Below are 57,671 nucleotides of genomic sequence, written 5' to 3'. Positions count from 1 at the left end.
ATCAGTGATGACGTCAAAGAATATACATGCGTGGACGAAATACCCTTTGACTATGACCGGAAACGGGTCAGCATTGTGGTGCAGCACAATACGGAGAAAAATCACCGGATCATCACAAAGGGAGCCATCGAAGAAATCTTAAAGGTGGCAACCACAATGGATATGGATGGGAAGATTGTTCCGTTGTCGGATGAAGCCAAAGAAAAAGTGATGGCTATCTCAGATCGCTTGAATGAGCAGGGGATGCATGTCGTCGCTTTGGCCGAAAAAACTGAATACATCGGTATAGATGCGTTTTCCGTCAAGGATGAATCAGAAATGACCTTTGTCGGTTTTGTGGGATTCTTTGATCCGCCGAAACCGGATGTGAAGGATGCCATCGAAGGCTTATATGCCGCCGGGGTCGACGTCAAAGTATTGACGGGGGACGCGCCGATTGTTGCGCAACATATCTGTGCACAGGTGGGAATGAAATCGACAGCCGTCATGCTTGGCACAACCGTAGAACAAATGAGCGATGAAGAATTGGCTAAAGAAATCGAAGAATATGCCATTTTTGCCAGATTGGCTCCGCTCCAAAAGCAGAGGGTTGTCCTTGCGTTTCGGAAAAACGGGCATGTTGTGGGATACATGGGGGACGGCGTCAATGATGCGCCAAGTCTGCGGGTAGCCGATGTCGGGATATCCGTCGATTCCGCAACGGATGTCGCGAAAGAAGCATCCGATATTATCCTTCTGGAAAAGAGTTTGTCGGTCTTGAAAGATGGCATCTATGAAGGCCGCCGTATTTATGGGAACATCATGAAATACATGAAAATGGCTTTGTCTTCGAACTTCGGGAACAGTTTTTCTGTTTTGGTCGCCAGCATCTTTTTGCCGTTTTTACCGATGATTCCGATCCAGATTCTGATCCAAAATTTGATCTATGACATCTCGCAAATCGCGATTCCATGGGACAATGTGGATCCAGAATTCATTGAGAAACCAAAGAAATGGGACACGAAAGGCTTGGGGCATTTCATGAATACGATGGGGATAACATCATCCGTCTTTGATGTGGTGACGTTCTACTGCTTGTGGTACCTGTTGGGATATAATGGGGCGGCCAAAGAGGCTTTCTTCCAGACCGGCTGGTTCATGGAGGGGCTGATTTCCCAGACATTGATTGTGCATTTTATCCGCACTTCTAAGATAGCATTTATCCAAAGCAGGGCCGACAGCCGGCTGTTGCTTACGACAGGTATTGCCATCGTGGCAGCGATTCTGGTTCCTGTTTTATTGCATTCCATCGCAGCGTTTCATTTTGTGGCGATGCCGAAAGAATATTTTCTGTTCTTGCTCGGTATTCTACTTATGTATGCGATCAGCATAGAACTGGTCAAAAAAGTCTATATCCGAAAATATAAAGAATGGTTATAGTTTTATAATCGTATAAGAGGCTGGGCCAGAAATCATTTAGTGATGATTTCTGGCCCAGCCTCTTGTTTTGCAGATGCTATATAACAATTCGTTTTGGCAAATCGATAAAAAAAGTTAGGTGAACCTAAAAAAATGTTGCATTATGGCGAAAAGAGTGTAAAATAGAGAGCGTAAAGAAAGAAGGTGGGAACAATGGAAACTAATACAAATATAAACAAATTAGAAACAATCCATGAGAATATTTCCAACGGATTCATTAGCAAGGCGCATAATGTCAGTCTTGAAGAAGTAAACAGTTCCATAAGCATACCTAAAAATGCATCTTTTCTAAAAAAATTATTGGCTTTTATGGGCCCCGGCTCACTGGTGGCTGTTGGCTATGTTGATCCCGGCAATTGGGCTACTTCGATAGCAGCCGGTTCCCGTTATGGATACATCTTGTTGTCCGTTGTCCTTTTGTCCAGCTTATTGGCGATGATGTTCCAAGAGATATCCGCAAGATTGGGGATAGCGACGAATATGGACCTGGCCCAAGCGACTCGCGCCACGGTTTCAAAACCAGTTGCTTTTTCTCTCTGGATACTGACTGAGCTTGCCATTATGGCAACGGATATAGCCGAAGTCATCGGTTCCGCATTGGCTTTGAATCTTTTGTTCCACATTCCTTTGATCGTTGGGGTTGTGATCACTACGGCGGATGTCTTCCTGCTCCTTTTGCTGCAGAAAAAAGGGTTCCGTTGGATTGAATCGATCGTCGGAGTGCTGATGTTCTCCATTTTTGGGATTTTCTTCTATGAAATGGTGATGGCTTCCCCAAGCTGGGGCCCTTTGTTGGCAGGGTATCTACCGACTACACAAATCATGACGAATCACGGCATGCTGTTCTTGGGATTGGGGATTTTAGGTGCGACGGTTATGCCACACAATCTGTATCTGCATTCTTCGATCATTCAGACCAGAGACTATGAAAGGACCGAAGAAGGGAAGCGGGAAGCGGTCAAATTCGCAAAAATCGATTCCTTCCTCTCTTTAAGTGGTGCATTCATCATCAACTCGCTGATTCTGATTGTGGGCGCCGCTGCCTTTCACGGAATGAATCAAAATGTAGGCGCGCTTGAAGATGCATATAAGTTGCTCAGCCCCACATTAGGTGCGGCCGCCGCAAGCAGTCTTTTCGCAGTAGCATTGCTTTGTTCGGGGCAAAATGCTACCATTACCGGCACATTGAGCGGTCAGATCATCATGGAAGGATTCATTCATTTGAAGATGAAGCCTTGGGTCCGTCGCATGATCACCCGTGTATTGGCCATCATCCCCGTTTTCATAGTCACCTTGTTGGCAGGCGAAGCGGGAACCGAAAAATTATTGATCTGGAGTCAAGTAATTCTAAGTCTTCAGCTGCCATTTGCGCTTATCCCCCTATTGAAAATCACGGGCGACAAGAAAAAAATGGGGGTTTTTGTAAATTCGAGGACACAAAAAGTATTGGCTTGGACAGCCACGCTGGTCATTATCCTCCTGAACATCTTTTTGGTGGTCAACATCCTTTCCAATCTGTGATAGTGTGACGAAAGCCGTCAGGGACAATAAAAAAAAAAAAACAGGGAAAGCGGCATAGGTCGCTTTCCCTGTTTTTTTCGGTTCTTACATGCACCCTTTAGTTGTTTTCTTCGGGCCAGACCTCTTTCGCGATTTCAACGACGAGGCGCACTTTCGCCCATTGTTCTTCTTCCGTCAAAAGATTTCCTTCTTCGGTGGAGGCAAAGCCGCATTGCGTGCTTAAGCTCAGCTGCTCCAATGGCACATATTTGCTTGCTTCTTTGATGCGTGCCTTGATTTCATCTTTATCTTCCAACTCGGCTGTTTTGGAAGTGACCAAGCCTAAAACGATGCGGCCTTTCCCTTTGAAGTATTGCAACGGTTCAAAGCCGCCGGAACGGTCTGTATCGTACTCCAGGAAGTAGCCGTCGAAGTCCGTTTGTCCGAATAATTCTTCGGCAATCGGGTCGTAGGCGCCTTCCAAGGAATGGTGTGATTTATAGTTTCCGCGGCAGACATGGGTCGTCAAGACCAAATCTTTTGGCTTGGCTTCGATGATCGCTTGGACATTTTCGGCAGCAATGCGTTTTTCGGCGGCATATTCTTCCGTGTCAGAAGCGAAGTTGCACAGGAATCCCCAGTGGACGTCATCCAATTGCAAGTAGCGGCAGCCTAAATCGTAGAAGGCTTGGACGGCATCGATATACGCCTTTTGGATATCGGCCTGGTAGGCTTCCACGGAAGGATAGATTTCTTCGTTGCGGTAGCCAGGGTAAAATACTTCGTTTGGGCTTGGGATCGTGAATTTCGCCACGCCTTGGTCGCCGACGATGTCATGCAGTGACTTGAAGGCTGCAAGGAAGGGGTGGTTCGGATTGAAGGAAATTTTGCCGACATTGCGGAAACCGTATTTGCGGACTTCGACACCGCCGAAATCATAGCCGACTTCCGGTTCGTAGCCTTCAAACCCATTCAGATTTTCGATGAAATCGATATGCCACCAAGAACGGCGGAATTCTCCGTCCGTGAAGCCTTTCAGACCATTTTCTTTTTGTGCTTGGACCAGTTTCGTTATTTCTTCCGTCTCGACTTGGTTCAATGCTGCTGCATCGAGTTCTCCGGCTGCAAATTTGGTGCGGGCATCCTTCAAAGGCTCGGTGCGTAAAAAGCTTCCTACGTGGTCGGCTCTGAATGGTAACGTTGTTGTTTTTTCTGCTGTCGTCATGATTGGTTCCTTCTTCCTGATGTTTTTTTCAAACGTAAATCAGTAAAAAAAAACGTCCCTGCACAATGAATTGTGCAAGGACGAATGATTGCTCATCGTGATACCACCTTGTTTCAGGAAATCCTCTCAAATTTCCCCTCGACCAGTACGCAAAACGAAACGGCTGTTTTGTTATACTGTGACACGATAACGGGTGTTCCCGTAAGCTGCTGAGGTTTTTATAACGTTCGCAACTTATTCACTCTAAGACCATTTTCCGGATACGCTTCCTGTCCTCTTTTCAGCTACCGAGGTTCTCTGTGCAGTTCCTTTATCCGTACTTTTCTTTTCACTGTGATGTTTGTAGATGTATAATAACAATCCGGTAAGAATAAGTCAAACGAAACGCTAATCAAATTTTCATTTAGCGGGTCAGCGAGCATTCAGCACATCTGCATGCGCTTCGTAGAAATCTTTCTTTGTCTGGATGAAACGGGTGAAATCGTTCAATAGCTGGAAGAGGATGGCACGATTTTCGAATTCAGCCCGGGTCACCGGCAGCTCGCTTTCACGGAAAAACTGCAGGAGGGCGTTGATGTCATCCATCAGATAGATGCCGGTATTTTGTTCATGCAACTGATCCGCCGTAAGGTAAAACATCCCGGCCAGGATTTTGTTCTCCCTTGTGGGCAATCGGCATAGATTCAGATTGATGGCCATATACCGTAGGATGGTGGACTGTTCTTTCCGCATGTCAAAGTAGCGGATATCATAGGTTGATTGGGCAAGCAATTGGTTGTCGAATTCAACATAGACGACTTGTCTGGCTTTTTCCAACAGGTCATCCAACTCATCCAATAGTTGGAATTGGTTTTTTCCTCGGCCATCCTGCAGGGAACGATCGAAGCTCAACAGGACTTCTCTCATTTTTGCTTCCACCTGTTCCCGCAAGGAGATGATTTGGGTGGCTTTTGAAGGCATGTAAAGATTGAACAGGATGGCAATCCCGGCGCCTATCAGCATCAGTGAAAATTCATTGAGTACCCAGGTCAAAGAGGTGCTTTTTTCCAACAACAGATGGGTTACCAGGACGGAGCAAGGGGCAATGCCCGATTGCACATTGAAACGGTAGGCCAAGGGCACATAAAAAAACAGATAAATACCGAAAATATAGGTATTGAAGCCGAACAGTTGAAAGAGGATGGTCGCTATCGTCAAGGCCAATATGGTTGAAATGACCCGTTGGATAGCCGTCGTCACGGATGATTTTTTTGTATCCAAAACGCTTAGGATGGCGATGATCCCGGCGGAGACCGTGTACTCCAGCTGGAAAAATTGGGCAATCAAGATGGAAATGACGGTGGCTAAAGCGATTTTGATGGTTCGTTGGCTGATGGTCATGGATTTCACTTCCTTTCCTCTAGAATAGTACAAGTGCCTCTATTTTACCAGAGTTGATTCGCAAGGAAAATGAAGTTCCGGTTAAAATGTTGAACGATTATTTTAGGTAAAAAATACTACATATCGCATATGATCCGTGATATGATACTAGATGTTGTTCCGTTTTAGGACGGAAAGAGGAAGAATCAGCGGGCTCCGCTAGAGGAGAACCGTCCGTTAGAAAAATAATCGAAAGACACCAAAGGAAGGGGATATGATTGAGCGTGCTAGTTATGGCTGGGATGATAGGAGCAGGGAAATCCACCTATACAGAAATGATTTCAAAAAACTTGGGGACGGAGGCTTTCTTCGAAAGCGTCGACTACAATCCCATTCTGGATAAATTTTATGCTGACCCTAAAAAATGGGCATTCAGCTTGCAAGTATATTTTTTGAATACGCGCTTCCGCAGCATCAAGGCAGCCTTGACGGACGATAATAACGTTTTGGACCGTTCCATCTATGAAGATGCTCTGTTTACGCAAGTGAACCATCTGCAGGGGAACATTTCCGCAGAAGAGATGGAAATCTATAATGACCTTTTGGAAAACATGATGGAAGAATTGGAAGGGATGCCGAAAAAGGCTCCGGATTTGCTGATCTACTTGGATGGTTCTTTTGAAACCATTTTGGAACATATCCGCAGACGCGGACGGGAATTCGAGCAAATTGAGGATGATCCGGATTTATTGGCGTATTACGAACTGCTTTTCAACAACTATGAGCAATGGTTCCTGGATTACGATCAAAGCGCAAAAATCAGGATCAGCATCGATGAATACGATATCGTCAATAACCCTGAGGATGAGATGAGAGTCATGAACATCATCCAAGAGGCGTTAGTGGACGTGCGCGGGGAAGAAGCGATCCTGACGGCCGGAGAAAAAACGTTGGCATAACAGCTTTTTTCACAACAAAGTGTTCCATCCGCATCAAATCACTGAATGAAAACGAGGCACCCACTGCGAATACAGCGGGTGCCTCGTTGTTCCTTTTAACGGCCTTTATTTTTTCTGAAGAAGTGCAAGCCAAAACGGTGGCGCTGTACTATAATGGAGAGTGTGAAAAAATGAACTGTTGTGATGGATGCAGGAAGGGAACCGTGGATGGAAGAGGATATACAGGGGCAATTGGTGAACGTGGAGCAGTGGTGTGCGATTTATGAAAAGGATGAGGCGTTCGATGGGGTATTCTATTATGCGGATACGAATACTCGCTTTTTTTGCAAACCATCTTGTCCTTCCAAGGTTCCAAAATTTAATCATATCTGCATCTTTGATACGGCGGAAGCTGCAGTGGAAGCGGGGTTCCGCCCCTGCCGGATGTGCCGTCCGGAAGGGAAAGAAGTGACGGATGTCGAATGGGCGGGGCAAGTCGAAGCCTACATCCATGAACATTACGGCGAAGCGCTCTCCGTCAGCCGTATTGCGGCGGAGTGTCATGGCAATCCTTCTGACCTGCAGCAAGTATTCATCCATGCGAATGGCGTCTCCGTCATGGATTACCTGGAGCGCGTCAGGTTGGATCAGGCGCGGAAACTATTGGTGGAGTCAGCCTGTTTCATCAAAGAAATCAGCCTGCTGATCGGTTTTCCGAATGCGGCCGCATTTTCGCTCCAATTCAAAAAAAAGGAAGGCATTCCACCATCTACCTACCGGAAAATCATGCGGAAGAAAAGGCGGGAGATGGCTCGTCAGCTAGCAGCGGCTGTTCCCGCCCGTTCTCGGGAAGGACACCGTTGAATGGCGCGGCCGCCGCATTCATCAAGAAAGACAAGACTGGAGTTGATTTCCGGTCTTGTCTTTTTTTGTACTTACTTGTTGACAAGTTTCGTTTACAGATGTAAACTTAAACCATCAAAGAAATACTTTCTTTTTGTCAGAGGGGGATGGAACATGACAGCGCAAGCCCAAAATAAGATAACCGATGCCGAGTGGGAAGTCATGCGCGTCGTTTGGTCTAATAAACAAGTCACCAGCAGAGAGATCATTTCCGTATTGGAAGATAAGATGAACTGGAAGCAAGCGACCATCAAGACACTGATCGGCCGGTTGGTCGATAAAGGGTTGCTGAAGACGGAACCGCAAGGGAACAAGTTTCTTTACACGGCGAAAGTCAGCGAAGAAGAAAGCGTCCGCGACGTGACGGAGAATATGTTGGCACATGTCTGCAGCCGGAAAGTCGGCAGCACGATTGCCGAGCTGATCGACCAAGCGTTGTTGAGCCATGCTGATGTCAAGTTGCTGGAGGAAGCCTTGGCTAAGAAAAAAGTGACAGCAGTCGATGAAGTGAAGTGCAATTGCACTCCAGGGCAATGCAACTGCAAACATAAACATCAGCAACATCATAAGAAGCATTATCGTGTAGAGGAGTGAGGGAATTGGGGAATAAAACATATTTGATAGATGGCATGACCTGCGCCTCCTGTGCGCAAATCGTCGAAAAGGCGGCAGCGAAAGTGGCCGGCGTGAAAGAAGCGAACGTGAACCTTGCGACCGAAAAATTGACGGTCGCCTATGATGATGCGGCTTTTTCGGAGCATGCGCTTCAGGTTGCTGTGGAGGCGGCGGGATACGAAGTTGTTGTGAACACCAAACACAAGACCTTCCTTATAGAAGGGATGTCTTGCGCCAGCTGTGCACAGACGGTCGAGAAGGCGACGCAGAAGTTGGCGGGCATCGTCAGCGCAAGCGTCAATCTGGCGACCGAAAAGATGGTCGTAGACTATGATCCGTCCGTCTTGAACCTTTCCGACATCAGCAGGGCCGTTGCGGATGCCGGTTATGCGGCCATCGAGGAGACGGATACGGTCGAGGAGAACGACAAAAACCATGAGAAGAAAGAGCAACACATAAAAAGCATGTGGCGACGCTTCTGGGTATCGGCTGTTTTTACAATCCCCTTGCTGTACATTTCGATGGGGCACATGTTGGGCATGCCTTTGCCGGGTTCCATCGATCCGATGATGCATCCCGTGGCCTTTGCGCTGACGCAACTGGTCCTGACCCTTCCGGTGCTGATTCTGGGCACAAAATTCTACACAGTGGGCTTCAAATCTTTATTCAATGGCCATCCGAACATGGATTCCCTTGTGGCGCTCGGCACAAGCGCAGCCTTCCTTTACAGTCTATATGGGACGGTTCAGGCGCTAGTGGGGGATACCAGTTTTGTCATGAACCTTTACTACGAGTCAGCCGCCGTCATCCTGACGTTGATCACGTTGGGGAAATATTTTGAGGCCGTTTCGAAAGGGAAAACATCCGAAGCAATCAAAAAATTGATGGGGCTTGCCCCTAAAACGGCGCGGGTCATCCGCAACGGGCAAGAGCTGGAAGTCTCCGTGGATTCCGTCTTGGTCGGCGATGTCATCATTGTCCGTCCCGGCGAAAAAATGCCGGTCGATGGTCTGGTGACGGAAGGTCTAACTTCGGTGGATGAATCCATGCTGACCGGCGAAAGCATGCCGGTTGAAAAGAAAATGGGAGACACAATCATCGGCGGAAGCATCAACAAGAACGGGACCATCCAATACGAAGCGAAAAAAGTAGGGAAAGATACAGCGCTTGCCCAAATCATCAAGCTGGTGGAAGATGCGCAGGGATCAAAAGCGCCGATCGCAAAATTGGCAGACACCATTTCCGGTTATTTTGTTCCCATCGTCATTGTCTTGGCCGTCTTGGCCGGCTTGGGATGGTATTTCCTGGGACAGGAATCGTGGATTTTTGCCTTGACCATCACAATCTCCGTTTTGGTCATCGCCTGTCCCTGCGCACTGGGATTGGCGACGCCGACCGCCATTATGGTCGGCACGGGCAAGGGCGCTGAAAACGGCGTGTTGATCAAGAGCGGGGTGGCTCTGGAAACGACGCATAAAGTGCAGACCATCGTATTCGACAAAACGGGAACAATCACGGAAGGCAAACCGAAAGTGACGGATATCCTGGTGCGCGATGACCTACAAGCGGAGGAGATGCTGCAGTTGGCTGCGTCCGCCGAAAAGGGGTCGGAACATCCCCTTGGTGAAGCCATCGTCAGGGAAGCGGAAGAGAAGCAATTGATTTTCTTGAAACCGGAATCCTTCACCGCCATTCCCGGGTTCGGCATCGAAGTGACTTTCAGCGGCAAAGCCGTATTGCTCGGCAATGAAAAATTGATGACTAGCCGCAACATTCCTTTGGACGATTTTTCCGATCAATCGGATGCGTTGGCGAACCAGGGGAAAACGCCCATGTACATCGCAATGGATAACCGGCTTGCCGGCATCATAGCCGTAGCCGATACGGTGAAGGCCAGCAGTGCTGCAGCCATCAAGAAACTCCATGAAATGGGTATCGAGATAGCTATGATCACCGGGGACAACAAACGGACAGCCCAAGCCATTGCAGATCAGGTCGGCATCGACCGTGTTTTGAGCGAAGTGCTTCCGGAAGACAAGGCGAAAGAAGTGAAGAAACTTCAAGCCGAAGGCAGAAAAGTGGCGATGGTGGGGGACGGTATCAACGATGCACCAGCCTTGGCTCAAGCGGACGTCGGCATCGCCATCGGTACCGGCACGGATGTCGCAATCGAGTCCGCCGATATCGTCTTGATGAAGAGCGATTTGATGGCCGTGCCGACAGCGGTGGAATTGAGCAAAGCGACCATCAAAAACATCAAGGAAAATCTGTTCTGGGCATTTGCCTACAATGTGTTGGGGATTCCTGTCGCGATGGGATTGTTGCATCTGTTCGGTGGCCCGTTGCTGAACCCGATGATTGCCGGAGCCGCGATGAGCTTCAGCTCGGTATCGGTGCTGATCAATGCGTTACGCCTAAAAAGGTTTAAACCCTCAGCATCGAAATGATGAAGAGGATAAAAAAAACAAAAAAATCAGAAATGGGGAAATAGAGATGGAAAAAGAACTAGCAATTGAAGGAATGAAATGCGACGGTTGTGTGGAGACGGTACAAAAAAGATTTTCGGCGATTGCCGGAGTCGAAGAAGTCGTTGTCGACTTGGCCGGCAAAAAGGCAACCGTGAAGACGAACAAGGAAATTTCCGAAGCGACCTTCAACGAAGCTTTAGCTGACACGAAATTCAAAGTGGTCGGAAGCAAATAAATAGGGCAGCAAAAAGCCGGCTTGGCCGATGCCCTTTTCTTCCGGTTCGGAATGTCGTGAACAAAACAATAAAACCTCCCGTTGTCCTTCTCAAACGAAGAGGACACCGGGAGGTTTTTTCTTATGGGCAAAAATCGCTTTTTCAGAAATCTGTTCTGCATTTCATCGCACCCTAGAACATGAACGAGCCACCGTTTACATCAATGCCGCATCCGGTGATGTATTTGGAGTCTTCACTGGCAAGAAACGCGATGATACCTGTAATGTCATCGGTTTCGCCTAAACGTTTCAGTGGAATCATGGCAATCGTTTTCGAGTAATCGGTATTGGCAGTCATGGCCGTGTTCACCACACCGGGGCAGACGGCATTGACGTTGATGTTGTCGGCGCCCAATACTTTGGCGGCTTCATAACTGATTCCTCTCGCACCGCCGGTTACGACCGCGTAGCGGTCTGCAAATTCTTTATTATTCATAAGAAATTTCTCCTTTTATTTTTGATTCTTTATAGTAGCGGATCGCTTCAGGTGTGAGATTTAACATTTTTACAATAAGACCTTGTTATTATTATAGCATGTAACCGCATTCTCCGATTTCATTTGTAATAAAATGTAAAAAATTTAGATTTTTTTCAAAAAGATATTGTGGTTGCGATAGATTAGGAGTAGAATGGATAGTGCAGTCGGGTTGAAAGACCGGATATGCGGGCGTAGTTTAGTGGTAAAATGCGACCTTCCCAAGGTCATGTCGCGGGTCCGATTCCCGTCGCCCGCTTATTTAATAAAAGAAGTTTTCAAAAATAAACCTCATCAATTGCGATGAGGTTTTTTATTTTTGCTGACAGGATACTTTGAACCGAACGTTCTTAGGTGGCGATTGCTCGCATGGTTGTCACATCCGAGCAAATGTTTCACGTTTGTTACAAAAAAATTTTTTTTCCAGCCCACTATTTTTTATGAATATTACGAAATAATTTAGAATTATTACAGAAAGGAACGCCGATAGAGCAGCGTTCCTTTCTTTTTGCTTCGAGTTTTTATTCTAAATTGACACACAACTATTGGATTGTTACAAATTGATTGTCTATCTAACGATATCGTAATATCTGACTTATGTTTGTAAGATTCGGCGATTTTTAATACAGGGGTGTTAAGAAGGAATAACAAAAAGGCCGTTTTCCACCTAATCGCTTTTTTTCATGTTAGGATTGTTTTTGTTGAAAGAACTCCGATAGCGCCTCAGATAAATATGAATTTATCAAATAAAAAAGGGCATCAGGAGTATAAATTGCAATACGAAAACATTGCGAAGAGAAGAAAGGAATAATATAATGAAAAACTTCAAATCTAGATTATTCGTAACTAGCGCAACTTTAGCAGTTGTTGGTCTAATGGCAACAGCGAATCCGTCACAAGCAAACGCAGCAGAATACAGAGCATCCACTTGGAGAGCTCGTACTTCAGATCAAATTAAAACAGACATCCAAAGCCTGGACAACGGCAGCAAATATACTTTCCAATGGGGAGATACTTTATCAGCAATCGCATCTGCAACAGATGTTTCCGTTAATGCCTTAGTTGAAGTGAACGATATCGGGAATGCAGATTTAATTATTGCCGGTAACTCAATCGTCCTTTCAGCAGATCATAACGTTGTAACAGTAGAACAAGGCAAAGAAGTGAAGAGCTATGATGTCAGCAATGAAAAAGTTGTGGAAGTAGCAACACCAGCTGCAGCTGCAGAAGAAGTTCAAGCAACTGAACCCGTTGCAGCTGCAGAAAAAGTGCAAGCAGTTGAGCCAGTTGTAGCTGAACCAGCGGCGGCTACCCCAGTAGCCACTGTCCAAAACGCTTCAAGCAACTATTTCTTTTACCAAGTTGTCCAAGCTGAAGCAGGTCCAAGCTATCAGGAAAAAATGAACGTTGCTTCTGTCATCTTGAACCGTGTTGACTCAGGAATCTGGGGTGGCACGACCATTGATGCGGTATTGCATGCTGCTGGTCAATTCTCAGTAGTTTCGAACGGATCCGCTGCAGCCCAAACACCATCTGCCGAAACAATCCAAGCGGTCAACCAGGTATTGAACGGAAACCGTACAACATCAGCCCTAAGTTTCCGTGCTTCTGGCGATGGCGTAACGAATGTTTTCTATTAATTAATAATAAATCACTGGTCAAAAAAAGATAGACACAAATGAGCTGGAAACCTGTCGTTATAGGTTTTCAGCTTTTTTCGGCTATAAGGAAGCATACAATTTCGTGGCTGCGGAATGTGCCTCGGCTGCATAGTTTCACAATTTTTCTTTTCGTTCCGCAGCAGTAAAATTTGAGTGTGGATAAGAATTTCCTGTCCTACATGCTACCTTCTTTGACGACAACAGCCAAGGGAATCATTTTCCTCAGCAAAATGATCCCCTTGGCTGTTGTAAATAAGTTATTAAAAAATCCCCTACTGAGGCGCCAGTGGGGGATTTTGATTATGCGTTACTATTTGCCGGGTTCAGCTTTGTGATGAAACTGCGGATACGGTTACTGATTATATCCTTCAAGGGAACCGTGACTTCTTTGATGGCTATATATTTATCCACATACGTTACAACAAAGCTTTCTTTGTAACGGGGAATACCACAACGGCTTACAAGGAACATGTGTTTCAAAATGATGTCGCGTTCCAATTCGCTGATTTCTGTGATGCGGCAAGCATTATCACAGGCGATTTTGGGATGGGCATCCGCATGGGATCCGATATTCAGCGCAGCAACGCCATCGCGGTCTTCTAAAAAGAAATCATGCAGCAGACCGGCGCGGGCAGTGGCACAAGCATCCAAATTCCATTTCTGCGCAATTTTAAAACTAGTATAGGATACTCTGATGGAATGTTCTAAGCGATTTGTGAAGTGATGATGCGTGATTTCTTCCATCTGTAACAGCTCTTCATGATAAATCAGATCTTCGACTATAGTAACGTATTCAGCATCGTCTTTCCAACTAGATTGTGCATTCTGCATGCTTTTTCTATCATCCTTTTTATGGGTATTTTTATTCTCTTTTCATGAATGAACATACTATACAACGTTTGGAATCAAAAATAAAGTGAAATGTTGTGCTTTGTTTCACTTTAACAATTGCTTAAGTAATGAGACGTACTGTATGCGATTGTCCCTAGAGGTTGTTGGTGGATTATTGTGCAATATTTTTTAGGTAATCGGCTATCTTTTCATCTCTGCAATTTTCAAAGAAATGGCTATGGAAACCTGACCCGCCGATCGTTTCACGCAGGAAATCCTGATCAAGATTTTTCAATACCGTGAGCATATCCCGCTGGGTTATTTTCTTTATCTCATTCAGGATGCTTACATTCTGCTGCTGCGGAACGACTTTTTCCCGTGGATAGCCTTTTCCGCTTCCTTCCATAAACAGTTTCTCGAAAATGAATTGCAGATTCAGTTCTGCCCCGAATCCGAATCCTTTGGCCAAAGGCAAGGAGATGGCATTGCCATCGTTGACGTGGGCAAACAGATAGGCATCGGTCGGATCGACGATGGAGCCGCAAACCACTCCCGGAAAGGCGTTGCAGGCCAATAAGGCACCTTGGCCGGAACCGCAGCCGGTGACGACATAATCGACAGCACCCGCATTCAGCAGAATGGCGGCCAGCAGACCGTTCTGTACATAGGTCAACGGATTGGGATCGTCAGCGCCCCTCATGCCGTAGTTGAATACTTCATGGCCCATCGGTTCCACGGTATTCTTCAAGGTCGAATGGATCAGTTCATTTTTTGCCGATTGGCTGATTTCGTTTATTAATGCAATTCTCATGGCTTCATCCTCCAAAAATATTTCTGCGCCCCAGATCTGATGGCGGAATCGGTCCCTTTTCGCCAACAAATAAGGCTACAGGGACGGAATGTATCGAAAGTATAGCACAGATGATGGGGAAGCGTATACGCTTCAAAGGCAGAGCGGAAAGGGGTGAGTGCTTATTGTTAAGATTTGTTCACATGGATTTACTGGGTCGGTTACATTTTGGTGTACAATTTCGTATTGCGGGTTAGGAGTTAGGCGAGAACCCTCGTGACTTTAGTCGTGAGATGAATCGCCGTTCGGGATTAGGGGTGCCTCAGGCACCTCAAAGCCCGACATATGACTTTCTGACATTTATTATTAACCTTGATTCAATAAAACTTAAATAATAACGTATGATTTGAAAAGCCGAACATATTTTCGTATACTGTTCTTGTGGGGTGATTGCTTTGGCAGAAGTCAAACACGGTCGAGGGTATGTCTATTCCTTGTAGTTCCATTTGGTTTGGTGTGTGAAGTACAGACGTAAAGTTCTAGTAAATCAAGTAGAGCAATCACTCAAACAAATCGTGCGAGACATCTGTGTTGCACAAGGGATTGAAGTGGAAGAAATGGAAACGGATAAAGACTATATCCACCTTCTCATTTCAATGAAACCGCAACACTATATACCATCAGTAGTTAAAACGCTCAAAGGTCAATCAGCAAGACGACTGTTCAAGCTGCACCCCGAAATAAAGCAATATTTATGGGGTGGACACATGTGGAATCCTAGTTATTTCATTGCGACAGTCAGCGGAAATACTGAGGAACAAGTACGGAAATACATCCAAAGCCAACAATAAAACTGATAGGAAGTGAAACCAATGTCAGTAGAAACAGTCCATCGTGGTTATGTGTATAGCGGAACGCCAATGTCTGATGAGATAGAAAGCTACTTCCGTCAATGTTTTGGTGCAGACCGCTTGATGTACAACCTTCATACCGCTCACTTATATGAGTATCTTGAAAAGAATGGCTACACCATCGGTGACAAACTGCCTACTTTCAAAGAAATGGGCATGCCGACAGTCAAAGAATTCAAGCAAACGCGTATGAATGATGAAGGCAACAAATACCTTTACGAAGTGGATGCATTCGCTTCGAACGAAGCAAAACAGCATTTCAAGAAAGCAATTTCCGCGTTCGACAAGAACGCGTTCAAAGGACAATTCAAGAAGTCTGCGCTTAAACGTCAGAAAAATCTTGGGATTGAGCCTACTTTCCGCGACCTTAAAGGAATGCCGAAATTCCATTCTCGTAAGAACAGCAAGCTAAGTTATACTACATTCAACCAAAATGACAATATCTTCATTGATGAGAACGAAGTTCTCCATCTTCCAACTGCCAGAAAGAGTAAGTTGTCAGAAGTAACAATCAAATTGAATACACATCGTCCCTTACCAAAGGGCAGTTGTATCAAGCATGTTACGGTAACAATGAACTCCCAAGGAAAGTTCGAAGTATCCATCACTGTTGCGTTTGAAATGGAAGTCGAAAGCATTGGGATCCCCGCTGTTGAACGTATTCTTGGACTAGATTACTCACAAGCCAATTTCTTTGTAGACAGTGAAGGTAAGAAAGCCAATTACCCGCACTACTATCGAATTATGGAAGAACGTCTAGCAAAAGAACAGCGTAAACTATCCCGCATGGTACAAGGCTCTAAACGTTGGGAACGTCAACGTTTGGTAGTAGCAAAACTCAATACGAAAGTTGTGAACCAACGGAAAGACTGGCTCCATAAGAAGGCTTATGCCCTCGCAAAGCGTTATGACATGGTTGTGGTGGAAGACCTTGACCTTCGTGCAATCGGACAAACTTTGAAGTTGGCGAAAAACCAACAAGATAATGGGTTCGGTAACTTCCGTCTGTATCTCACGTACAAACTTGAGATACAAGGGAAATATTTCGTGAAAACACCGAAAACCTTCGCTTCAACACAAATGTGTTCTGATTGTGGCGTGAAAAATACAGCCCTCAAGGGCGATATTTCCACGCGTGAATGGACGTGTGATCATTGTCATGAATGGCACGACAGAGACCATAACGCTGGGGTGAACCTACGCAATTATGGTATCCGCTGGATTGATGAAGTATTGAAGGCATCCCCATTGGTGGCTGCTTAACCATAGAAACAGGTTTGCTTGGTACCTGACAGTTCCTCTCGCTAGGATGAAAGGGCGTGTCAATGGATGCGTAGTCCGCTGTATATAAACCAGAGCCTCGCAAGAGGCTCACAAGCCTACGACTTCCTTTTCGGAGAAAAGTTCACCGTGGGTGAAAGTCATGGGTTGTTGACAATAGAACTATAAACAACGTGAAGGAACGGAGTGTTGGGGATGGAAAAAATCGAGGGACAGTTTTATTTTGTTAATGAGAGGCTGGAAAAAACGGAGGACAGTGCCGCCTTTCCGGTATTTGAAGGGCAGACGGTGTATGAATTGATTCGTGTACAGGACGGAATCGCCTTGTTCTTGGAGGACCATTTGGAGCGCTTCTTTAGATCCGCTGCCTATTTGGATCTGCCCCCTGATGCAACACCTTCGGACATTGCAGAAAGGATCTATAAGCTGACCGAAGCGAATCAGGTGAATGAAAAAAATGTGAAATTGATCCTGGGTAAAGGTACATCAGGCGAAAGCCTGCTATGGATATTCTTTACCCAAAGTATCTATCCGCCGGCTGCCTATTATGAGGAGGGTATCCGCACAAGCCTTTTCCATATTGAACGCTTGGATCCGAACATCAAACTTGTCCGTGGGGATTATCAAAAGGCTGTCCTGCAGGAGCGTGCCGAAAAGGACGTCTATGAGTTGTTGTTGGTCGATGCGAACGAAGAAATAACGGAAGGAAGCCGCACGAATGTCTTTTTCGTGAAAGGGTCTGCTTTGTATACACCGCCGGCTAAATCCGTCTTGTTGGGAATCGTCCGCAAGAAAGTATTTGAAATCTGCGAAAAGAGACAAATCCCGATCCATGAGCTGCCCATTCCAGTAGCTTGGATAGATTCTTGTGAAGGGGCATTCGTATCCGGAACGGGCAACAATATTTTACCGATTTCGGCAATCGGAGAAGAAGCTATCCCGACGATGACGAACGAAATTGTGCAGACAATCCTGTCCGATTATGCGGAATTAGTGAAGCAGTATAAAGACAATCATGGAAGCGCGAAAAAATAAAACTTGCTGTTACCCTTTTATTTTAAATGGTTGACAAAGAGGGAGGGCTCCGGTAAACTGAATATATCAATTGAGGCCATCACTTTGAATTGAGTGGTGGTTTTTTCATACCGGTATGGGAGTTGGGAAAGTATGTCAACGAAACAAAAAGTATTGCAATATCTTGAGCAACACAGAGGAGAGAGTGTCTCTGGCCAAGAACTTGCGGACGGTCTGGCGATATCCAGAACTTCCGTATGGAAAGCAATCAATACACTAAAGGCAGAGGGATATCAGATAAATGCGGCGACAAACAAGGGCTATCAGCTTTCCGTTGAAACGGATCTTCTGTCGGAAGAGGCGATCGTGCCGTTGCTGTCTGTAGCTCTGGAAAATAAGCGGATCATCGCTTATAAAACCATCGATTCCACCAATCTGGAAGCGAAACGGATCGTGAATGAAGATGCCGCTTTTGAAGGTGTCGTTGTAGCGGAAGAGCAGACAAAAGGCCGTGGACGTCTGGGCAGAGTCTTTTTTTCGCCAAGTGAATCGGGTCTATACATGAGTTTAGTTTTGAAGCCTTTTGCGGATATGGATAACGCGACGTTGATCACAACGGCTGCGGCCGTGGCCGTCTGCCAGGCAATCGAACAGCTGACCGACAAAAAGCCGCAGATCAAATGGGTAAACGATATCTTTCTGGATGGCCGCAAAATATGCGGCATCCTGACAGAAGGCATCATGGACATGGAGTCGGGCACCATCGGCACCATCATATTGGGAATCGGCGTGAATTTCCGTCATCCCGAAGCTGATTTCCCGGAAGAAATCCAGCACATTGCCGGAACGCTGTTCGAAGCAAAAAATACGGAATTGACACGAAACCAGTTGGCAGCAGAGATCATCAATCATTTTTATAGCCTTTATGGAAATTTAGCGTCCCGCTCTTATTTGGATGAATACCGCAAACGCTGCTTTATTTTAGGCCAGCAGGTTTCTTTCCAAGAAAGGAAAGAAACCTTCCAGGCGCAAGCTGTTGCAATCGATGACAATGGCGGTTTGGTTGTCGCGATGCCGAACGGAGAAGAAAAGACGATCACTTTTGGGGAAATCAGTGTGAAACTGACCGCATCTCAGGGATAAAACGAGAGGCGTTACGGCGCTTCATCAACAAATGCGAAAGAAGGTTAAATATATGAAGATAACAACGAAAGAATTGACACAAATCAGTATTTTTGCGGCTTTGACGTTTGTCAGCGGCTTTATCAGCATCCCGGTCGGACCTGTTCCGATTACGATGCAAACGTTGCTTGTTTTATTGACGGGCTTGTTCTTGCGCCCGCGCGGTGCTTTTTTGGCACAAACGTTGCACTTATTATTGAAACTTTTATTGGGAGGTTTCCAATCGTTTTTAAGCCCAAGTTTTGGATTTGTATTTGGGTTCATCGCAGGGGCAACGGTCATTTCCTACATTGTCCATAAGAGCGATGGCAGCATCCTTTCTTATACCTGGGCAGCATTGGTCGGCTCCATCGTGATTTATGCCATAGGTTTACCTTATATGACGGTCATACTGAACGTTTTCATGGGCAATCAATTCGGCATCCTAGACATCTTCAAAATGGGCATGCTGTTGTTTATCCCGGGCGATGTCGCGAAAGTGCTATTGGCTGTTGCGCTGTCCAATCGTCTGAAAGGACGCGTACGCGCTTTCCAATAAATGCATACAAAAAATTAAAAATCAGTGGGCTTGCCTTTCGCAAGTCCGCTGATTTTTTTGTTCACCCTGTGCTACCGTATGGAAGAATCCGAAGCAGGTCGGATCTATTTTTTCTTTCCGGATTGACATAACTATCCTGTGATAAAAACAGCCGCCAAAAATCAAACAGGGGAATAGCATGAAGGATATTCCCAAAAATATTATACTGAAAACATTGACTTATCCGTATTTTGATAATGTTTAAGTAAAATATCTCGAATTCGCGAATAATTTACTTGAAATACTTTTCATTCTGTGGCATACTATGTATGTACTTACGAAACGTAAGAAGGAATCGGAGGGGACCCTCCTATAAAAATATATCATAGTGGAGGAAATCAATTTGAGGAACACAAGCTTTATATCTCGAATCAGCAATGCTTTATTCGGAGGCAATACTCAAACACAACCAACAGAAGAAAAGGGGAAATTAAATATGAAAATCGGCATTATCTCAGGCAGCGTACGTGAAGGAAGAAACTCAGCAGCGGTAACAGAATGGATCCATGATTTCGCAGTCAAAAGAAACGACGAAGGCGTGGAATACGAAATGGTCGCTTTAGCTGACTACGATTTGCCATTATTGGGATCTAAACTTTCAGCAGAACGCCAAGCAGAAGCCGGCGCAGCCATCCAAGCTTGGTCCGCTAAAATTGCATCATTCGACGGCTATATCTTCGTTACGCCTGAATACAACCATGCGGTTGGTGGCGCTCTGAAAAATGCATTGGACTTTTTGAAACCTGAAGTTGCCGACAAAGCAGCCGGGTTCGTTGGCTACGGCAGTTTAGGCGGCGCCCGCGCCCACGAAAACATGCGTGTCATCTTGGGGGAATTGAGCGTCGCTACGGTTCATACAACCGTTAACTTCTCATTGATGACTGACTTCGAAAACATGAGCAACTTCGTTCCTAACGATTACCATGCAGGCAATGCAACAGCTATGTTTGACGAAGTAATCAAATGGTCTGGCGCTTTAAAAACAATCAGATAATCATTACAAACGTAAAAAGACCGTCATGCCCAGTGAGCATGGCGGTCTTTTTGTGTTGTTTCCGGCGTAAACACGTTCCGCAAATCATGCCTCTTGCGATAGTGATTGCTTTGAGACATTGACCTTCCGTAAATATCGTTCTATACTGAACGGGAATAATTTTTTTGCATGATACGCCTAAAATATATTATATGGAAGAAACAGAATTTATAGGAGGGGTTAAGTGGTTTTATTAGGTAGTTTGGTCAATAGTGTGGCCATCGTGGTAGGCGGAGGTGTCGGCCTGGCGTTTAAAAAGGGGGTGTCGGAAAGAGTGGGTACAGCCATCATGAACGCCCTAGCGTTATGTGTGCTGTACATCGGCATCAGCGGAACCCTGAAAGGGGAAAATATCTTGATCACTATCCTTTCAATGGTTTTCGGAACACTGATCGGCGAAGGGTTTGAGCTGGACAAGAAAATCAACCAGTTGGGGGATACGATTGAAAGCAAAGTGTCATCCCCTGGTGAAGGTGTTTCTGTTTCGGAAGGTTTCGTTACGGGGAGTCTATTGTTTTGCGTAGGGGCAATGGCGATAGTCGGTTCCTTGCAGAGCGGACTGACCGGCAACCATGATACGTTATTTGCGAAAGCGTTGATTGACGGCATCGCGGCCATCATCATGGCATCCAGCCTCGGCATCGGCGTTCTGCTTTCGGGAGTCTTGGTCTTTATTTACGAAGGCGGCATCACGTTGTTCGCCAATTTTCTGGCCCCTGTGTTGACCACAAGCGTCATCAATGAGATGACCTGTGTCGGCTCCCTTTTGATTATCGGACTTTCCTTGAACATGCTGAAAGTGACGGATCTGAAAATCATGAATTATGCACCGGCGGTCTTCATTCCAATCATCTTGGGATTATTTATGTGATTTGTGACAAAAGGCGTCCTTTGGGCGTTTTTTTTTGTGGAGCGACGCCCATTCCTTTATACTGAAACAGAAGAGTTGGATGGAAAGGGGAATTTGATATGTGCGGAAGGTACGCTTTGGAAGCATCGAGGAAGGATTTATGGGAAAGGTATCTGTTGGGTGAGATGGATGAAGGATTCGTAGGCAGGGAAGAGATTTTTCCGACCAACGAGTCGCCGATCATCCTGCCCGGAAATGAGTTGGTCTATCAGAAATGGGGTTTTGTGGAGCCTTTTGCCAGCCGCCCGCTGATCAATGCCCGTGCGGAGACGATTTTGGAAAAACTGACCTTCCGGCAACCCTTCCTCAGCAGCCGATGCCTCGTCCCGGCAACCTCATTTTTTGAATGGGAGAAGTCGGGAAAGGAAAAAATCAAACGTAAGATTTGGATAGGGGATATTCCGATTTTTTCGATGGCCGGCATTTTAAAAACCTACCAAGATGAGAACGGTGAGGCGTTCACGCGTTTCTCCATCATCACGACCGCTGCAAATGAGCAGATGGCGGCCATCCACGACCGCATGCCGGTGATATTGGATCCGGAAGACGAAGCACTTTATCTGGATCAAAAAGCCGATCCAAAAAGGGTTTTCCAGTTGCTGAAGCCGACAACCCATACATTGATCATTGCCTGAGCAAGCCATCAACCGGAAAAGGTTCAAGGAATGGATAATATCAAAAACTCAGGGGATTTTAATTATTCTCTTGACATTCTTATTTAATTTTTATAAACTGATGTCATCAAATAAAACAAGTGCGAGGGATACTTATGCAAACTCAAAGAAACATTCACAATCACATAAATAGCTTCGACTTTAGCTTCTTTAGATGCTGTTTGTAGACATGTCAAACATGGATACAAACAATGAACATGTATTTGTTTGTATCTATGAAGGCTAAAGCATTTTCACGTGACGTGAATGGCCACATAGATGAAAAATCTAAGTGGTGCGTTGAGTTTTCATTAACTTATACATAAGAAGCCCATTTAGATTGAAGAATCTAAATGGGCTTTTCTGTTGGGAAACGGGAATGTTGGATTGTATAGGGGATTCTCACACTCAAAAAAAAAAAACAAATTATAGGGGGAAATAAAATGATGAAGATGAATTGGAAAAAGAAAATGGCGGCAGCAGTGGCATTATCCTCAGCATTAGTATTGGCGGCGTGTGGAAACGGTGGAGAAACGGCTTCTTCTGAAGAAAGTATGACCGCTTCAAAGGATGCGGTAAAAATAGGGATTCTCCAAATTATGGAACATGAATCTCTTTCAGCAGCAAGAATCGGTTTCCTTGAAGTATTGAAAGAGGCTGGTTATGTCGAAGGGGATAATCTGATCGTCGATTATCAAAATGCCCAAGGTGATCAAGCAAATCTGCAGAGCATGGCGGAACGTTTGGCAGGCAATAACGACATCATCCTATCCATCTCTACACCGGCTTCACAAGCGGTTGCAAACGCGGAAAAAGAAAACCCTGTCCTCTTCACTGCCGTTACGGATCCGATAGATGCCGGATTGGTTGAAAGTGCTGAAAAACCGGGTGCGAACATCACCGGTACAAGCGACCAAGGCCCGCTGAAAGAACAGATCGATCTGTTGCTATCCGTCGCAGCAAACGCCAAAACAGTCGGCATCATCTACAATTCAAGTGAAATGAACTCTGTCTTGCAGGGGGACCAAGCGAAACAATTGTTGGAAGCTAAAGGTGTGAATGTTGAAGTCATGACCGTCACTTCCACAAACGATGTGCAACAAGTGATGGAATCGCTTGTGCAAAAAGTCGATGCCATCTACATCCCTACAGACAACACATTGGCCAGCACGATGGCAACCGTCGGGAAAATCGCTATGGAAGCTAAAATTCCGGTAATCCCTGGTTCAACGGAAATGGTTGATGGCGGGGGATTGGCAACATACGGAATCGACTTCAAAGAATTAGGCCGTCAAACGGGTAAAATGGCATTGCAAATCTTGCAAGACGGCAAATCCCCTTCCGAAATCCCGGTGGAATACCCTACAACATTAAATTTAGTGGTGAACGAAGAATTTGCGAAAGCTTTGGGAATCGATCCTGCAAGCATCAAACTTCCAGAATCATCTAACAAATAACAGAAAACCATCCGGCAGAACAGCGGAATTGGACTAGCAGCGGGAGCCGTATGAGGCTCCTGCTGCTAGTCTTTTTTTGGGGGGAAAAGGAAAATGAATGAATAATTCGAAAAATAATCACTGTTTAGGATTGACAAATAGACGGTAATTGCATAAAATGAGAATACGATAATAAAATTAAAGAAACATTAGAGGCTACGGAAAAAGAGGAGGGGAAAAATCATGAAAAATTCAGATGGCAAACCAATGGACGGAATAGTGCACGCTTCCCTTTCTTACAAAGGCTTATTATTATAGCAGGGCTTGAACGCTGAACCTTCAGTCGTTTGAGCCCTGCTTGGCATTGACAAATAATGGGGCTGAAGCGACTTTTTTAACAAACTTCGGGATGCATCCATTATTTGTGGATGCATTTTTTTTCGAAAAACTATCTTATGACTTTTTAATCAAAAAAAAAAACATCTATCGAAGCGGAGGAAATTATCATGATAGACAAAAATTATATTCAATTTTTTGACACGACTCTACGGGACGGAGAACAAACACCAGGGGTCAACTTCAACACGAAGGAAAAAGTTCAAATCGCATTGCAAATGGAAAAATGGGGGATTGATGCAATCGAAGCAGGTTTTCCGATTTCTTCCTCCGGAGACTTCGAAGCGGTTCAAGCGATAGCCAAAGCCGTCAAAAATATGACCGTTGTCGGCCTTGCCCGTTGCAGCGAAAAAGATATCGATGCAGCCTATGATGCGCTGAAGGATGCGGTGGATCCACAAATCCATATCTTCCTTGCAACCAGCCCCATCCACATGGAATATAAATTGAAGATGACCAAAGAAGAAGTATTGGCCTCGGTTGCACACCATGTAGCCTATGCGAAACAAAAATTTGAAAAAGTGCAATTCTCGCCTGAAGATGCGACGCGGAGTGATTGGGATTTCTTGGTGGAAGTCGTGAATATCGCCATCGCGAACGGTGCGACGGTCATCAATGTACCGGATACGGTAGGCTACTCCAATCCGACTGAATACGGCAACCTATTCAAATATCTGAAGCAAAATGTACCGCATTTCGATGATGCCATCTTCTCTTCACACTGCCACGATGACTTGGGGATGGCTACGGCAAATGCGTTGGCGGCAGTCGAAAACGGTGCGCGCCGCGTTGAAGGAACCATCAACGGCATCGGGGAACGCGCCGGCAATACAGCCCTTGAAGAAGTGGCAGTTGCTTTCCATATCCGCAAAGACTTCTATCAAAAAGAAACCGGCATCGTCTTGAAGGAAACGAAACGCACCAGCGATTTGGTAAGCCGCCTATCGGGCATGCCGATTCCGCGCAACAAAGCCGTCATCGGTGGCAATGCCTACGCACATGAATCCGGCATCCACCAAGATGGCGTGTTGAAGAATCCGGAAACATACGAAATCATCACTCCGCAGTTGGTAGGGGTGGAACAAAATTCCTTGCCGCTCGGAAAACTTTCCGGCCGTCATGCTTTCGCAGACCGCATCGCACAAATGGGCTATGACGTCACCGATCCGGCAGAGATTAAAGTCCTTTTCGCACGATTCAAAGATCTGGCCGACAAGAAGAAGAACGTGACCGAAGAGGATATCCATGCCTTGATGGTAGGGAAATCCATCGAAGACGAATCGGCCTATGAACTGAAACGCCTGCAAGTCCAATTCGTGAAGGATGGCGTCCAGGCAGCCATCGTCGGCATCCAAGACAAAGGCAACAAAGAGGCGAAGATGGAAGACTCCGCAACCGGATCAGGCAGCATCGAAGCCATCTATAATACCATCAACCGCATCATGCAACAAGAAATCATCCTGAAGGAATACAACATCGAAGCCATCACCGGCGGGAAAGATGCGCAAGCGGAAGTGCATGTCGTCGTCGAGGATGAAGAAGGCAAGAGCCACAACGGAACCGGCATCGACTTCGACGTATTGACGGCATCGGCGAAAGCCTATATCCAAGCAAGCGGCAAAGCAAAAAATAAACAGACAGAAGAAAAAGTATCGGCACATTTCTAATAAGGGGGAATAGGGAACATGAATTATACAATTGCAGCATTACCGGGAGACGGCATTGGCCCAGAGATTATGGAAAGCGGATTGTCATTACTGGAAACGATCGGCAAAAAATTTAAACATGACTTTAACGTGACGGTTTATCCTTTCGGGGGTGCCGGCATCGATGAAACAGGGGATCCGATTCCGCCTCAAACCATCAAGGGTTGCCAAGAAGCGGATGCGATCCTGCTTGCAGCAATCGGTGGACCGAAATGGGAGAAAGCTGAAAAAACGCCTGAAGATGGCTTACTGCAATTGCGTAAAACATTGGGACTCTTCTCCAACATCCGCCCGATTGCGGTAAGCGACAGCATCGCGCATCTATCGCCATTGAAGACGGAGCGCGTCAAGGGAACCGACTTTGTCGTCGTTCGCGAGCTGACGGGCGGCCTATACTTCGGCCAACCAAAAATGTGGAATGACGAAGAAGCGACCGACACGCTCTACTACAAAAAAAGCGAAATCGAGCAAATCGTCCGCCAAGCCTTCGACATTGCGATGACCCGCAAAAAGAAATTGACTTCCGTGGATAAAGCCAATGTGCTGGCAAGCAGCAAACTATGGCGCAAGACGGTCAATGAAATCGCGACCGAATATCCGGAAGTTACGGTTGAACACCTTTATGTGGATGCAGCATCCATGAAGATCATCCAACATCCGACGGCATTCGACGTCATCGTGACGGAAAACATGTTCGGCGACATCCTGAGCGATGAAGCCTCCGTCATCACCGGGTCGCTGGGGATGTTGCCTTCCGGAAGCCACAGCAAAAAAGGGCCATCCTTGTACGAACCGATCCACGGCTCAGCGCCGGATATCGCCGGCCAAAACATCGCGAATCCGATGTCGATGATCTTGTCGGTCGTCATGATGCTCCGCCAAAGCTTCCATCTGTATGAAGAAGCGGACGCCCTTGAAAAAGCGGCAAACGATGCGATGGATGCCGGCTTCCTGACCGCTGATTTAGGCGGCGATACAAAAACGACAGAATTCACTGCAGCAGTTCAAGCAAACCTAGCTGAATAGAAAGGAGAAACACACAATGAGCAAAACACTATTTGATAAACTTTGGGACCGACACGTCATTGCAGGCCCAACGGGGGAACCGCAATTGTTATATGTAGATTTGCATTTGATTCATGAAGTGACTTCTCCGCAAGGATTTGACGGTTTGCGCGAAACACACCGTCAAGTGCGCCGCCCGGACAAGACAATCGCAACACTGGACCACAATGTTCCGACCGAAGACATCTACAACATCAAGGATTTGATTTCGAAGAAACAAATTGAAACGCTGCAAAAAAACTGCAAGGAGTTCAACATCCCCTTGATGGACATCGGCACAGCCAACCAAGGGATCGTCCATATGGTCGGCCCTGAATTGGGTGCGACACAACCCGGGAAAATTGTCGTCTGCGGCGATTCCCATACCGCAACGCACGGCGCATTCGGCGCGTTGGCATTCGGAATCGGCAGTTCGGAAGTGGAACATGTCTTTGCGACGCAATCGATTTGGCAAAAGAAACCGAAATCGATGGGCGTAAAAATAACCGGCAAATTGTCGCCGGGGGTCTATGCAAAAGACGTCATCCTGCATCTGATCGCCACTTACGGCACTGCCTTCGGTAGCGGCTACGCCATCGAGTTCTTCGGCGAGACGGTCGAAAACCTGAAGATGGAAGAACGGATGACCATCTGCAACATGTCCATCGAATTCGGTGCGAAAATCGGCATGATGGCACCTGACCAAACAACCTACGACTACCTTAGCGGACGACCTTATGCACCGAAAAATATGGAAAAAGCCATCGCCGATTGGGATACACTGAAGAGCGATGCTGGTGCAACCTATGATGAAGAGATTGCAATCGATGTAACGGATCTTGGACCGTATGTCACTTGGGGAACAAATCCTGGAATGGGTGTGCCATTCGGCGAAAAATTCCCTGAAATAGCCGATAAAAACGATGAACGTGCTTACAACTATATGGATTTGACTCCTGGCCAAACGGCGGAAGACATCCCATTGGGCTTTGTATTCATCGGATCTTGTACAAATGCGCGCTTGTCCGACTTGGTGGAAGCCGCAAAATATGTGGATGGCGGAAAAGTGCCATCCCATATCCGCGCCATGGTCGTACCGGGCAGCCGTGCCGTCCGCAATGCCGCAACGGAATTGGGCCTCGACAAAATCTTCATCGATGCCGGGTTCGAATGGCGTGAGCCAGGCTGTTCCGCATGTCTGGGAATGAACCCCGATAAAGTGCCGGCTGGTGTGCACTGTGCCTCTACCTCCAACCGCAACTTCGAAGGACGTCAAGGGAAAGGTTCCAGAACCCACCTTGTCAGCCCTGCGATGGCGGCGGCAGCGGCAGTGAACGGAAAATTTGTGGATATCAGAAAGGAAGCTGTGACATATGGAGCCAATTAAAGTGCATAAGGGAAAAACAGTCGCTTTGATGAACAACAACATCGATACCGACCAAATCATCCCGAAGGTATTCCTGAAAAGGATCGAAAAAACCGGTTTTGGAGCGTTCGTGTTCGATGAATGGCGTTTCCTGAAAAATGGGGATCCAAATCCCGATTTCCCTTTGAACGATGCGGATCGCCAAGAAGCGACCATCCTGATAACCGGAGATAACTTCGGCTGCGGTTCATCCCGCGAACATGCGGCGTGGGCGTTGAAGGATTACCGTTTCCGCGTCATCATCGCCGGAAGCTACAGCGACATCTTCTATATGAATTCATTGAAAAACGGCTTGCTTTTGATTGAATTGCCGCAGGACCAGCGCGATGCATTGGCGCAGCTGTCTGCTGATGAAACGATCGAAATCGATCTTCCGAACCAAGTCGTTAGGACCCAAGCTGCGGAATATCCGTTCGACATCGACCCGACCTGGAAACACAAATTGGAAAACGGCATCGATGACATCACCGAAACAATGGGCTACAAAGATGAAATCGACGCCTATGAAGCGAAATGGGATAACATCTACGCGTAGCGTAAAGGTCTCATCAAATTCGTTAATAAGGGGATGCCTATTTTGTTCAAATGGTTGAAAAAAATCTGGTTATCTTTTTGGAAAGCACCGGTCTCCTGCAATGCCCGGAACAAAAAAAAGAAATAAATATAGAAGAAGCGAGCATATCCGTCTCCAATAGGGGAGGGGGATTGCTCGCTTCTTTTCCGTTTTCGCGGTAACATGAAAGTGCACAGCAGAGGTGATGGATTCGAGATGTTCACAATCTGGACAAGTAAGTAATCGGGTCCCAAACAGCCGTAGCGGCGTTCGTTTTGGGGCAACGACCCGAGCCGTAGCGCTTTTTGGCACTCCCGTTCGGTGTTTGCGATATGTTGTCGTTGTATTTGAAATAATATAATCTTAAGGCACTTTATGTTATAATGTTTTGACCTGTCTTGAAAACATTCGTACGCGCAAGAAGCACCTGAATGGCTAAGGCAGATGCAGTAATTATATTTCCCTACAGGAGGAATGGATAAGATGAGTAGAGCGTTAATTATTGGTGCCGGTGGGGTATCCAACGTGGTCTGTCACAAGTGTGCTCAGAATTCTGAAGTATTCGAAGAGTTCATGATTGCCAGCCGCACAAAATCGAAATGCGATGAAATCAAAGATCGGATTGAAAGTGGGATCTATGCTGGTCGTTCAAAAATTACGACTGCCCAAGTGGACGCGAACAATGTACCCGAATTGGTTGCTTTGATCAATGAATATAAACCAGATATCGTGATTAATGTGGCTTTGCCATACCAAGACTTGACCATTATGGATGCCTGTCTTGAAACAAAAACGGACTATGTCGATACAGCGAATTACGAGCCGGAAGATACGGCGAAATTTGAATATAAATGGCAATGGGATTACCGCGAACGCTTTGAAAAAGCCGGCATCACGGCTTTGTTGGGCTCCGGTTTTGACCCAGGCGTGACAAGCGTGTTTGCAGCCTATGCCCAAAAACATCATTTCGATGAAATCCAAACCATCGATATCTTGGATTGCAACGGCGGCGACCACGGTTACCCATTCGCGACGAACTTCAATCCGGAAATCAATATCCGCGAAGTGACTGCTAACGGCAGCTATTGGGAAGACGGCAAATGGATCGAAACCGAACCGATGGAAATCAAACGCGAGTATACCTTCGACCAAGTGGGCAAAAAAGACATGTATCTTTTGCACCATGAGGAAATCGAGTCATTGGCCTTGAACATAAAAGGGATCAAACGCATCCGTTTCTTCATGACTTTCGGCGAAAGCTACCTGACTCACTTGAAGGTTTTGGAAAATGTCGGCATGACTTCGATCAAACCGATCGATTTCGAAGGCAAACAAATCGTGCCGCTACAATTCCTGAAAGCCGTATTGCCTGATCCGGGCTCATTGGGATCGCGCACAAAAGGGAAAACAAACATCGGCAACATCTTCACAGGGATCAAAGACGGCAAAGAAAAGACTTACTACATCTATAACGTCTGCGACCATGAAGCATGCTACAAAGAAGTCGGCTCCCAAGCCGTTTCCTACACAACCGGCGTTCCAGCCATGATCGGGGCAGCGATGGTCTTGACCGGACAATGGAAGAAACCAGGCGTCTATAACATCGAAGAATTCAATCCGGATCCATTCATGGAAGCATTGAACGTATATGGCTTGCCTTGGCAAGAAGACTTCAATCCTACCTTGGTAGACTAGGAGGAACGCATGGAAACAAAAATTGACTTTGAGGCGTTGCCGACACCGAGCTACGTGGTGGATGAAACCTTATTGCGGCACAACCTGGAAATTCTGAAAGCGGTGAAGGACCAGACGGGCTGCAAAATTTTGCTGGCACAAAAGGCTTTCTCCATGTACCATTTCTATCCGTTGATCGCCGAATATCTTGACGGTACAACGGCAAGTTCCGTCCACGAAGCCAGATTGGGCTTTGAAGAGTTTGGTAAAGAGACGCATGTCTTCGCGCCGGCCTTCAAGAAAGAGGAAATGGAAGCATTGATTCCGATTGTGGATCATATCGTCTTCAATTCCCCCAATCAAGTGAACCTGTATGCCGAAGCGGTGAAAAACAGCGGGCGTCCGATCCACATCGGTCTGCGCGTCAATCCGGAACTGTCGACACAAGATCATGCTTTGTATGATCCGGCCAGTCCATTTTCCCGCTTGGGCACGACGGAAGCCAATTTCGATGCCAGCCAAGTAGGCATTCTGGACGGCCTGCATTTCCATACGCTTTGCGAACAGGATTCCGATGCCTTGGAAGCGACTTTAGAAGTCTTCGAAGAGAAGTTTGGCAAATATTTGTATGACATGAAGTGGGTAAACTTCGGCGGAGGACACCATATCACCCGCGAAGGCTACGACATCGCCAAATTGGTGAAATGCGTCAACCACATCAAGGGGAAATACGATGTGCAGGTTTATCTGGAGCCCGGCGAAGCGGTTGCTTTGAATGCGGGATTCCTTGTGGCCAGCGTATTGGAGACAAACTTCAACCAAATGAATCTGGCGATTCTGGACACTTCCGCGACTTGTCATATGCCCGATGTTCTGGAGATGCCGTATCGGCCTTTCATCATCGGATCGGGCGAAGCGGGCGAGAAAGTCCATACCTATCGTCTGGGCGGCCAGACTTGCCTTGCCGGCGACGTGATCGGCGATTATTCGTTCGATGAACCGCTGCAGGCGGGCGACAGATTGATCTTCACGGATATGGCAATCTATTCGATGGTTAAGAATACGACCTTCAATGGCATCCAACTGCCTGCCATCGCGGCGCATACGGTCAAAGAAGGCACGAAAGTCATCAAGACATTCGGCTATGAGGTCTTCAAGTCCCGGTTATAGAAGCAAACCAATCATTTAATGCCGCCACATGAGGTGTCTCATCTCCTGTGGCGGCATTTTTTTGGCATGTTCCAACTTCAGCCGGGATAAAGCAACTTCTACAGCCGAGGATGCATCCAATGCGGGTGCGGAAAGCCTGTCAGAAGCGACTGCCATTACGGATCAGCGAACTCTTCAAACCGCTGGGCTGAACAGCGAAATTTCTTCCGTGGCGCGTAACCATAAAGGGATAAATCGGCTGGTCATCCTTGCCGGAATACTGGCTATTTCTTTTAGCGTCGTTCTTTTCTAAAGAAATAAACGCAAGCAATCGTATTAAATGCTCCACCAATTGCTGTCTTTTGCTAAAGACGGTAATTGGTGGTAAGATGAAATGAGAACGTTAACAGATTTTTTTTGATTGGTGAGAGGGGTAGCATAATGGAGAAGCTTGTCCAGGAACTGGTTGATGCCGCTAAACTTGCATTTGATGCAAATGATTTTGAACTTGCAGAAAAAAAATATGTGGATGCGTTGTATCTGATGGACAATCCCGAAGCGGAAGAATATCAGACCATCGTATCTGAACTAGAGAAATGTTACACGGTACAAGAAAACTATGATGGAGCAAAAGAATGCTTGGAAGAGCTCTATTGGCATGCGAGAAAAGATAAAAATTTGAAAAAAGAAGCGGAATATCTTCATAAATTGGCTGTGAATGCCCGCCAGACGGAAGAATATGATTTAGCCGCCATCATGTGTGAAGAAGAGTTGGCCTTCCGCATGACGCATTTTCCGGATGATTATATCGGATTGGCGGAAACCTATCATGAGGCCGCCATGTTGTCTTTATTGCAAAGGAATCCGATCAAAGGCAAAGTGTACATCGATAAAGCGAAACACTACGCTGAAAAATCGGGAGACAGCATCGTTATAGCGGGCGTATTGCGCGGCTTAGGCGACTATCATTTCACCATCAATGAATTGGAAAAAGCGCGCGGACTGTACCTGGATAGCCATTATCTCTATAAATTGCATAGGAATCATGAAGCGGCCGATGAATTGCTGAAGCGGATTCGGTGTTTGGATGACAGGGGACAGCACAAAAATAATGAGCAGAAAAAATAGGCACCCCCAAAAGAGAGTGCCTATTTTTTCTTTCAATCTTTTCATTAAAGAACGGACAAGATGTCCTGAGGTTTTTTGAAGATATGATCGGCGTCGAAGCCTTCGCTGGTGTGGGAACCCCATTCGGCGAGGCCGAAGGCAACATCCGCATTGCGGGCGCACAAATTATCGAAGATGGAATCGCCGATGTAGATGGCTTGCTCTGCCGGTACATCCAGGCGATTCAGACATTCCGTCAAAGGCTCGCCTGAGGGTTTATGCTCTTTCGTATCGCTGGATGTGATGATTTCGTCGAACAAATGAGTCAGTCCGAAAGGCGTAAAGCTCCTGTCAAAACTTTCGCGGGTCTTTGATGTGACGATGCCTAGGCGATGGTGGTTATCTTTCAGGTGTTGCAATGTTGCTTTCATCCCATCGAAAATGGCTACCGTATCTATATGTTCCCGAGAGATGGCGCTCCATTTCGGATGAAGGTCGGTTGCCTCTTCATGCGTGAATCCCAATGCAATCAAGCCTTTTATGCCCGGAATGCCGAATACTTTGAGCATATCTTCCTTTGTTGCCCGTCGTCCCGCATGCTTGATTAAAATTTTGTCCAAGCCGATAAAGATGGATTGTTCCGTATCGATGATGGTACCGTCGATATCAAAGATAAATGTTTGGATCATTGCCAATCACTCCCTTAAAATAGTCCCGTTCATTATAGCACAACTGTTTTGGATTGCTACACTGGATGGAAAATCCCCATTAAAGTTAAAAATAATGGTAAATTATTGAATAGTATGTTGCATTAGGACTTTTTGGATGTATACTAAAGTTCAGTGAAAATGAATTTCAAATGAAATTGAGTGGGGATAAGACCGACTTTTTTATAGCGTAAGGGGATTACAATGATGTCATTAAATGAAAAAGAATCTAAAATATTGAGTTACATCAAGGAAAATCCGTTTATTTCCCAACAGGATTTGGCGGAAAAAATTGGATTGTCCCGACCGGCTGTTGCAAATATCATTTCCAGCTTAGTGAAACGCGGCTATTTGTTGGGCAAAGCGTATGTCATCAACGATACGCGTCCCATCGTCTGCATCGGCGCAGCGTGCATAGACAGACGGTATTTTGTTGAAGAAGATTTAATCCATGGACAATCGAATAATGTGACCTCGCAAACATCCATCGGCGGAGTGGCGTTGAGCGTTGCCGAAAATTTGGGGAGGTTGCAAGAAGAAGTGGTCCTCCTGTCTTTGGCGGGCAATGATGCGGAATGGCAAACCATCGAACAAGCGATGCGGCCCTTCATGAAAATAAACGAAGTGGAAGCCGTCAACGGTTTGGCGACCGGAACATTCATGGAAGTCATCGACCACAACGGAAAAATGCTGATTGGATTAGCCGAAATGGATATCTATGACTATATGCAACCGGAATGGATCATGAAGCATATCGCCACCTTGAAGAGGGCGAATGCCATCGTGAGCGATTCAAATTGCCCGAAAGAAAGCATGGAACATCTGTTGGAGATAGGCATGAAATACAATATCCCCATCGTGTTGATCACGGCATCTGTTTTGAAACTGCACACGATTCCTGAGAATTTGAAGGGATTGAAACTGCTGATCACAAAAAAGGATGAAACGGAAAAATATTTCGATATGGAGATCGATAGCCCTGCTTCCCTACGGATTGCACTGCAGAAGTGGCTGGATAAAGGTGTGCAGCATGTGATTATGACGAAGGATAGCCACTCTGTCGCATATGCGAGCGAAAAACACGGCATGCGGGTCTTTGATTTGAAAAACAAAGGCGCGGATACGTACATTTGGGGTACCAACGAGGCGCTTTGTGCCGGCATCGTGTTCTCCTATTTGAAAAAGGACACCTTACCGGAAATTATCCAGACGGGCTTGGTCAACGCAATCATGTCTGCGAAGTCCGCCTATAAAGTCCGCCCGAACCTGTCGCAGGCGACATTGCGGAAAGATATCAAGGAAATCGGCACGTTAGAAAGCGTTGAAATTTAATTTGATGCAGAATTTTGAGGGATGCTATGGCGTTCCTCTTTTTTTCGTGTCATTATAATTTATATAAATTAATTATAATGATAGTAACAAATCTTTTGTTTATTTAGATAATATAGTAAAATAAAGGGAAGGAAAGCGTTTTCTGGTTGATTATCCCGAAGGAGTGGGTATGGATATGAGTGAGTACAAAAGTATTTTAGTTCCAGTTGATGGATCGGAAACTTCGATTTCAGCTTTCAAACAAGGGGTACATATCGCCGAACGCAACAAGGCTGATTTGTATCTTGTTGCGATATTGGATAAAATGGATAATGCTGAGGAAGCAGCCCAACTGCAAAAAGATAAGGATTCTTTATTTGATGAACTGGACAGGTATGCGAGAGCGCACGGAGTGGCGGTGCATAAAGATATGCGTACCGGCGATCCTAAGGAACTGATCTCAAAAGATCTGTTGGAAGAATGGAATATTGACCTGATCGTTATGGGTGCAACTGGAAAGGGCGCCATCGCTAAATTGGTTGTCGGCTCTGTCACCAACCATGTCATTCGCAATGCGCCTTGTGATTTATTGATAGTAAGAAAAAGTCAACAAACCGATTTTTAAGAACAAAGTCAGGAAACGCAAAAAAGTCTAGTTACCCATCCGGTATCTAGACTTTTCCTTTTTACATCACGATTTTCGCTTCGCTTCCTTCAGCGGAGCGGGTGACTTCGATGTGGACCGGTATCCTCGTCTTCAATTCATCCACATGCGAGATGATTCCGACCAATCTGCCGCGGCTGTTCAGTTCGAAGAGGGCCTCGATGGCCGCATCCAAAGATTCCGAATCCAGCGTTCCGAACCCTTCGTCGATGAAGAGCGTATCGATGTGGATGCCGCCGCTGCGGCTCTGCATGACATCGCTCAGCCCCAGCGCCAGAGAAAGCGAAGCCTTGAAGCTTTCTCCGCCGGACAGTGTTTTGACGCTGCGGGTCTGTCCGGTGTATTGGTCAAGGACATCCAGGTCCAAACCTTTGGCTCCGGCGCCTTTTCCTTTGTCTTCTTTGCGGCTCAACAGGTAGCGGTTATTGGTCATCTGTTGGAAACGGTGATTGGCGGCTTCGATGATATCGGAGTAGTAGATCGCCAACACGTAGCGTTCAAAGGATACATAGTCCGTTTCTTTCGAACCATTGGCGATTTCGGACAAGGTCTTGTACTGTTTGAAGGAAGTCAGGATCTTTTGTTGCTTTTTGAAGATTGCGGCAATCCGTTCCGACGCAGTGTTTAACTGGTGCAGGACACTTGCAAGCTCTTCCTTTTCCTTGTCCATCGTGCGGATTTCATCGTCCAGTGCTGTTTTCTGTTCCGCGAAGGAATCCGCCGTGCTGGCGGGGTCCAATCCTTGTGCGGATGCCTGCAGTTTTTCCGAACGGTCTTGGTTGATGGCCATGTGGCTTTCGTATTGTTCAATCGCCTCTTTGTTTTTTTGGACACGTTCCGTGCTCAGGATCAAGCCGTCAAACGGTTCGGTCAAATTGGTGGCCGCAAGGACTTCTTCGAAGGCCGTTTTTGCGGTTTTTACGCGTTCAGCCGCTTCCGCTGCCTGTGTGGCATAGGCGATTGCGTTTGCCTTGCATACCGCAATCTGTTGCGAAACTTCATTGATTTCCGTCTGCATAGCCGCATGTTGCCGGGTAACGGATTCGATCTGTTCGGTCTGCTGCTTGCGTTTATCCTGGACCGTCTGCAGATCTGTCTCCGAAAGCTTCGTTTCGGTTTGGACGATGTCTTCGCTTAGTTCCGCTAGGCGTTCCCGGTTGAATGCTATGGCGGACAGCGATTTCTGGATGGTTGTGTCCGTCTCTTTGCTCTTCGCTTCAGCTATCTGCAGTTGCCTTTGCAGTAGATCTTGCTGGGCCAGCAAGGCTTTGACGGCTTCGATTTCAGCCAATAGCGTTTTTTCTGCGCGTGCCTGATCGTTCATCCGGATTTCCAGTGAAGCTGCAAAAGTTTCGTATTGATCGGTTGCGATGCCCAGTTCGTCATGCAGTGCCTGTAATTGTTCCTGGAGACTCTGCAAGGAAGCTGCAAGCGTTTGGTAAGATGCGTACTCCTTATTGCGTGCCTCTCCCAAAACTTCCAACTCATCCACAGACAAGGTAGCTGACGCTTTTTGGGCCAGGACAGGGTGATGGCGGGAGCCGCAAACCGGGCAGGCTTCATCATCGGCAAGATTTTCTGCGAGTATGCCCGCGAGATTTTGGTTGTAATGGCTTGTTTCGTTGCGGAGTTCTTCGTCTTTCGCCAAGAAAAGCTGATACTGTTCCTGCATGGCTCTTGTTTCCCGTATTTGTCGGGTCAGCAGAGCAGCAATCTGTTTGGTTTTGCCTTTTTGATTTTCTGATTGAGCCATTGTCGTCCGGATACCGCCAAGTGTTTCTTGGAGCTGGACGGCTTCTTTCTGGGCAGCCTGGATGGAGGAGAGGCTGTCCGTTAAGCCCTTCATTCCTTCGGAAAGTTCGGCACGTTTTACTTCTCCATCCCGTTTATCCTTTTCGGCTTGGATGATGTTTCCGTTGAAGATGTCCAGCTGCTTTTTTTTGCCGATCAAAGCTTCGATTTCTTTCTCCTGCTCCTTCAATGCATCGACGAGCTCCCGCCAGACGGGTATTTGCTGATAGGTGGTTTCCAGCATTTCGGCTGCTGCCTTCTTATCCGCATAACTCTCTTCCGCCTTTTTGAGCATATTCTCATTTTCAGCGAGCTGCAGGAGTTTGCCTTTTTCATCCGTTTCCTCCGAAACCAGCGCCTTCCTTTTGGCTTCGGCTGCGGCGGCCTGTTCATGGTCCACCAGTTGCTTTTTCATTTCAAGGATGGTTGTCTGCTGCAGAACGAGCTGCGTCTTTTCTGCTTCCAGCTGGTCGATTTCCAGCAGGAGCTTGCGGTTGCCTTCGGCGATCTGGCTTTGTTCGCGCAAGTGGGCCAGCCTTGCTTCGAGCTCTGTCCGTTCCTGTTCTTTTTTCAAAAGGATGACCGCGATGCGTGCCTGCACGGCTTGTGTATCCTCGAGTGCAATCGCCTGCTGCAGTTCCTCGTCCGGTATTCCGGAAACGAAGGTGAAGGCCGTCTTCAAACCGTCCATGGCGGAGTTAGCCTGCCCCTGCAGTTCGCTGGTCTTCTTCTTCAGGTGATCCTGGAAGTTTTTGATGACGGCGGTCCCGAAAATATTGCGGAAGATATTTTGCTTGTCGTCACTGTTCGATTCCAATAATTTCTTGAATTCTCCCTGCGGCAGCATGACGATTTGCTTGAACTGGTCGTACGTCAAGGAGAGCAACTGTTGGATTTCAAGATTGGCATCGCGGACTTTCGTCGTGACCGTGTCATCGTGGTAGTATTCCACGGCCGAAAGGACATTTTTTGGTTTGCCGTTCTTGCCGGGCCCAGTCTGGGCCGGGGTCCGTACGATCCGGTAAGGCTGACCGTTATATTCGAATGTGAAATCCACATAACACATGTCCATGTCGGTGGCGAACTGCGATTTGAAGGTGTCTTTTTCCCGGCTGCTGCCGCTCGAGTCATCATAGAGCGCATAGGCGATGGCATCGAAGATGGTCGTCTTGCCTGCGCCGGTCGGACCGCTGACGAGGAAAAGCGTCTGGTTCTGGAATTGGGTGAAGTCCAGCGACGTTTTCCCTTTGTAGGGGCCGAATGCGTTCATTTCCAGTTTTAATGGTCTCATCTACTCATCCCTTTCTACGGCGGCGAAGGCATCGGAAACGACTTTGAAGGCTTCCTCGTCCAACTCCAGATTGCGGTATTGTTCATAGAAGTCCTTGAAAAGCTCCGGCAATGTCGCTCTCTGCAGATCCTCCTGGTTGTGCTGCAACGAAACGGTTTCCGCTTGGCGTTGCGTCACGTATTCCAGCCCCATCGCCTGGGGATAGCGCAGGCGCAGCTGGTTCATGGCATCCATTACGTATTCCGTATCTTCCAGTTCGAAGAAGAGATAGTCGTCCGATTGGCCCTTCATGCATTCCGCAAAGGTCCCCCTGACTATGCGCATATCCCGCAAGGGCTTGATGTAAAGCGGTTCGATCGCTACGCCGCTCTTGTCGATGGTGACGATCGAAACCTGCTTCTTATGTGCCGTTTCCGACTTGGAATATTTCAGGATGGAGCCGCTGTAACGCACCTTGTCGCTCGAAACTTTCTGCGCTTTGTGCAGATGCCCCAAGGCGACATAGTCGAAATCATCGAATAGGTGCACGTTGACATATTCGGCTGTCCCGATGCTGAGCGGGCGTTCGGAGTCGGAGGTTTCACTGGTGTCCTGTGCATAGTCGATGATGTAGCCGTGTGCGATCAGGATGTTCACTTCGTCCGGATCCATCGTCGCTTTTATCGCTTCGATCTGCATGCGCGTAGCGTCCTCGATGTTTTTGATGCTGTCATCCTGCAGCAGTTCCCGGATGAAGACATGGTCGGCGAAGGGAAGTAGATAGAAGTTCGTGCCGTTCAGGGAGATTTTCCTGGTCTCCTTTTTGACGGTCCCTTCGATATACAGTTGGCTGTCGGCCAATAGAAGGGAACCGTATTCCACCCGTTCATTGCTGTCGTGATTGCCGGCGATGACGAAGACCGGCACCTGCAGTTCTTTTATCATCCGCGTCAAAATCGTGTTCGCCAATGCGACGGCTTCTTTCGGAGGCAGCGAACGGTCGTAGAGGTCACCGGCCATGATGATGGCGTCGATTTCTTTTGTTTTTAGTGTTTCGATCAGTGCATTTAAATAATAGCTTTGGCCTTCAAGCATGGAAAAATCATTGACCATTTTTCCCAAATGCCAATCGGCGGTATGCAGAATCCGCATGGATGGAGTCCCCCTCTTTCAGTCTATTGATTACTATACGCGAGCGTGCGCTTTTTCTTTGTTCTATCTTTATATTCAATTCATTTCCCATTATAACAAATATTTTCAGCTACGCGCATGTGTTCCTGACTGGCGCAGAAAAGAATCGCCGAATATCGGAAATGGCAGGGGTAATTGTTAGTTCCTACGCCGGTTTTGGGCTATATTATAGGTATGAGAAAATAGGGAAAGAAAATTTCATTCGGAAATGAGGAGGAAATAACATGGATTTGGGATTGGAAAATAAAGTCGCTTTGGTGATCGCATCCAGCCAAGGTTTGGGCAAAGCGGTTGCGAAGGAACTCGTCAAAGAGGGCGCACAGGTCATGCTGACGAGCAGAAGCGAGGACAAGTTGGCGGAAGTGAAGGAAGAATTAGAAACATTGCATGCAGGGAGAGTAGCCTATTTTCCGTGTGACATCACAAATGCGGAAGACATCAAAAAGCTGGTTGAACGGACGCATGCCGTCTTCGGCCAGATCGATATCTTGGTGAACAATGCAGGAGGACCGCCGACCGGGAAATTCGACAGTTTTTCCGATGAAGCATGGCAAAGGTCATTTGAATTGAATCTGTTGAGCTATATCCGCGTCATCCGCGAGGTGTTGCCGGACCTCCGGAAAGAAGGCGGACGGATCGTGAATATCGCATCCATTTCGGTGAAGACGCCGCTGCCTGATCTCATTCTTTCCAATACGTTCCGCAATGGCATCGTCGGGATGAGCAAGACGTTGGCCGAGGAATTGGCAGCGGATAATATTTTGGTGAACGTCGTCGCTCCTGGTCAGATTGCGACGGACCGCATCAAATTCCTGAATGAATCCAGGGCCAAAAACCAAAACCGGCCGCTCGAGGAAGTCGATGCGGAAGCAATCGCTAAGATTCCCTTGGGCCGCTATGGCACTCCGGAGGAATTTGCGAAAGCAGTCGCCTTCCTGTTGTCGAATGCGAACACCTACATCACAGGCAGCACGATTTATGTCGACGGAGGACTGGTCAAAGCCACCTAAAAAACAGGAATTGTCCACTTTGGAACGGGAGCTGAGAATATGGGACAAGTAATCATAAACGCTGACGATTTTGGCTTCAGCAGAGGCGTCAACTATGGCATCGTCGACAGCTATGTGGAAGGCATCACCACATCCACTACAATCATGGCGAACGGAGAGGCTTTTGATCATGCGGTGGCTTTGGCCTCGGAATATCCCGAGATGGGGATTGGGGTGCATCTGAACCTGACGAAAGGCGCACCGCTAATCGCAAACGCCGCCACCATAAGCGCGGATGGGAGTTTCCATTTCCGGAAATATGTGAAGGAGCACGTGAAGGAATTCGACCTCAACGAAGTCTATGCTGAATGGGCAGCGCAGATCGAGAAGGTCATCGAGGCTGGCATAAAGCCTACGCATCTGGATTCCCATCACCATGTGCATATGCTGGAACCATTGAATAAAGTGATCCTGTCCTTGGCGCTGCAATATGAGGTGCCGATCCGGGACCACTTCGAAGGGAGCCATGCCGTCAGACATACGGATCAAACGATCGACATGCAGTTTGCGGCGGAAACGGTCCATCAGGAACTGAGCGACGAAGCGCTGAAAAAACTCGATGATCTCCTCATTCTTTTGGCAAAAGCGGATCAATCGGTGGAATTGATCGTACATCCGGGTTATCTGGATGCCACTGTTCTGCGGGAAACCAGCTTGCAGTTGGAGCGGCCCTATATGACGGATTTCCTGATCCATTCCGATTTCGCGCAGCGCGTGAAGGAATACGATAATATCGAATTGATTCATTTTGGCGATCTGGAAGAATAATCTGGGAAGCAGGTCAATCCATAAAAAGGCAAATCAGCGTTTTGATTTGCCTTTTTGCATGTAAGGGATAATTATCCCTAAATTATAATCATTATCATTAGCAGTGAGAAGATAAATAGTGTTACAATATTAACAGACAAATTCTTATGAAAAAAGGAGCATCACGATTCATGGCATTATTGGAGATCAACAATCTAACTTTTGCATCGGATGGGAAAACGATCCTGGATGACATCCACTTTTCAATCGAGAAGGGCGATTTCTTGTCCATCACCGGGCCTTCCGGAAGCGGGAAGAGCACCTTGTTGAAGATCATCGCAACCATCCTTTCAAAAACGAATGGGGAAATCGTCTATAAAGGCGAACCATTGGAAAATTACGAGGCGACGGCATACCGTAAGGAGGTGTCCTATTGTTTCCAGACCGCTGTTCTGTTCGGGAAGACGGTGCGGGACAATTTGGCATTTCCTTATGAAATCCGCAAAGTTCCATTCGACAGCGAAAAAGCCATCGCTTACCTGAAATCCGTCGGCCTGCCGGAAGAGTATTTGGATAAATCCATCAACTCCTTATCGGGCGGCGAAAAACAACGGGTCGCCCTGGTCCGGAATGTCCTGTTCCAGCCAGAAATCCTGTTGCTGGATGAAGTGACCAGCGCCTTGGATGAAGCGAACCGGGTGATCATCTGGGAATGGCTGCGCAGTATGCGCGAACATTCCGACATGACGATCCTGATGGTCAGCCACAACGAGGAAGAAGCTGGCATGGCGGATAAACGGATCCACATCGTCGGCGGAAAAATAACCGAAAGGGAGGGCTTCTGATCATGGACCTACAAGTCAGCCCGATAACGCTCGTCCTCAGTTTCACCTTGGTATTGGCGGGGGTATTCATTTCCTATAGGGAAAAACTGGGAACGGCGAAAGAAATTCTATACAGCATAACGCGTGCGGTCATCCAACTGATCATCGTCGGGTATGTCTTGACTTACCTGTTCAACGTCAACAATACGATCGTAACACTGGCGATGGTGCTGGTCATCTCCTTCAACGCATCCTGGAACGCGAGCAAACGCAGCAACCATATACCGCATGCCTTGAAGATATCACTGATTGCGATATTTTCGGCCATCATTTTGACGCTCTCCATTTTGGTCCTGTCCGGATCGGTGAAATTCATCCCGTCGCAGATTGTGCCGATTTCAGGGATGATCGCCGGCAACGCGATGACGACGATCGGATTGTGCTACCGCAACCTGAATTCCCTGTTCCGCGACCAACGCCAACAAATATTGGAGAAACTGTCTTTGGGGGCGACGCCTAACCAGGCTTCCCGTACCATCCTAAGGGAAACGATCAAGTCCGGGATGCAGCCTTCGTTGGATGCAGCCAAAACGATCGGCATCGTTTCCCTGCCGGGGATGATGTCCGGTTTGATGTTTGCTGGTACGACGCCGATGACAGCCATCATGTACCAAATCATGGTGACCTTCATGCTGGTCGCGACGACGAGCATCTCCTCATACATCGCCTCTTTCCTGGCTTACCGCGAATTCTTCAACGAAAGACAGCAACTGCGCAATTAGAGCGATAAATGTTTTGATTGGGTTAGGGGAACGAATTGTGGTAACCTAAAAGAAATAACTAATGGGAGGCGAAAATGCGTTGAGTGGATTAATCTATCGTATGCCCCATCGTGTAAAAGGATATGAATGTGATGTGACCGGTGAAATCACTTTGCCGACACTCATCAATTTGATGCTTCACGTATCCGGGGTACAAAGCATCGCGCTGGGAAATACAACGGAACAAATGTTGGAACGGGGGTTGAGTTGGGTCATTGTCCAATACGATATGAAAATCGAGCGGATGCCCCACGCGGGTGAAGAGCTGGTTTTGCAGACGCAAGCCATCAGCTATAACCGCTTCTTTACCTATCGCCAATTCAAGGTGTTTGATGCAAACGACCAACTCTGCCTGGAAGTGATGGTGACGTTTGTGATGATGGATTTCGAGTCAAGAAAAATGGTGCAGATTCAGAAGGATCTGATTGCGCCTTACCAAGTCGAAGAAATCCGTAACCTTCTCCGCGTACCGAAACCGGAAAAATTGGAGCAAGAAGGCCGCAGCGAACAAGAATTCCGCGTCCGTTATTTGGACATCGATTATAATCGACATGTGAACAATTCGAAATATCTGGACTGGATCATCAACACATTGGATCCCAAGTTCATCATGGATCATCAGATGGTTGCCGTAAACATAAAGTATGAGAAAGAAGTGGAGTACGGCAATGTCGTCAAGAGCGTGATGACGACGAGTGAAAGGGAAAACGGCGAATTCGTCACGGCGCACCAAATCTGCAATGGCGAAGACCTGTCCTGTGAAGCCCATATCATCTGGAAGAAAGTACAGAAAAGCTGAACGGATCCGTTCAGATCTCATATGGAACTGCTGTGACCAACAATCGGCCATACGAAAAAGGAGCCCCGGACAAAAATGTCCGAGGCTCCTTTTTCGTATTTTTTTGATTAAGCTTCTTGTGAGTACAAAGCGTCGATTCTTTTTTGTACGTCCTTGTCTTCCAGGAATACTTCATAGGTTGTTTCCATTCTGTCGACAACCCCGTTAGGAGTCAGTTCAATGATGCGGTTTGCAGTCGTATTGATGAACTCGTAATCGTGCGAAGTGAACAGCAAAGCGCCCTTGAATGCGATCATGCCATCATTCAATGCTGTGATGGATTCCAAGTCCAAGTGGTTTGTCGGATCATCCAATACCAAGACGTTCGCTTTTGAAAGCATCATTTTGGATAGGATGATACGAACTTTCTCTCCTCCGGAAAGAACAGAAACTTTTTTCATGACATCTTCGCCGGAGAACAACATGCGTCCCAGGAAGCTGCGCAAGAAGGTGTTGTCGTCTTCTTCTTTGCCGGCAAATTGGCGTAGCCATTCCAAGATGTTGACGTTCTTATCAGGGAATTCGGAAGTGTGGTCTTTCGGCAAGTAGCTGCGGGAAGTCGTAACGCCCCATTTGAATGAGCCACTGTCCGCTTCCATTTCGCCCATCAAGATTCTGAATAGGGTAGTCGTAGCGATATCCTTACGGCTTGTAAAAGCAACTTTATCGTTTTTGTTCAAAGCGAAGCTGATGTTGTCCAATATTTTGACGCCATCGATTGTTTTTGAAAGGTTGGCGACGATCAATAAGTCGTTACCGATTTCGCGTTCCGGTGTAAATCCGACGAATGGGTATTTACGGGAAGATGGTTGAATATCGTCCAATGTAATTTTATCCAACGTCTTTTTACGGGAAGTCGCTTGTTTTGATTTAGATGCATTGGCACTGAATCGAGCGATAAATTCTTGTAATTCCTTGATTTGTTCTTCTTTTTTCGAATTTTGGTCACCAGCCAGTTTAGCGGCCAATTGACTTGATTGCATCCAAAAATCGTAGTTACCGACGTAAAATTTGATCTTTCCGAAGTCTACGTCACACATATGCGTACATACCGTATTCAGGAAGTGACGGTCATGGGAAACAACGATGACGGTATTAGGGAAGTTGATCAAGAATTCCGAAAGCCATTCGATCGACTCTTTGTCCAAACCATTGGTCGGTTCGTCCAACAGCAATACGTCCGGTTTGCCGAATAATGCTTGCGAAAGCAACACTTTTACTTTTTGCGGTTCCAACAAGTCTTCCATTTTTTTGTAGTGCAATTCTTCGGAAATCCCCAAGCCTTGCAACAGGTTGGCGGCATCGGATTCTGCTTCCCAACCATCCAATTCGGCAAATTCGCCTTCCAATTCGCCGGCTCTGATGCCGTCTGCTTCGGTGAAATCCGTTTTTGCATAAAGGGCATTTTTTTCATCCATGATCTCATAAAGACGTTTGTGTCCCATGATAACAGTGTCGAGTACTTGATAATCTTCAAAGCCATAGTGATTTTGATTTAAGACAGCTAAACGTTCGTTCGGATCCAGGATGATATCGCCGGTAGTCGGTTGGATAGCGCCTGATAAAATCTTCAAGAAGGTAGATTTCCCAGCCCCGTTGGCACCGATAACGCCGTAACAGTTACCCGGCGTGAACTTTAGATTAACATTGTCAAATAACTTGCGGTCAGAAAAATGTAAGCTTACATTTGATACGGTAATCATTTTTACGCATTCCTCAATTCTTATTATAGTCAATTCATTCTAGCATATTCTTGGGAAAATGAAAGGAATTTAACCAAAGTATAAGGAAAAAAACCGTGAAATCGATTTTTTGCAATATGGTAAAAATCCAAAACTTTCCCCTTAGTCCGGTTCCAACTCGGTGAACAGATAGAGAATGACCTGCTCCGGTTCGACGATGTGCAGCTGATTCCGGTAGTAGCGGGAACGGTCATAATGATGCCAACGGAGGATAGCTGCTTTGTCCAATGCCAACAGCTTAGCGTTATTCAGCTGGATTACCAGCTCCTTCTCGCCGTTTGAGACGGTGATGACATTGTTCGAAAACGTGACTTCAGGAAAAAGCGGATGGGACAGGATGTAGATCGGGACAGCCTGCTGCTTGAAGGGATTGCTTTTCTTTGCTGACTTCCCATGCTTAAAGAAGGTAAAGAGGGCATTCGTGGGCGTCAGGTCCTTTTGGAACAGGGGCAGCTCCTCCGAAAAATAGATGCGCTGCGCCGTCAAGGCTGTCGCCGGTATTTTAGCGAACAGGGTGAGCTGTCCTCTTGAATGACGGAAAGAGAGCAATTGCACAGCTTGTCCCTGTTCATCCGATTGGAGCAAGTCATGGCCATGCCATTCGGCATGATAGGTAGGCGCCGCATCCAAAAGATAGAAACGCTCTTCCTCATCGACAGCCGGCAGGCCGAGGCTATAGGCGGGCGAAAGCAGATATTCGTAGATCCCTTTTTCGCCGGCTACCAAGGCGACCCGCTTCTTGTTGGACAGCAGCAATTCAAGGAAGTTCCCTTCCCGCAAGCGCTGCTTCACGGCATCTTGCCGCTCCATGGACATGTTCCAAAATCCGCTCTCATCGATATAATAGAGGACATGGTTGTACACGAAAAAATCCTTGAGCGCACTCGGAAAAGCCACCGCCCGGATAAAAAAGGGGTTCAGCGTCTCAAGCGTAGCCTCGATGTTTTGGGACGGGAAGGGATCCCTATAGATAGGTACATCTCCGATTGACGCACTCTGGATCCATTTGTTCCAATCGTACAGGTATAATGTGGTGGGGCTTTTCAACAGATACAGGACGCCGCTGTAGAGGGTAACATTTTGAAAAGATCCGGCAATTTTGATGCGGGTGACCAAAAGATTCTCCAACTCCAATAAGACTCCCCCTTCGACTATATAATTTTTGGGATCGATTTCCATTGCACCCATTATACCATTGCCGCAACGGTAAAGGGGCAGGAAACCGAACGTTCCGTGTGAAAATGAGAAATGGGAAAGAATTTGGAGGGGATAGGTTTTTCTTTATGGATAATGCTTTGCTCTCATGATAAAATGAACAAAATTATTTTATAGGAATTGGGGACGACAAAATGGATAAAAAATTGACATTGAAAGATTATGTCTTCATCGGTTCCATGCTTTTTGGCCTTTTCTTTGGGGCTGGTAATCTGATTTTCCCTGTCCACATGGGCCAATTGGCTGGACAAAATATGCTGCCGGCGATGCTGGGATTCATTGTCACTGCAGTCGGGTTGCCGTTTTTGGGGATTGTTGCGATGGGGTTATCGGGCAAGGAAAGCCTTGTCGAAATGGCAAGCAAGATCCATCCTAAGTATGGCGTATTTTTCACAGTGGCCCTGTATTTGACCATCGGGCCTTTCTTCGCGACGCCCAGGACGGCGACGGTTTCCTTCGAGGCGGCATTCGCCCCTTATATGGACCCCGCACTGACAAAAGTCGCGCTGTTCATCTTCTCGTTGCTGTTTTTCAGCGCGGTATTGTGGTTCTCGCTGAAACCTTCGGAAATATTGAAATGGGTAGGGAAAGTGTTGAACCCCATTTTTCTGGTGTTCCTGTCGCTCTTGATCCTGTTCGGCTTCTTTGCACCGATGGGCACGGTCAGCGCAGTTCCTGCTGATGTGACCTATCAGAGCGGAACCTTCTTCAAGGGGGTTCTTGAAGGCTATAACACGATGGATGCCTTGGCCTCATTGGCTTTCGGAATCATCGTCGTCACGACGATCCAAGGCTTGGGCGTCACCAAGCCCGGCGCCATCGCAAAGGACACAATCAAATCGGGGCTGATCAGCATGCTGCTGATGGCAGTCATCTATGGTTCCTTGGTCTATCTGGGATCCACCAGCAGAGGGGTTTTTGAAATCAGCGGAAACGGTGGGATCGCTTTATCCCAAATTTCCGGACACTACTTCGGCATTTTCGGAGCCATCCTGTTTGCGATCATCATTTCGGTTGCTTGCTTGAAAACGGCAATCGGGCTGATCACTTCGATCAGCGAAACCTTCGTCCATATGTTTCCGAAGTCGCTGCAGTATAGACAATATGTTTACCTGTTCACTGCCATTTCCTTCGGCGTGGCAAACATCGGCTTGAATCAGATCATCGCTTTTTCCATTCCGGTTTTGATGTTCCTGTATCCTTTGGCGATAACGTTGATCATCCTTTCGATCGCGAGTCCCTTGTTCAATGATCGGACCATCGTCTATCAGCTGACGACACTGTTCACTTTGCCGTTTGCGTTGGTCGATTTCATGAAGGCTCTGCCGCAAGGGTTGAAGGATGGTATGCATGTGAATGGCTTCATCGCGTGGACCGATGCAACGATACCTTTGGCCGGTCTCGGCATGGGCTGGCTTGTTCCGGCATTGATCGGCTTTGTCGTCGGCATCATCCTTTCGAAAATAAAAAAAGAAATCATCTAATATGGAAAAGAAATCCCTGGGCGCATGCAAACGTCCGGGGATTTCTTTTTGGGATTTTTTGATTCTATCAGGTTACAGGTTGAAGCGCCTTTGGATTTTGTGGAACCACTTGTCTTTTGTCGGGAAAGCGGGCGGCGTAACCTTTTCGGCATTCGCTTTTTCCATGAAAAGTTGTTGGGCATAGACGGGCGGCAACTCGTTGCGGATGTAGCGGTACGTGCCATCTGGGAACAGTTCCCGAGCCTTGGTGTTGTCGGCCAAATAGATGTCCAAGGCGGAAAGAATTTCTTTCTTGATTTCCTTATCCAGGATAGGGAATTCGATTTCGACACGCTTGATCATATTCCGCGTCATCATGTCCGCCGATGACAGGAACAGGTTTTCTTCCCCGTTGTGATGGAAGTAGTAGATCCGGCTATGCTCCAAGAAACGGCCGATGATGCTGCGCACCTGGATGTTCTCGCTGACGCCGGGGACTTGCGGCTTCAGGCAACAGATGCCGCGGATGATGAGATCGATACGCACACCGGCTTGGCTGGCTTCATACAGTTTCATGATGACGCGTTTATCGGTCAGCGAATTCATTTTGGCAAGGATATGGCCGTTGCCGAACTGCTTATGGGAATCGATTTCATCGTCGATGTATTCGATGAAGGAATCACGGATTTCGAAGGGGGACACATGCAAGTGGTTGTATTCCGGCTGATCCGAATAGCCGCTTAAGTAATTGAAGAAGTTTGTCGCATCCTCCCCGATTTCCTTATTGGCGGTGAAGAGTCCCATATCGGTGTACAGGCGGGCCGTTTTGTCGTTGTAATTGCCGGTGCCCAGATGGACATAACGGATGATTTTATCGCTTTGCTTTTTCACCACCATCGCAATTTTGCTGTGTGTCTTCAGATGGGTCATGCCATAGAGAACGTGCACGCCTGCCTCCTCCAGCTCTTTCGCCCATTGGACATTGCTCTCTTCATCGAAACGGGCCTTCAATTCCACCAGAACGGTCACCTGCTTCCCTTTTTCGGCGGCCGTCTTCAGGCCTTCGATGATGGGGGAGTCGTTGCTGACGCGATAAAGCGTCTGCTTGATGGCTACCGTATTCTCATCTTCGGCGGCTAATTTAATGAAATCGACGACCGGATCAAAGGAGTCATAGGGATGATGCATGAACACGTCCTGTTTTTCGACCACATCGAAAATGTCTTTACCCGCCAGCTCCAAGGGGGTCACCGGTTTGAAGTCGGGATAGACATCTTCCGGAAAGGAAACGGACAGCACCCGGGTGATTTTGCTGAGGACCGTCAAATCGAGCGGACCGCTGATCCTGTAAATGTCGCGCTCGTTCAAATCCAATTCCGCCGCCAAGAATTGGACATCGGTTTGCAGCGTTGCGATGGTGTCGCGGATATCGACCTCCAAACGCACAGCCATCCCATTCTTCCTTTTTTTCAGGTAATCCTGGATCACCAACAACAGGTCGTCCGCTCCATCTTCATGAAGATCCAAATCCGCGTTGCGGGTAATCCGGAAGCTGAAACTGTTCGTGACGGTATAGCCCTTGAAAAGGGTATGGATGAAGTGTCGGATGACATCCTCTATCAGGATGACACCCGTAACCCCATTTCCTTCCAACAGGATGAACCGCTGAATGAGCGCAGGGACAGGCACAATCGCGACGCGGGTCGTGCCGTCTTTTTCAAGATTCACAAAAGTGTGGATCAGTTTATTGTTCAGATTCGGGAAAGGCCGATAAGCGTCGATCCCTAAGGGGGTAAGGGCCGGGAAGAGCTGTTCGTTGAAAATCTCTTCCACGAAGGCGTACTCGTCCTTCGTCAGGTCACGCATGCCTTTGAAATGGATGCCTTTGTCGGCCAGCTTCTGCAGCAATTCAAAATAGGTTCCGTACTGCATGGCGACGTTATCGCCGTTTTTTTGAGCGATTGCCTCCAATTGAGCTTCCGGGAGCATGCCCGTTTTGCTGTCGGGAATATCAAAATTCATTTTTAATTGATCCTGCAGACCGGCAACGCGTACCATGAAAAACTCATCCAAGTTTGAACTTCCGATGGACAGAAAATTAATCTGTTCAAACAAAGGGTTATGCGGGTCTTTTGCTTCCTCCAATACTCTTCTATTGAAATCCAGCCAACTTAACTCGCGATTAAAATAGTAATCAGGGCTGGCAAGGTCAAGTTTGGTTTCGATTGCCATTTTTCCACATCCATTTCTTTCATTTCTATCTATTCCTAGGTTTCATATATAGCATTTGTTTGTTAGATTTCTGTAAAGATAATATTAAGTTTGCCGTCCAAGAGGCGTTCCACATGTTTTCGCTGCCGCTCTGCACGGTATTCCTCAGCCAGGATATCTCCTTTGTAATAGAGGAACATGTCGTAGCCGTTTTTATTCTTGCTGATTTTGATGTCTTGGATGACCTTCATGTGGGAATCATTCAAGGCGTCGGCAAATTTGATGATCCCACCCAATTGCTGCAGCTGATTGACGGCGGTGACCGTAAACCAACCGAGGTGAGGCGAGATGTATTGATTGAACAGGGAGCGGTTTTTGAAGCTTGCCAAGAGGGCGATGCTGATGCGTTCCTTGTGGCTGAGGCCGTTCAGGTCGCTGTTCGAAATGATGTAGAAAGTATGTTGCGAACTTGCCCCTGTTTCAACAAATTCTCCAAGATAATACAGATAACTGCCGTAATGCAGCAGTTTTTCGGTATCGGGGTTCTGTACGAAGATGCCGAGCCTGCAGTACTCGCTGTACAACATATCCACCAGAGCGACCCGCTGTTTGGCGACGTTCTGTAGCGTGTGGTAGCTGGCCGCCAACCGGAAAACGGTCTGGGCGGCGATATTGAACAGACTGAAGGGTTTATTATCATATTTGTTGTTCAAATATTCCATCACGATGCCTTCGCGCAACCCCTTGTTGCTGAACATGAACTCAGGTGCCTTTACTTCATCGAAAAGAGTATTAAAAACGACATTCGCCGGTATGATCAGGTCGGTCCGGTCACGGCTTAAGCCGTCTAGATCCTGCAGTTGCGGAATCGACAGGGATTTGAATAAATCCAAGGTCATCTGCAAACCATCCCGATACATGCGGTAGCCATGGACGCCAGCCAAAGAATAATTGACCAGACGTTGATGGACATTGGCGATACTGCGGGCGGAACCGCCCATGGCCACAATGGGGACTTGTTTTTTTGAGAGCCATTTGATGGACTTAAATTGTTCCTTGACGAAGTCCTGCATTTTTTTTATTGCTTTCGGATCGTTGTGCGCTTTTCCCTCAAAGAACAATTGTTTCAAGGTGACGACGCCGAAGGGGAAGCTATGGTAGTTCACGATTTCTTTGTCTTTGTAGTAGGTTACCTCCGTGCTGCCGCCGCCGATATCGATGGTGATCCCGTTCAAAAATTGGGTTGTGTGCAGAACGGCGTAATTGCCGTAAAAGGCTTCCTTTTCCTCAGGCAACAAAATCATGTTTATCCCGACTTCATCCCGGACCTGATCCATGATGGCCTTTCGGTTTTTTGATTGCCGAATCGCTGCTGTGGCTACCGGCATCAGGACATTGACTTCATAGTGTTCCGTCACTTTTTTGAAGCTCTTCAGGACTTTTTTTAATACCTCGATCCCTTTTTGCGACATCACCTTATCCTTGTCCAAATATTGGTAAAGGCGCGCAGGGGTTTTTATGTTCTGCACCTGAAACAGATTGTAGTTTTCGTCCATTTCAAAAATGACCAGCCGGATTGTGTTGGAGCCTATATCGATTAAGCCAATAAGTTCTTTTAGCATGAGATTCTCCTTTTTGAATGCCGACTTTTCGAGGGATTCCTTTTCTTATATTGTATAGGAATGATGCGGTTTTGTCATAGAATTTCAATGCTTTTTGGCAGGTCTTTACGGGAAAGTCCTGAGCTTCCAAAAAATTCCCCTTCTGCGAGGATTCCCATGCAGAAGGGGAACTTCATTTTGGGAAAGGTGACAAATATTACAGGGGTGTTACAAAAAAATGGTTTTGAAGGCATTTTTATCACAAAAACACATTTTTGATACGGAACGGTAAGGAGACTGCAATCCAATGTTAAGGGGATTTCGGTATAATGGGAAGACATTCGGGAGAGAGGCGTGACATAATTGAAACATAAGAAACGTATTGGGAACTTGCTGCTGGCCGTTTTGGCTTCCAGTTTCGTACTTTCCATTTCGCAAGTTCAAGGAGCCACCTTAGATTCATTAAATAAACAAGAGCAACAACACCAAAACCAAATTTCAGAATTGGAAGTGACAATCAGCAAAAAACTGTCATCCATCAATCTGAAACAAATGGAAATAGAAGATCTCCAGGCACAAATTGCCGCCGCGGAAGCGAGCCAAAGCCAAACCGCGGAAGCGATCAGTGAGCAAAAAGAAGTGGTTGCATCAAGAAAAGAGCAACTGGAATCCCGTCTGGTAGCTTTGCAGACTTCCAATGCCACAACGAACCGCATCCTGCTGCTGGTTGAATCGGAAAGCTTTACCGATTTCATCAACCGTGCCTACATCGTCGGCCAATTACAATCAGCCGACAACGAGCACTTTGAAACGGCCATCGCCGAACAACAAAAGCTGGAAGAGTTGGAACAAAAATTAGCGGATGAAATCCAAACCGTTAAAAATGCGGAAGCCCGCATCAATAAAGAATCTGTTGCACTTGCCGCTGACATGAGTTCTCTACGAGAAACGCTCAGCGAAAATAAAATGACCTTGTCGCAACTGCTGACGGATGTCAACAGTGAAGAAACGCGTTTGGCGGCGGAAGCCGCTCAAACGGCAGTTGCCAAAGCAGAAACAGAAGCGGCTCAGAAGGCGGAAGCAACCCCAGTCGAAGCGGAATCCGTTGCGACGGCAACCGCCGCTTCCGAGCAAGCTGTTGCTGAGAGCGCCCAAACCGTTCAAACAACCCAAGCCGCTCCAGCCGCGGCTCAGGCAGCAGCACCTGCCCAGGAAACTGTTGCCGCTGCTTCTTCAGCTTCGAGCCAAGAATCAAGCAGCCGAATTACGGACAGTTCAACGGCTTCGGCTGCAGTAAGCCAGCCCGTTGTTTCGGAACCGGTAGCAGCACAGACGCAAGGGAAAACCTTGGTAGTGTCTGCAACGGCCTATTCACGTCATGAGGCGGGCATGTCGGACTATACAGCGACGGGAATCAATCTGGCGGTCAATCCGATGGTCATCGCAGTGGATCCATCCGTCATCCCGTTGGGCAGCCTGGTCAGCGTGCCAGGGTATGGCGTCGCGATCGCGGGGGATACCGGCGGAGCAATCGTCGGGAACAAGATTGACCTGCATATGGAAGATTTGGCGGCTTGCAATGCTTATGGCAGACAGACGTTGACAATCACCATCCTGCAGTAATAGACTGAACGCAATCAAAAGAGCGGGTCACGGGCAAAATTTGTCCGCAATCCGCTCTTTTTTATTTTGATTTGGAGTCTTTTTATCGTCAACATGGAGACCCGGGAAAATTATGGGCGGACTACCTATCAGATTTAGGGATGTGAAAGGAAAGGCTCATCCGTTTGGGAGGAGCAATCTCATTTGCCTGGGCAGCCACGGTTATCTTGGCTTGGGTCGGTTGATTATTGCCATCGAACAAACCAAAGACGCCGCATACCAATTTTCTGGTATGCGGCGTCTTTGGTTTCGATTAAAGCACTTTGTTCAGGAAATCTTGGGTACGCGGATTTTGAGGGTTTTTGAATACTTCTTCCGGCGTGCCTTGCTCCACGATATAGCCGCCATCCATAAAGATGACACGGTGGCCAACTTCTCTGGCGAAGCCCATTTCGTGGGTAACGACGATCATCGTCATCCCTTGTTTCGCTAATTTCTTCATTACTTCCAATACATCGCCGACCATTTCAGGGTCAAGGGCGGATGTCGGTTCATCGAACAACATGATGTCAGGATTCATTGCCAACGCTCTCGCAATGGCAACCCGTTGTTTTTGACCGCCGGATAGTGAACTAGGGAAGGCGTCAGCCTTCTCGGATAAGCCGACCGTATCCAACAGTTCCAAAGCTTTTGCCCGCGCTTCTTCTTTGGTTTGTTTCTTCAATTGGACGGGAGCCAAGATGATGTTATCCAAAACGGAAAGGTGTGGGAACAGATTGAAATGCTGGAATACCATTCCGATGTCTTCGCGCACTTTATTGATGTCCGTTGCGGGATCCGTGATGTCTTTCCCGTCGACGATGACGGTGCCGCCGGAGATATCTTCCAATTTGTTCAGGCAACGCAGCAGGGTACTTTTCCCTGAACCGGAGGGTCCGATGATGCAGACCACTTCTCCTTCGGCCACTTCCAAATCGATGCCTTTCAACACTTCATTATTGCCGAAACTTTTCTTTAGGTTAACGACACTTACTTTTGCGTCAGTCATTCTTCAATCTCCTTTCGAGTTGTTTTGAAACCTTGGTCAAGACAGTGATGACAACGATATACATGATACCGATGATCAGCCACATGTTTCCGGAGGCATAGGTTCTTGCGATGATGATTTTACCGGTCTGTGTCAATTCGACCAAGCCGATGATGGACAGGATGGACGTATCCTTCAAGGTGATGACAAATTGGTTGATGAAGGACGGAATCATGATCCGGATGGCTTGCGGCAAGATGACTTTATTCATCGTCGTTTGGTAAGGCAGACCCAAGCTGCGTCCAGCTTCCATTTGTCCTACATCGACAGCCTTGATACCGCCGCGGAAGATTTCTGCCAGATAGGCTGCCGCGTTCAAGCTTAGCGTGATGATTCCGGCAATCGTCGAGGTCAAACGAATGCCCATCAGCTGCGGAATGGAGAAGTACACGAAGAAGGCCAAGACGATCAACGGCACTCCGCGCATGATGTCGACGTAGATGGTAGCGATCCAATTCAACGCTTTGTTCGGCGATACACTGAACAGTCCGATGACGATCCCTAAAGCTAAGGCGATCAGGATGGAAATGAAGGTGATGAAGATTGTTCTTCCCAATCCATCCAACAAGACTTTCCAGTTTTCCTTGATCAAACCAAGGAAGGAGGTATCGCTTGTTGCCGTAGCGGAACCCAGATAGCGGGCTTCGATTTCTTTATATTTTCCGTTTGCCTGCAGATTAGCCAAGCCTATATTGATCATGCTCAGCAATTCAGCATTTTCGCCTTTTGCGACGGCGATTCCATATGAACTACCGGCTTCTTTTTCGGTAGCCAATTTCAATGCCAAACCTTGTGTTTCGATGGCATAAGCCATTACGGGGTAATCTTCAAAGGCAGCCACCGAGTTTCCGGCAATCACATCTTGATACATGTTGGCGGAGTCTTCGAAGACAGTCGTCGTGAAGCCATATTTTGCCTTGATGGATTCGGCGAAGGTGTAGCCTTCCGTACCGGTTTTGACGGCAACGTTCTTGCCTTTCAGGTCTTTGTAGCCGGCAATGTTGCTGTCGGCGGCGACCGCCATGACAACTCCGCTTTCAAAGTACGGTTCCGAAAAATCGAAAGTTTGCTTGCGTTCATCGGTGATGCTCATGCCGGCGATGACGGCATCCACTTGTTTGGCTTCCAAAGCCTGTAAAGCAGCATTGAAACCCAAAGGCCGGATTTCGATACCGAAACCTTGGTCTTTCGCGATTTCACGGATCAGATCCATATCGATGCCGACATAATTTCCGTTGGCATCCTGGAATTCAAATGGCGCGAAGGTTGTATCCGTTGCGATGATGAATGTCTTTCCGTTTCCAGCAGGCACGTCCAAGCTTGCATCAGTGGAGGTACCCAAGTATTTTTCTTGGATTTCTTGATATTTCCCATTTGCTTTCAGGTTGGCCAACCCAGCGTTGAACATGGCAAGTAACTCTGGATTAGTGTTTTTTGCGACCGCAAATCCATAGGAGCTGCCGGCTTCTTTTTCGGTAGCCAATTTCAGCGGCAAGCCTTGTCCCTCGATGGCATAGGCCATAACCGGGTAATCTTCGAAAGCGGCAACCGAATTGCCGGCAATCACGTCTTGATACATGTTGGCGGAGTCTTCGAAGACAGTCGTCGTGAAGCCATATTTTGCCTTGATGGATTCGGCGAAGGTATAGCCTTCCGTACCGGTTTTGACGGCAACGTTCTTGCCTTTCAGATCTTCATAACTGGCGATATTGCTGTCGGCGGCGACCGCCATGACAACCCCGCTTTCAAAGTAGGGGTCCGAAAAATCGAAAGTCTGTTTCCGGGCGTCGGTGATGCTCATGCCGGCGATGACCCCATCCACTTGTTTAGCCTCCAAAGCCTGAACTGCGGCATTGAATCCCAGCGGTTTTATTTCGATTTTAAACCCCTGATCTTCGGCGATGGCTTTCATAAGTTCCATGTCGATGCCGACATATTCACCACTGGCATCCTGAAACTCAAAGGGTGCGAAAGTGGTATCCGTTGCGATGACAAACGTTTTGTCTTCTGCAGCTTGAGCCTCTTGGTACTTTGAGGATCCAAACAGGAAGAGGGTGAGCGCCATGACAATCATGGGCAGCGTTCGTCTTAATTTCTTGCTTAACATAGCTTTTCCTCCTTTAGCAGATTCTTTTATAATAATGACATTATGATGAGAAACCCGCTTGCATATTATTATAATAACATAGAGGTATTATATTTGAAAAATTTAGCAATTACAATTGCAGGGTAACGATATCAGGTCAATGAATCTGACATCAACTAAAAATGGAAGGGACTTCTGTTAGGAAAGTGAGCTGTTTATGAGGGGGATTATGAAAAAATGATAAAAAAGCGAAAAAACACATGATGATAGCTTTAGTGCCATCTTCATGTGTTTTTTCAGTTAGAGCGGCAGTTGACCGATAGGATTACTGAAAGGCGCGGCTTAAGTCCTGGATCGCTGAAACGAGTGCATCCAATTTCTTCTCCATTCGATGCAGCAAATACAACGATATCACGATCGGAAAGCCGGTGTTGCTTATCAATTCCATATAGGCCAACAGGTCCGAATTCATCTCCATGGTCTCAACTCCTTTCTCTACCTATAAAGACGTAAGAAAAGGTGGCGGTGTAACCAAGAGGATGAAAGAAAGAGCATTTTGGGTCCAACGCACGCCGCGACAGCATTTTGGAGCGCGACTGCAGAATAAGATTGGACCACGAAAAAACCGGATTATAAGCGAGGGGAAATGACTCAGAGATTTTCATTGATGCAACGCATGATGGCTTCGGCGACTCCGTTCTCCGTATTCTTTGAAATTGTGCCGCCGCACTCTCGTGACTTCAGTCATGAGTTAGGCGGCACGGTCTTTTTCTTTACTTCATCTTTTGCGAACGCCTGTTCGGAGGTGTATAATGAAGCCAAAGAGGTGAGTATCATGCTGAAAGCCTATCAGTTCCGTTTGTACCCCAATCGGGAACAGAAAATCTATTTCGCCAATTGTT

Annotated in this window: 50 protein-coding genes, 1 tRNA gene and 1 other annotated feature (1 of these 52 running past the window's edge); of the genes, 36 read left to right on the top strand and 15 right to left on the bottom strand. The window is 47.0% G+C overall.

All coding sequences use genetic code 11. The features are described 5' to 3' along the window. Both mgtA and BM101_RS11225 read left to right on the top strand, forming a co-directional pair. Nucleotides 1-1,419: the 3' portion of a magnesium-translocating P-type ATPase gene (gene mgtA / locus BM101_RS11230; RefSeq protein ID WP_087029581.1), read on the top strand. The gene continues 1,218 nt to the left of window position 1, outside the view; only the last 1,419 of its 2,637 coding nucleotides appear in the window; its start codon lies beyond the left edge, outside the window; its stop codon occupies nucleotides 1,417-1,419. Nucleotides 1,420-1,611: 192 nt separating this feature from the next. After that, nucleotides 1,612-2,979: an Nramp family divalent metal transporter gene (locus BM101_RS11225; protein ID WP_177194492.1), complete on the top strand. Its 1,368-nt coding sequence runs from the start codon at nucleotides 1,612-1,614 to the stop codon at nucleotides 2,977-2,979. Nucleotides 2,980-3,076: 97 nt separating this feature from the next. Here the strand turns inward: BM101_RS11225 and BM101_RS11220 are convergent, their stop codons facing one another. Further along, a complete protein-coding gene (locus BM101_RS11220) occupies nucleotides 3,077-4,183 on the bottom strand; it encodes a 5-methyltetrahydropteroyltriglutamate--homocysteine S-methyltransferase (protein ID WP_087029584.1) in 1,107 nt (368 codons plus the stop codon). Nucleotides 4,184-4,256: 73 nt separating this feature from the next. Then, nucleotides 4,257-4,524: a binding site (T-box leader), on the bottom strand. Nucleotides 4,525-4,594: 70 nt separating this feature from the next. Next, complete coding sequence (locus tag BM101_RS11215) at nucleotides 4,595-5,563, bottom strand: aromatic acid exporter family protein (protein WP_087029587.1); 969 nt, start codon at nucleotides 5,561-5,563, stop codon at nucleotides 4,595-4,597. Between the two features lie 263 nt (nucleotides 5,564-5,826). Here BM101_RS11215 and BM101_RS11210 point away from each other — a divergent pair, with 263 nt between their 5' ends. The 5 genes from BM101_RS11210 to BM101_RS11190 all read left to right on the top strand — a co-directional run bounded on the left by BM101_RS11210 (nucleotide 5,827) and on the right by BM101_RS11190 (nucleotide 10,701). After that, the gene (locus BM101_RS11210; RefSeq protein ID WP_281251088.1) at nucleotides 5,827-6,501 is read left to right on the top strand and encodes a deoxynucleoside kinase; all 675 of its coding nucleotides are present in this window, start codon (nucleotides 5,827-5,829) and stop codon (nucleotides 6,499-6,501) included. Nucleotides 6,502-6,708: 207 nt separating this feature from the next. Further along, nucleotides 6,709-7,344, top strand: coding sequence for an Ada metal-binding domain-containing protein (locus BM101_RS11205; protein ID WP_179193079.1), 636 nt, complete (start codon nucleotides 6,709-6,711; stop codon nucleotides 7,342-7,344). Nucleotides 7,345-7,497: 153 nt separating this feature from the next. Beyond that, a complete protein-coding gene (locus tag BM101_RS11200) occupies nucleotides 7,498-7,977 on the top strand; it encodes a CopY/TcrY family copper transport repressor (protein WP_087029595.1) in 480 nt (159 codons plus the stop codon). A 5-nt stretch (nucleotides 7,978-7,982) separates the two neighbouring features. Next, the gene (locus BM101_RS11195; protein ID WP_087029597.1) at nucleotides 7,983-10,445 is read left to right on the top strand and encodes a heavy metal translocating P-type ATPase; all 2,463 of its coding nucleotides are present in this window, start codon (nucleotides 7,983-7,985) and stop codon (nucleotides 10,443-10,445) included. Nucleotides 10,446-10,491: 46 nt separating this feature from the next. Further along, nucleotides 10,492-10,701, top strand: a complete 210-nt coding sequence (locus BM101_RS11190; RefSeq protein WP_087029600.1) for a heavy-metal-associated domain-containing protein — start codon at nucleotides 10,492-10,494, stop codon at nucleotides 10,699-10,701. 172 nt (nucleotides 10,702-10,873) lie between these two features. Here BM101_RS11190 and BM101_RS11185 read toward each other — a convergent pair whose 3' ends face one another. Then, nucleotides 10,874-11,176 (bottom strand): SDR family NAD(P)-dependent oxidoreductase, encoded by a 303-nt coding sequence (locus BM101_RS11185; RefSeq protein WP_087029603.1) that lies wholly within the window; start codon nucleotides 11,174-11,176, stop codon nucleotides 10,874-10,876. Nucleotides 11,177-11,403: 227 nt separating this feature from the next. Here BM101_RS11185 and BM101_RS11180 point away from each other — a divergent pair. Together BM101_RS11180 and BM101_RS11175 are read left to right on the top strand one after the other, a co-directional pair. Next, nucleotides 11,404-11,474, top strand: a tRNA-Gly gene (locus BM101_RS11180). 556 nt (nucleotides 11,475-12,030) lie between these two features. Then, nucleotides 12,031-12,855 (top strand): cell wall hydrolase, encoded by an 825-nt coding sequence (locus BM101_RS11175; RefSeq protein ID WP_087029606.1) that lies wholly within the window; start codon nucleotides 12,031-12,033, stop codon nucleotides 12,853-12,855. 321 nt (nucleotides 12,856-13,176) lie between these two features. On the opposite strand, the gene BM101_RS11170 is transcribed toward BM101_RS11175, so the two are convergent. Then, a complete protein-coding gene (locus BM101_RS11170; RefSeq protein ID WP_087029609.1) occupies nucleotides 13,177-13,707 on the bottom strand; it encodes an HD domain-containing protein in 531 nt (176 codons plus the stop codon). A gap of 172 nt (nucleotides 13,708-13,879) precedes the next feature. Next, on the bottom strand, nucleotides 13,880-14,518 hold the full coding sequence (locus BM101_RS11165) for an RpiB/LacA/LacB family sugar-phosphate isomerase (RefSeq protein ID WP_087029612.1): 639 nt from the start codon (nucleotides 14,516-14,518) through the stop codon (nucleotides 13,880-13,882). A 485-nt stretch (nucleotides 14,519-15,003) separates the two neighbouring features. On the opposite strand from BM101_RS11165, the gene tnpA reads away from it, so the two are divergent. From tnpA to BM101_RS11075, 17 genes are all read left to right on the top strand, one after another. Beyond that, nucleotides 15,004-15,348 (top strand): IS200/IS605 family transposase, encoded by a 345-nt coding sequence (gene tnpA, locus BM101_RS11160; RefSeq protein WP_245825539.1) that lies wholly within the window; start codon nucleotides 15,004-15,006, stop codon nucleotides 15,346-15,348. A 21-nt stretch (nucleotides 15,349-15,369) separates the two neighbouring features. Next, the gene (locus tag BM101_RS11155; RefSeq protein WP_087029615.1) at nucleotides 15,370-16,671 is read left to right on the top strand and encodes an RNA-guided endonuclease InsQ/TnpB family protein; all 1,302 of its coding nucleotides are present in this window, start codon (nucleotides 15,370-15,372) and stop codon (nucleotides 16,669-16,671) included. 213 nt (nucleotides 16,672-16,884) lie between these two features. Beyond that, the gene (locus BM101_RS11150) at nucleotides 16,885-17,724 is read left to right on the top strand and encodes an aminotransferase class IV (RefSeq protein WP_087029618.1); all 840 of its coding nucleotides are present in this window, start codon (nucleotides 16,885-16,887) and stop codon (nucleotides 17,722-17,724) included. A gap of 132 nt (nucleotides 17,725-17,856) precedes the next feature. Next, nucleotides 17,857-18,846 carry a biotin--[acetyl-CoA-carboxylase] ligase gene (locus BM101_RS11145; RefSeq protein WP_087029620.1) on the top strand — a complete coding sequence of 330 codons (990 nt, stop codon included), beginning with the start codon at nucleotides 17,857-17,859 and terminating at the stop codon, nucleotides 18,844-18,846. Between the two features lie 52 nt (nucleotides 18,847-18,898). Continuing rightward, complete coding sequence (locus tag BM101_RS11140) at nucleotides 18,899-19,423, top strand: biotin transporter BioY (protein ID WP_087029623.1); 525 nt, start codon at nucleotides 18,899-18,901, stop codon at nucleotides 19,421-19,423. A 475-nt stretch (nucleotides 19,424-19,898) separates the two neighbouring features. After that, nucleotides 19,899-20,456: an NADPH-dependent FMN reductase gene (locus BM101_RS11135; protein ID WP_087030906.1), complete on the top strand. Its 558-nt coding sequence runs from the start codon at nucleotides 19,899-19,901 to the stop codon at nucleotides 20,454-20,456. Between the two features lie 223 nt (nucleotides 20,457-20,679). After that, nucleotides 20,680-21,366: a DUF554 domain-containing protein gene (locus tag BM101_RS11130; protein WP_087029626.1), complete on the top strand. Its 687-nt coding sequence runs from the start codon at nucleotides 20,680-20,682 to the stop codon at nucleotides 21,364-21,366. A 98-nt stretch (nucleotides 21,367-21,464) separates the two neighbouring features. Continuing rightward, the gene (locus BM101_RS11125; RefSeq protein ID WP_087029629.1) at nucleotides 21,465-22,040 is read left to right on the top strand and encodes an SOS response-associated peptidase; all 576 of its coding nucleotides are present in this window, start codon (nucleotides 21,465-21,467) and stop codon (nucleotides 22,038-22,040) included. 470 nt (nucleotides 22,041-22,510) lie between these two features. Next, the gene (locus tag BM101_RS11120; RefSeq protein WP_177194494.1) at nucleotides 22,511-23,515 is read left to right on the top strand and encodes an ABC transporter substrate-binding protein; all 1,005 of its coding nucleotides are present in this window, start codon (nucleotides 22,511-22,513) and stop codon (nucleotides 23,513-23,515) included. A 485-nt stretch (nucleotides 23,516-24,000) separates the two neighbouring features. Then, nucleotides 24,001-25,557, top strand: coding sequence for a 2-isopropylmalate synthase (locus tag BM101_RS11110; RefSeq protein ID WP_087029636.1), 1,557 nt, complete (start codon nucleotides 24,001-24,003; stop codon nucleotides 25,555-25,557). An 18-nt stretch (nucleotides 25,558-25,575) separates the two neighbouring features. Continuing rightward, nucleotides 25,576-26,622, top strand: a complete 1,047-nt coding sequence (gene leuB, locus BM101_RS11105) for a 3-isopropylmalate dehydrogenase (RefSeq protein WP_087029638.1) — start codon at nucleotides 25,576-25,578, stop codon at nucleotides 26,620-26,622. Nucleotides 26,623-26,638: 16 nt separating this feature from the next. Further along, nucleotides 26,639-28,027 (top strand): 3-isopropylmalate dehydratase large subunit, encoded by a 1,389-nt coding sequence (gene leuC / locus BM101_RS11100; protein WP_087029641.1) that lies wholly within the window; start codon nucleotides 26,639-26,641, stop codon nucleotides 28,025-28,027. Continuing rightward, a complete protein-coding gene (gene leuD, locus BM101_RS11095) occupies nucleotides 28,014-28,601 on the top strand; it encodes a 3-isopropylmalate dehydratase small subunit (protein WP_087029644.1) in 588 nt (195 codons plus the stop codon). The genes leuC and leuD overlap by 14 nt, the downstream gene beginning before the upstream one ends. A 501-nt stretch (nucleotides 28,602-29,102) precedes the next feature. Beyond that, entirely contained in the window at nucleotides 29,103-30,314 is a 1,212-nt protein-coding gene (locus BM101_RS11090; RefSeq protein ID WP_087029647.1) for a saccharopine dehydrogenase family protein, read from the top strand. Between the two features lie 21 nt (nucleotides 30,315-30,335). After that, the gene (gene nspC / locus BM101_RS11085; RefSeq protein WP_218149927.1) at nucleotides 30,336-31,463 is read left to right on the top strand and encodes a carboxynorspermidine decarboxylase; all 1,128 of its coding nucleotides are present in this window, start codon (nucleotides 30,336-30,338) and stop codon (nucleotides 31,461-31,463) included. 61 nt (nucleotides 31,464-31,524) lie between these two features. Then, complete coding sequence (locus tag BM101_RS11080; RefSeq protein ID WP_087029652.1) at nucleotides 31,525-31,755, top strand: hypothetical protein; 231 nt, start codon at nucleotides 31,525-31,527, stop codon at nucleotides 31,753-31,755. Between the two features lie 128 nt (nucleotides 31,756-31,883). Continuing rightward, on the top strand, nucleotides 31,884-32,570 hold the full coding sequence (locus BM101_RS11075; RefSeq protein ID WP_087029655.1) for a hypothetical protein: 687 nt from the start codon (nucleotides 31,884-31,886) through the stop codon (nucleotides 32,568-32,570). A gap of 44 nt (nucleotides 32,571-32,614) precedes the next feature. On the opposite strand, the gene BM101_RS11070 is transcribed toward BM101_RS11075, so the two are convergent. Then, nucleotides 32,615-33,238, bottom strand: coding sequence for an HAD family hydrolase (locus BM101_RS11070; RefSeq protein WP_087029658.1), 624 nt, complete (start codon nucleotides 33,236-33,238; stop codon nucleotides 32,615-32,617). Between the two features lie 222 nt (nucleotides 33,239-33,460). On the opposite strand from BM101_RS11070, the gene BM101_RS11065 reads away from it, so the two are divergent. Both BM101_RS11065 and BM101_RS11060 read left to right on the top strand, forming a co-directional pair. After that, the gene (locus BM101_RS11065) at nucleotides 33,461-34,588 is read left to right on the top strand and encodes a carbohydrate kinase (protein ID WP_245825542.1); all 1,128 of its coding nucleotides are present in this window, start codon (nucleotides 33,461-33,463) and stop codon (nucleotides 34,586-34,588) included. Between the two features lie 175 nt (nucleotides 34,589-34,763). Then, nucleotides 34,764-35,192 (top strand): universal stress protein, encoded by a 429-nt coding sequence (locus BM101_RS11060; RefSeq protein ID WP_177194491.1) that lies wholly within the window; start codon nucleotides 34,764-34,766, stop codon nucleotides 35,190-35,192. Between the two features lie 61 nt (nucleotides 35,193-35,253). On the opposite strand, the gene BM101_RS11055 is transcribed toward BM101_RS11060, so the two are convergent. Together BM101_RS11055 and BM101_RS11050 are read right to left on the bottom strand one after the other, a co-directional pair. Beyond that, nucleotides 35,254-38,313 carry an AAA family ATPase gene (locus BM101_RS11055; protein WP_087029665.1) on the bottom strand — a complete coding sequence of 1,020 codons (3,060 nt, stop codon included), beginning with the start codon at nucleotides 38,311-38,313 and terminating at the stop codon, nucleotides 35,254-35,256. Beyond that, nucleotides 38,314-39,444: an exonuclease SbcCD subunit D gene (locus tag BM101_RS11050; protein ID WP_087029668.1), complete on the bottom strand. Its 1,131-nt coding sequence runs from the start codon at nucleotides 39,442-39,444 to the stop codon at nucleotides 38,314-38,316. It lies immediately after the preceding gene. A 263-nt stretch (nucleotides 39,445-39,707) separates the two neighbouring features. Between BM101_RS11050 and BM101_RS11045 the strand changes: the two genes are divergently transcribed. The 5 genes from BM101_RS11045 to BM101_RS11025 all read left to right on the top strand — a co-directional run bounded on the left by BM101_RS11045 (nucleotide 39,708) and on the right by BM101_RS11025 (nucleotide 43,723). Next, on the top strand, nucleotides 39,708-40,493 hold the full coding sequence (locus tag BM101_RS11045; protein ID WP_087029670.1) for an SDR family oxidoreductase: 786 nt from the start codon (nucleotides 39,708-39,710) through the stop codon (nucleotides 40,491-40,493). Nucleotides 40,494-40,532: 39 nt separating this feature from the next. Then, nucleotides 40,533-41,300, top strand: coding sequence for a ChbG/HpnK family deacetylase (locus BM101_RS11040; protein WP_087029673.1), 768 nt, complete (start codon nucleotides 40,533-40,535; stop codon nucleotides 41,298-41,300). Nucleotides 41,301-41,470: 170 nt separating this feature from the next. Further along, complete coding sequence (locus tag BM101_RS11035; protein WP_087029676.1) at nucleotides 41,471-42,124, top strand: ABC transporter ATP-binding protein; 654 nt, start codon at nucleotides 41,471-41,473, stop codon at nucleotides 42,122-42,124. Between the two features lie 2 nt (nucleotides 42,125-42,126). Beyond that, on the top strand, nucleotides 42,127-42,885 hold the full coding sequence (locus tag BM101_RS11030; protein ID WP_087029679.1) for an ABC transporter permease: 759 nt from the start codon (nucleotides 42,127-42,129) through the stop codon (nucleotides 42,883-42,885). A gap of 79 nt (nucleotides 42,886-42,964) precedes the next feature. Continuing rightward, a complete protein-coding gene (locus BM101_RS11025) occupies nucleotides 42,965-43,723 on the top strand; it encodes an acyl-[acyl-carrier-protein] thioesterase (RefSeq protein WP_087030908.1) in 759 nt (252 codons plus the stop codon). A gap of 107 nt (nucleotides 43,724-43,830) precedes the next feature. Here BM101_RS11025 and BM101_RS11020 read toward each other — a convergent pair whose 3' ends face one another. Next, nucleotides 43,831-45,465: an ABC-F family ATP-binding cassette domain-containing protein gene (locus tag BM101_RS11020; RefSeq protein WP_087029682.1), complete on the bottom strand. Its 1,635-nt coding sequence runs from the start codon at nucleotides 45,463-45,465 to the stop codon at nucleotides 43,831-43,833. 141 nt (nucleotides 45,466-45,606) lie between these two features. Beyond that, on the bottom strand, nucleotides 45,607-46,638 hold the full coding sequence (locus BM101_RS11015; protein ID WP_143084462.1) for a hypothetical protein: 1,032 nt from the start codon (nucleotides 46,636-46,638) through the stop codon (nucleotides 45,607-45,609). Between the two features lie 215 nt (nucleotides 46,639-46,853). Between BM101_RS11015 and brnQ the strand changes: the two genes are divergently transcribed. Further along, nucleotides 46,854-48,203 carry a branched-chain amino acid transport system II carrier protein gene (gene brnQ, locus BM101_RS11010; protein ID WP_087029688.1) on the top strand — a complete coding sequence of 450 codons (1,350 nt, stop codon included), beginning with the start codon at nucleotides 46,854-46,856 and terminating at the stop codon, nucleotides 48,201-48,203. Between the two features lie 72 nt (nucleotides 48,204-48,275). Here brnQ and BM101_RS11005 read toward each other — a convergent pair whose 3' ends face one another. Together BM101_RS11005 and BM101_RS11000 are read right to left on the bottom strand one after the other, a co-directional pair. Further along, complete coding sequence (locus BM101_RS11005) at nucleotides 48,276-50,414, bottom strand: RNA degradosome polyphosphate kinase (protein WP_087029692.1); 2,139 nt, start codon at nucleotides 50,412-50,414, stop codon at nucleotides 48,276-48,278. Between the two features lie 62 nt (nucleotides 50,415-50,476). Further along, complete coding sequence (locus BM101_RS11000; RefSeq protein WP_087029695.1) at nucleotides 50,477-52,015, bottom strand: Ppx/GppA family phosphatase; 1,539 nt, start codon at nucleotides 52,013-52,015, stop codon at nucleotides 50,477-50,479. Nucleotides 52,016-52,357: 342 nt separating this feature from the next. Here BM101_RS11000 and BM101_RS14485 point away from each other — a divergent pair, with 342 nt between their 5' ends. Further along, nucleotides 52,358-53,617: a 3D domain-containing protein gene (locus BM101_RS14485; RefSeq protein ID WP_087029698.1), complete on the top strand. Its 1,260-nt coding sequence runs from the start codon at nucleotides 52,358-52,360 to the stop codon at nucleotides 53,615-53,617. 292 nt (nucleotides 53,618-53,909) lie between these two features. On the opposite strand, the gene BM101_RS10990 is transcribed toward BM101_RS14485, so the two are convergent. From BM101_RS10990 to BM101_RS10980, 3 genes are all read right to left on the bottom strand, one after another. Further along, nucleotides 53,910-54,644 (bottom strand): amino acid ABC transporter ATP-binding protein, encoded by a 735-nt coding sequence (locus tag BM101_RS10990; protein WP_087029701.1) that lies wholly within the window; start codon nucleotides 54,642-54,644, stop codon nucleotides 53,910-53,912. Further along, complete coding sequence (locus BM101_RS10985) at nucleotides 54,637-56,790, bottom strand: amino acid ABC transporter substrate-binding protein/permease (RefSeq protein WP_087029704.1); 2,154 nt, start codon at nucleotides 56,788-56,790, stop codon at nucleotides 54,637-54,639. Before BM101_RS10985 ends, BM101_RS10990 begins: the two co-directional genes overlap by 8 nt. Before the next feature lie 304 nt (nucleotides 56,791-57,094). Beyond that, nucleotides 57,095-57,247: a YvrJ family protein gene (locus BM101_RS10980; RefSeq protein ID WP_087029707.1), complete on the bottom strand. Its 153-nt coding sequence runs from the start codon at nucleotides 57,245-57,247 to the stop codon at nucleotides 57,095-57,097. Between the two features lie 168 nt (nucleotides 57,248-57,415). On the opposite strand from BM101_RS10980, the gene BM101_RS10975 reads away from it, so the two are divergent. After that, nucleotides 57,416-57,671, top strand: a 256-nt coding sequence (locus tag BM101_RS10975; protein ID WP_143084461.1) for a helix-turn-helix domain-containing protein, incomplete at its 3' end; no start/stop codon positions are given.

The sequence above is a fragment of the Trichococcus palustris genome (assembly GCF_900114465.1).
GTDB classification, from domain to species: Bacteria; Bacillota; Bacilli; order Lactobacillales; family Aerococcaceae; genus Trichococcus; species Trichococcus palustris.
The sequence above is the reverse complement of the archived record's forward strand: the minus strand, read 5'-3'. Positions and strand labels throughout refer to the sequence as shown.

Bases quoted from the DNA above. Each gene is read 5' to 3' on its own strand.
- BM101_RS11225 (WP_177194492.1), top strand. From the start codon at position 1,612: ATGGAAACTAATACAAATATAAACAAATTAGAAACAATCCATGAGAAT.
- BM101_RS11220 (WP_087029584.1), bottom strand. From the start codon at position 4,183: ATGACGACAGCAGAAAAAACAACAACGTTACCATTCAGAGCCGACCAC.
- BM101_RS11215 (WP_087029587.1), bottom strand. From the start codon at position 5,563: ATGACCATCAGCCAACGAACCATCAAAATCGCTTTAGCCACCGTCATT.
- BM101_RS11205 (WP_179193079.1), top strand. From the start codon at position 6,709: ATGGAAGAGGATATACAGGGGCAATTGGTGAACGTGGAGCAGTGGTGT.
- BM101_RS11200 (WP_087029595.1), top strand. From the start codon at position 7,498: ATGACAGCGCAAGCCCAAAATAAGATAACCGATGCCGAGTGGGAAGTC.
- BM101_RS11190 (WP_087029600.1), top strand. From the start codon at position 10,492: ATGGAAAAAGAACTAGCAATTGAAGGAATGAAATGCGACGGTTGTGTG.
- BM101_RS11185 (WP_087029603.1), bottom strand. From the start codon at position 11,176: ATGAATAATAAAGAATTTGCAGACCGCTACGCGGTCGTAACCGGCGGT.
- BM101_RS11175 (WP_087029606.1), top strand. From the start codon at position 12,031: ATGAAAAACTTCAAATCTAGATTATTCGTAACTAGCGCAACTTTAGCA.
- BM101_RS11170 (WP_087029609.1), bottom strand. From the start codon at position 13,707: ATGCAGAATGCACAATCTAGTTGGAAAGACGATGCTGAATACGTTACT.
- BM101_RS11165 (WP_087029612.1), bottom strand. From the start codon at position 14,518: ATGAGAATTGCATTAATAAACGAAATCAGCCAATCGGCAAAAAATGAA.
- BM101_RS11155 (WP_087029615.1), top strand. From the start codon at position 15,370: ATGTCAGTAGAAACAGTCCATCGTGGTTATGTGTATAGCGGAACGCCA.
- BM101_RS11150 (WP_087029618.1), top strand. From the start codon at position 16,885: ATGGAAAAAATCGAGGGACAGTTTTATTTTGTTAATGAGAGGCTGGAA.
- BM101_RS11145 (WP_087029620.1), top strand. From the start codon at position 17,857: ATGTCAACGAAACAAAAAGTATTGCAATATCTTGAGCAACACAGAGGA.
- BM101_RS11140 (WP_087029623.1), top strand. From the start codon at position 18,899: ATGAAGATAACAACGAAAGAATTGACACAAATCAGTATTTTTGCGGCT.
- BM101_RS11135 (WP_087030906.1), top strand. From the start codon at position 19,899: ATGAAAATCGGCATTATCTCAGGCAGCGTACGTGAAGGAAGAAACTCA.
- BM101_RS11125 (WP_087029629.1), top strand. From the start codon at position 21,465: ATGTGCGGAAGGTACGCTTTGGAAGCATCGAGGAAGGATTTATGGGAA.
- BM101_RS11120 (WP_177194494.1), top strand. From the start codon at position 22,511: ATGAATTGGAAAAAGAAAATGGCGGCAGCAGTGGCATTATCCTCAGCA.
- BM101_RS11110 (WP_087029636.1), top strand. From the start codon at position 24,001: ATGATAGACAAAAATTATATTCAATTTTTTGACACGACTCTACGGGAC.
- leuB (WP_087029638.1), top strand. From the start codon at position 25,576: ATGAATTATACAATTGCAGCATTACCGGGAGACGGCATTGGCCCAGAG.
- leuC (WP_087029641.1), top strand. From the start codon at position 26,639: ATGAGCAAAACACTATTTGATAAACTTTGGGACCGACACGTCATTGCA.
- leuD (WP_087029644.1), top strand. From the start codon at position 28,014: ATGGAGCCAATTAAAGTGCATAAGGGAAAAACAGTCGCTTTGATGAAC.
- BM101_RS11090 (WP_087029647.1), top strand. From the start codon at position 29,103: ATGAGTAGAGCGTTAATTATTGGTGCCGGTGGGGTATCCAACGTGGTC.
- BM101_RS11075 (WP_087029655.1), top strand. From the start codon at position 31,884: ATGGAGAAGCTTGTCCAGGAACTGGTTGATGCCGCTAAACTTGCATTT.
- BM101_RS11070 (WP_087029658.1), bottom strand. From the start codon at position 33,238: ATGATCCAAACATTTATCTTTGATATCGACGGTACCATCATCGATACG.
- BM101_RS11065 (WP_245825542.1), top strand. From the start codon at position 33,461: ATGATGTCATTAAATGAAAAAGAATCTAAAATATTGAGTTACATCAAG.
- BM101_RS11060 (WP_177194491.1), top strand. From the start codon at position 34,764: ATGAGTGAGTACAAAAGTATTTTAGTTCCAGTTGATGGATCGGAAACT.
- BM101_RS11055 (WP_087029665.1), bottom strand. From the start codon at position 38,313: ATGAGACCATTAAAACTGGAAATGAACGCATTCGGCCCCTACAAAGGG.
- BM101_RS11050 (WP_087029668.1), bottom strand. From the start codon at position 39,444: ATGCGGATTCTGCATACCGCCGATTGGCATTTGGGAAAAATGGTCAAT.
- BM101_RS11045 (WP_087029670.1), top strand. From the start codon at position 39,708: ATGGATTTGGGATTGGAAAATAAAGTCGCTTTGGTGATCGCATCCAGC.
- BM101_RS11040 (WP_087029673.1), top strand. From the start codon at position 40,533: ATGGGACAAGTAATCATAAACGCTGACGATTTTGGCTTCAGCAGAGGC.
- BM101_RS11035 (WP_087029676.1), top strand. From the start codon at position 41,471: ATGGCATTATTGGAGATCAACAATCTAACTTTTGCATCGGATGGGAAA.
- BM101_RS11030 (WP_087029679.1), top strand. From the start codon at position 42,127: ATGGACCTACAAGTCAGCCCGATAACGCTCGTCCTCAGTTTCACCTTG.
- BM101_RS11020 (WP_087029682.1), bottom strand. From the start codon at position 45,465: ATGATTACCGTATCAAATGTAAGCTTACATTTTTCTGACCGCAAGTTA.
- brnQ (WP_087029688.1), top strand. From the start codon at position 46,854: ATGGATAAAAAATTGACATTGAAAGATTATGTCTTCATCGGTTCCATG.
- BM101_RS11005 (WP_087029692.1), bottom strand. From the start codon at position 50,414: ATGGCAATCGAAACCAAACTTGACCTTGCCAGCCCTGATTACTATTTT.
- BM101_RS11000 (WP_087029695.1), bottom strand. From the start codon at position 52,015: ATGCTAAAAGAACTTATTGGCTTAATCGATATAGGCTCCAACACAATC.
- BM101_RS10990 (WP_087029701.1), bottom strand. From the start codon at position 54,644: ATGACTGACGCAAAAGTAAGTGTCGTTAACCTAAAGAAAAGTTTCGGC.
- BM101_RS10985 (WP_087029704.1), bottom strand. From the start codon at position 56,790: ATGTTAAGCAAGAAATTAAGACGAACGCTGCCCATGATTGTCATGGCG.
- BM101_RS10980 (WP_087029707.1), bottom strand. From the start codon at position 57,247: ATGGAGATGAATTCGGACCTGTTGGCCTATATGGAATTGATAAGCAAC.